This window comes from Streptomyces sp. NPDC048192, assembly GCF_043202415.1.
Taxonomy (GTDB): Bacteria; Actinomycetota; Actinomycetes; order Streptomycetales; family Streptomycetaceae; genus Streptomyces.
Window position 1 is genome coordinate 1 of record NZ_JBIDAL010000008.1, and the last position, 56,812, is coordinate 56,812.

49 protein-coding genes, 1 tRNA gene and 1 rRNA gene (1 of these 51 cut by a window edge) are annotated in these 56,812 nt (G+C 72.1%); 31 read left to right on the top strand and 20 right to left on the bottom strand.

Going from position 1 to position 56,812, the window contains the following annotated elements; translation table 11 throughout:
• From rrf to ACGFZN_RS18060, 3 genes are all read left to right on the top strand, one after another.
• Window positions 1-95 (top strand): 5S ribosomal RNA (gene rrf / locus ACGFZN_RS18050); the annotation flags it as partial.
• Window positions 96-211: 116 nt separating this feature from the next.
• Window positions 212-874, top strand: a complete 663-nt coding sequence (locus tag ACGFZN_RS18055) for a DegT/DnrJ/EryC1/StrS family aminotransferase (protein WP_393859804.1) — start codon at window positions 212-214, stop codon at window positions 872-874.
• Window positions 875-958: 84 nt separating this feature from the next.
• Window positions 959-1,031: transfer RNA gene (locus tag ACGFZN_RS18060), tRNA-Thr, on the top strand.
• A 55-nt stretch (window positions 1,032-1,086) separates the two neighbouring features.
• On the opposite strand, the gene ACGFZN_RS18065 is transcribed toward ACGFZN_RS18060, so the two are convergent.
• Window positions 1,087-3,843: a SpoIIE family protein phosphatase gene (locus tag ACGFZN_RS18065; protein ID WP_393859450.1), complete on the bottom strand. Its 2,757-nt coding sequence runs from the start codon at window positions 3,841-3,843 to the stop codon at window positions 1,087-1,089.
• Between the two features lie 408 nt (window positions 3,844-4,251).
• Here ACGFZN_RS18065 and ACGFZN_RS18070 point away from each other — a divergent pair, with 408 nt between their 5' ends.
• The 9 genes from ACGFZN_RS18070 (at window position 4,252) to ACGFZN_RS18110 (ending at window position 18,710) form a co-directional block, all read left to right on the top strand.
• Entirely contained in the window at window positions 4,252-9,708 is a 5,457-nt protein-coding gene (locus tag ACGFZN_RS18070; RefSeq protein WP_393859451.1) for a HAMP domain-containing protein, read from the top strand.
• 299 nt (window positions 9,709-10,007) lie between these two features.
• A complete protein-coding gene (locus ACGFZN_RS18075) occupies window positions 10,008-10,688 on the top strand; it encodes a response regulator (protein WP_330337452.1) in 681 nt (226 codons plus the stop codon).
• Window positions 10,689-10,811: 123 nt separating this feature from the next.
• On the top strand, window positions 10,812-13,574 hold the full coding sequence (locus ACGFZN_RS18080) for a DNA translocase FtsK (RefSeq protein ID WP_393859452.1): 2,763 nt from the start codon (window positions 10,812-10,814) through the stop codon (window positions 13,572-13,574).
• Window positions 13,575-13,852: 278 nt separating this feature from the next.
• A complete protein-coding gene (locus tag ACGFZN_RS18085; RefSeq protein WP_393859453.1) occupies window positions 13,853-14,698 on the top strand; it encodes a helix-turn-helix domain-containing protein in 846 nt (281 codons plus the stop codon).
• Window positions 14,699-14,784: 86 nt separating this feature from the next.
• Window positions 14,785-16,257, top strand: coding sequence for a 30S ribosomal protein S12 methylthiotransferase RimO (gene rimO, locus ACGFZN_RS18090; RefSeq protein WP_393859454.1), 1,473 nt, complete (start codon window positions 14,785-14,787; stop codon window positions 16,255-16,257).
• Entirely contained in the window at window positions 16,254-17,012 is a 759-nt protein-coding gene (gene pgsA, locus ACGFZN_RS18095; RefSeq protein WP_393859455.1) for a CDP-diacylglycerol--glycerol-3-phosphate 3-phosphatidyltransferase, read from the top strand. The genes rimO and pgsA overlap by 4 nt, the downstream gene beginning before the upstream one ends.
• A complete protein-coding gene (locus ACGFZN_RS18100) occupies window positions 17,009-17,554 on the top strand; it encodes a CinA family protein (protein ID WP_393859456.1) in 546 nt (181 codons plus the stop codon). The genes pgsA and ACGFZN_RS18100 overlap by 4 nt, the downstream gene beginning before the upstream one ends.
• 109 nt (window positions 17,555-17,663) lie before the next feature.
• Complete coding sequence (locus ACGFZN_RS18105) at window positions 17,664-18,038, top strand: helix-turn-helix transcriptional regulator (RefSeq protein ID WP_330337446.1); 375 nt, start codon at window positions 17,664-17,666, stop codon at window positions 18,036-18,038.
• 201 nt (window positions 18,039-18,239) lie between these two features.
• Window positions 18,240-18,710 carry a Dps family protein gene (locus tag ACGFZN_RS18110; protein WP_393859805.1) on the top strand — a complete coding sequence of 157 codons (471 nt, stop codon included), beginning with the start codon at window positions 18,240-18,242 and terminating at the stop codon, window positions 18,708-18,710.
• Between the two features lie 395 nt (window positions 18,711-19,105).
• Here ACGFZN_RS18110 and ACGFZN_RS18115 read toward each other — a convergent pair whose 3' ends face one another.
• Window positions 19,106-19,951, bottom strand: coding sequence for an Fpg/Nei family DNA glycosylase (locus ACGFZN_RS18115; protein WP_393859457.1), 846 nt, complete (start codon window positions 19,949-19,951; stop codon window positions 19,106-19,108).
• A gap of 101 nt (window positions 19,952-20,052) precedes the next feature.
• The gene (locus ACGFZN_RS18120; protein WP_393859458.1) at window positions 20,053-25,032 is read right to left on the bottom strand and encodes an ATP-dependent helicase; all 4,980 of its coding nucleotides are present in this window, start codon (window positions 25,030-25,032) and stop codon (window positions 20,053-20,055) included.
• A gap of 239 nt (window positions 25,033-25,271) precedes the next feature.
• On the opposite strand from ACGFZN_RS18120, the gene ACGFZN_RS18125 reads away from it, so the two are divergent.
• The 3 genes from ACGFZN_RS18125 to ACGFZN_RS18135 are packed head-to-tail and all read left to right on the top strand — an operon-like array spanning window position 25,272 to window position 27,288.
• Entirely contained in the window at window positions 25,272-26,141 is an 870-nt protein-coding gene (locus ACGFZN_RS18125; RefSeq protein ID WP_393859806.1) for an AraC family transcriptional regulator, read from the top strand.
• Between the two features lie 50 nt (window positions 26,142-26,191).
• Window positions 26,192-26,983, top strand: a complete 792-nt coding sequence (locus ACGFZN_RS18130; RefSeq protein WP_393859807.1) for an AzlC family ABC transporter permease — start codon at window positions 26,192-26,194, stop codon at window positions 26,981-26,983.
• On the top strand, window positions 26,980-27,288 hold the full coding sequence (locus tag ACGFZN_RS18135) for an AzlD domain-containing protein (RefSeq protein ID WP_330337441.1): 309 nt from the start codon (window positions 26,980-26,982) through the stop codon (window positions 27,286-27,288). Before ACGFZN_RS18130 ends, ACGFZN_RS18135 begins: the two co-directional genes overlap by 4 nt.
• A gap of 70 nt (window positions 27,289-27,358) precedes the next feature.
• Here ACGFZN_RS18135 and ACGFZN_RS18140 read toward each other — a convergent pair whose 3' ends face one another.
• Window positions 27,359-28,303 (bottom strand): hypothetical protein, encoded by a 945-nt coding sequence (locus ACGFZN_RS18140; RefSeq protein WP_393859459.1) that lies wholly within the window; start codon window positions 28,301-28,303, stop codon window positions 27,359-27,361.
• An 80-nt stretch (window positions 28,304-28,383) separates the two neighbouring features.
• Here ACGFZN_RS18140 and ACGFZN_RS18145 point away from each other — a divergent pair, with 80 nt between their 5' ends.
• Entirely contained in the window at window positions 28,384-28,578 is a 195-nt protein-coding gene (locus ACGFZN_RS18145) for a DUF3046 domain-containing protein (protein ID WP_330337439.1), read from the top strand.
• Window positions 28,579-28,701: 123 nt separating this feature from the next.
• Window positions 28,702-29,946, top strand: a complete 1,245-nt coding sequence (locus ACGFZN_RS18150; protein ID WP_393859460.1) for an AI-2E family transporter — start codon at window positions 28,702-28,704, stop codon at window positions 29,944-29,946.
• Between the two features lie 116 nt (window positions 29,947-30,062).
• Here ACGFZN_RS18150 and ACGFZN_RS18155 read toward each other — a convergent pair whose 3' ends face one another.
• Window positions 30,063-30,809 (bottom strand): hypothetical protein, encoded by a 747-nt coding sequence (locus tag ACGFZN_RS18155; RefSeq protein ID WP_393859461.1) that lies wholly within the window; start codon window positions 30,807-30,809, stop codon window positions 30,063-30,065.
• Window positions 30,810-31,133: 324 nt separating this feature from the next.
• Here ACGFZN_RS18155 and recA point away from each other — a divergent pair, with 324 nt between their 5' ends.
• Both recA and recX read left to right on the top strand, forming a co-directional pair.
• Window positions 31,134-32,261, top strand: coding sequence for a recombinase RecA (gene recA / locus ACGFZN_RS18160; RefSeq protein WP_393859462.1), 1,128 nt, complete (start codon window positions 31,134-31,136; stop codon window positions 32,259-32,261).
• A 3-nt stretch (window positions 32,262-32,264) separates the two neighbouring features.
• Entirely contained in the window at window positions 32,265-33,035 is a 771-nt protein-coding gene (gene recX / locus ACGFZN_RS18165) for a recombination regulator RecX (protein WP_393859463.1), read from the top strand.
• Between the two features lie 101 nt (window positions 33,036-33,136).
• Here recX and ACGFZN_RS18170 read toward each other — a convergent pair whose 3' ends face one another.
• From ACGFZN_RS18170 to ACGFZN_RS18205, 8 genes are all read right to left on the bottom strand, one after another.
• Window positions 33,137-33,547, bottom strand: a complete 411-nt coding sequence (locus ACGFZN_RS18170; protein WP_393859464.1) for a rhodanese-like domain-containing protein — start codon at window positions 33,545-33,547, stop codon at window positions 33,137-33,139.
• Complete coding sequence (locus ACGFZN_RS18175) at window positions 33,544-34,077, bottom strand: cysteine dioxygenase (protein WP_393859465.1); 534 nt, start codon at window positions 34,075-34,077, stop codon at window positions 33,544-33,546. Before ACGFZN_RS18175 ends, ACGFZN_RS18170 begins: the two co-directional genes overlap by 4 nt.
• Before the next feature lie 77 nt (window positions 34,078-34,154).
• Window positions 34,155-34,241: a putative leader peptide gene (locus ACGFZN_RS18180; RefSeq protein WP_313960178.1), complete on the bottom strand. Its 87-nt coding sequence runs from the start codon at window positions 34,239-34,241 to the stop codon at window positions 34,155-34,157.
• A gap of 77 nt (window positions 34,242-34,318) precedes the next feature.
• Window positions 34,319-35,923: an FAD-dependent monooxygenase gene (locus ACGFZN_RS18185; protein ID WP_393859466.1), complete on the bottom strand. Its 1,605-nt coding sequence runs from the start codon at window positions 35,921-35,923 to the stop codon at window positions 34,319-34,321.
• A gap of 177 nt (window positions 35,924-36,100) precedes the next feature.
• Window positions 36,101-36,991 carry an amino acid ABC transporter permease gene (locus ACGFZN_RS18190; protein WP_393859467.1) on the bottom strand — a complete coding sequence of 297 codons (891 nt, stop codon included), beginning with the start codon at window positions 36,989-36,991 and terminating at the stop codon, window positions 36,101-36,103.
• Entirely contained in the window at window positions 36,988-37,653 is a 666-nt protein-coding gene (locus tag ACGFZN_RS18195; protein ID WP_393859468.1) for an amino acid ABC transporter permease, read from the bottom strand. The genes ACGFZN_RS18190 and ACGFZN_RS18195 overlap by 4 nt, the downstream gene beginning before the upstream one ends.
• Before the next feature lie 75 nt (window positions 37,654-37,728).
• A complete protein-coding gene (locus ACGFZN_RS18200) occupies window positions 37,729-38,565 on the bottom strand; it encodes a glutamate ABC transporter substrate-binding protein (protein ID WP_393859469.1) in 837 nt (278 codons plus the stop codon).
• 77 nt (window positions 38,566-38,642) lie between these two features.
• Window positions 38,643-39,422 carry an amino acid ABC transporter ATP-binding protein gene (locus ACGFZN_RS18205; RefSeq protein ID WP_393859470.1) on the bottom strand — a complete coding sequence of 260 codons (780 nt, stop codon included), beginning with the start codon at window positions 39,420-39,422 and terminating at the stop codon, window positions 38,643-38,645.
• Between the two features lie 288 nt (window positions 39,423-39,710).
• On the opposite strand from ACGFZN_RS18205, the gene ACGFZN_RS18210 reads away from it, so the two are divergent.
• Window positions 39,711-40,397 carry a response regulator transcription factor gene (locus tag ACGFZN_RS18210; RefSeq protein ID WP_393859471.1) on the top strand — a complete coding sequence of 229 codons (687 nt, stop codon included), beginning with the start codon at window positions 39,711-39,713 and terminating at the stop codon, window positions 40,395-40,397.
• 9 nt (window positions 40,398-40,406) lie between these two features.
• Window positions 40,407-41,810 (top strand): ATP-binding protein, encoded by a 1,404-nt coding sequence (locus tag ACGFZN_RS18215; protein ID WP_393859472.1) that lies wholly within the window; start codon window positions 40,407-40,409, stop codon window positions 41,808-41,810.
• A 71-nt stretch (window positions 41,811-41,881) separates the two neighbouring features.
• Here the strand turns inward: ACGFZN_RS18215 and ACGFZN_RS18220 are convergent, their stop codons facing one another.
• Window positions 41,882-42,880 (bottom strand): TAXI family TRAP transporter solute-binding subunit, encoded by a 999-nt coding sequence (locus tag ACGFZN_RS18220; RefSeq protein ID WP_393859473.1) that lies wholly within the window; start codon window positions 42,878-42,880, stop codon window positions 41,882-41,884.
• A 132-nt stretch (window positions 42,881-43,012) separates the two neighbouring features.
• Between ACGFZN_RS18220 and ACGFZN_RS18225 the strand changes: the two genes are divergently transcribed.
• On the top strand, window positions 43,013-43,459 hold the full coding sequence (locus ACGFZN_RS18225; protein WP_393859474.1) for a MazG nucleotide pyrophosphohydrolase domain-containing protein: 447 nt from the start codon (window positions 43,013-43,015) through the stop codon (window positions 43,457-43,459).
• 65 nt (window positions 43,460-43,524) lie between these two features.
• Here ACGFZN_RS18225 and ACGFZN_RS18230 read toward each other — a convergent pair whose 3' ends face one another.
• Complete coding sequence (locus tag ACGFZN_RS18230; protein WP_393859475.1) at window positions 43,525-43,968, bottom strand: MarR family winged helix-turn-helix transcriptional regulator; 444 nt, start codon at window positions 43,966-43,968, stop codon at window positions 43,525-43,527.
• Window positions 43,969-44,029: 61 nt separating this feature from the next.
• Window positions 44,030-44,389 carry a DUF6204 family protein gene (locus ACGFZN_RS18235; RefSeq protein ID WP_393859476.1) on the bottom strand — a complete coding sequence of 120 codons (360 nt, stop codon included), beginning with the start codon at window positions 44,387-44,389 and terminating at the stop codon, window positions 44,030-44,032.
• 135 nt (window positions 44,390-44,524) lie between these two features.
• On the opposite strand from ACGFZN_RS18235, the gene ACGFZN_RS18240 reads away from it, so the two are divergent.
• Window positions 44,525-45,274 (top strand): PP2C family protein-serine/threonine phosphatase, encoded by a 750-nt coding sequence (locus tag ACGFZN_RS18240; RefSeq protein ID WP_393859477.1) that lies wholly within the window; start codon window positions 44,525-44,527, stop codon window positions 45,272-45,274.
• A gap of 46 nt (window positions 45,275-45,320) precedes the next feature.
• Here ACGFZN_RS18240 and ACGFZN_RS18245 read toward each other — a convergent pair whose 3' ends face one another.
• Window positions 45,321-45,977, bottom strand: a complete 657-nt coding sequence (locus tag ACGFZN_RS18245) for a protein-L-isoaspartate(D-aspartate) O-methyltransferase (protein ID WP_393859478.1) — start codon at window positions 45,975-45,977, stop codon at window positions 45,321-45,323.
• Between the two features lie 53 nt (window positions 45,978-46,030).
• Here ACGFZN_RS18245 and ACGFZN_RS18250 point away from each other — a divergent pair, with 53 nt between their 5' ends.
• A complete protein-coding gene (locus ACGFZN_RS18250) occupies window positions 46,031-46,303 on the top strand; it encodes a hypothetical protein (RefSeq protein ID WP_393859479.1) in 273 nt (90 codons plus the stop codon).
• A 30-nt stretch (window positions 46,304-46,333) separates the two neighbouring features.
• On the opposite strand, the gene ACGFZN_RS18255 is transcribed toward ACGFZN_RS18250, so the two are convergent.
• Window positions 46,334-46,759 carry an SRPBCC family protein gene (locus ACGFZN_RS18255; protein ID WP_393859480.1) on the bottom strand — a complete coding sequence of 142 codons (426 nt, stop codon included), beginning with the start codon at window positions 46,757-46,759 and terminating at the stop codon, window positions 46,334-46,336.
• A 110-nt stretch (window positions 46,760-46,869) separates the two neighbouring features.
• Here ACGFZN_RS18255 and miaB point away from each other — a divergent pair, with 110 nt between their 5' ends.
• Window positions 46,870-48,399: a tRNA (N6-isopentenyl adenosine(37)-C2)-methylthiotransferase MiaB gene (gene miaB, locus ACGFZN_RS18260; RefSeq protein ID WP_393859481.1), complete on the top strand. Its 1,530-nt coding sequence runs from the start codon at window positions 46,870-46,872 to the stop codon at window positions 48,397-48,399.
• 170 nt (window positions 48,400-48,569) lie between these two features.
• On the top strand, window positions 48,570-49,292 hold the full coding sequence (locus tag ACGFZN_RS18265; protein ID WP_393859482.1) for a class III extradiol dioxygenase subunit B-like domain-containing protein: 723 nt from the start codon (window positions 48,570-48,572) through the stop codon (window positions 49,290-49,292).
• A gap of 106 nt (window positions 49,293-49,398) precedes the next feature.
• On the opposite strand, the gene ACGFZN_RS18270 is transcribed toward ACGFZN_RS18265, so the two are convergent.
• Both ACGFZN_RS18270 and ACGFZN_RS18275 read right to left on the bottom strand, forming a co-directional pair.
• Window positions 49,399-49,683, bottom strand: a complete 285-nt coding sequence (locus ACGFZN_RS18270; protein ID WP_393859483.1) for an antitoxin — start codon at window positions 49,681-49,683, stop codon at window positions 49,399-49,401.
• A 24-nt stretch (window positions 49,684-49,707) separates the two neighbouring features.
• Window positions 49,708-49,995, bottom strand: a complete 288-nt coding sequence (locus ACGFZN_RS18275; protein WP_393859484.1) for a hypothetical protein — start codon at window positions 49,993-49,995, stop codon at window positions 49,708-49,710.
• A gap of 181 nt (window positions 49,996-50,176) precedes the next feature.
• Between ACGFZN_RS18275 and miaA the strand changes: the two genes are divergently transcribed.
• From miaA to ACGFZN_RS18300, 5 genes are all read left to right on the top strand, one after another.
• On the top strand, window positions 50,177-51,115 hold the full coding sequence (gene miaA / locus ACGFZN_RS18280; RefSeq protein WP_393859485.1) for a tRNA (adenosine(37)-N6)-dimethylallyltransferase MiaA: 939 nt from the start codon (window positions 50,177-50,179) through the stop codon (window positions 51,113-51,115).
• Between the two features lie 518 nt (window positions 51,116-51,633).
• Window positions 51,634-52,107 (top strand): hypothetical protein, encoded by a 474-nt coding sequence (locus ACGFZN_RS18285; protein WP_393859808.1) that lies wholly within the window; start codon window positions 51,634-51,636, stop codon window positions 52,105-52,107.
• 142 nt (window positions 52,108-52,249) lie between these two features.
• Window positions 52,250-53,119: a diaminopimelate epimerase gene (gene dapF, locus ACGFZN_RS18290; protein WP_393859486.1), complete on the top strand. Its 870-nt coding sequence runs from the start codon at window positions 52,250-52,252 to the stop codon at window positions 53,117-53,119.
• Window positions 53,120-53,402: 283 nt separating this feature from the next.
• Window positions 53,403-55,640, top strand: coding sequence for a RelA/SpoT family protein (locus ACGFZN_RS18295; RefSeq protein ID WP_393859487.1), 2,238 nt, complete (start codon window positions 53,403-53,405; stop codon window positions 55,638-55,640).
• 154 nt (window positions 55,641-55,794) lie between these two features.
• Window positions 55,795-56,812: the 5' portion of a M1 family metallopeptidase gene (locus tag ACGFZN_RS18300; RefSeq protein WP_393859488.1), read on the top strand. 731 nt of this gene lie beyond the right edge of the window; only the first 1,018 of its 1,749 coding nucleotides appear in the window; the start codon lies at window positions 55,795-55,797; its stop codon lies off the right edge, out of view.

A 56,812-nucleotide genomic window follows, 5' to 3' on the forward strand; every position in this document is an offset into this window, starting at 1 on the left:
AAACGCCCGGTTACATTCCGAACCCGGAAGCTAAGCCTTACAGCGCCGATGGTACTGCAGGGGGGACCCTGTGGGAGAGTAGGACGCCGCCGAACAATTCTTCTAAAGAGGTCGGATCCTGAACTTCGGTTCGGGGTCCGGCCTTTTTACCGTTTGCTTAACGTGTCGTTCATGTTGCGCCCCCAGCATCCAGCACATGGGAACTGCTGCAATGCTCAGGGCCGCCGGCGTCGGAGTCGGTGACGAGGTCGTCGTACCTGCCTTCGGGAACGCCGAGGTCGCCGAGGCCGTGACCCTGGCCGGCGCGCTCCCGGTGTTCGCCGACATAGATCCCGTGACCTACTGCCTCGATCCCGGCGCCGTCGAGGCGGCCGTAACTCCGCGCACCGCCGCGGTCGTTGTGGTGCACCGCTTCGGGCGGCGCGCCGACGTACCGCGGTTGCACGCGCTCGGACAGCAGCACGGCGTGCTCGTGCTGGAACAGGGCGAGTCCGAGGCGCCGTACGACGAGATAGCCCAGCGCAGGGAGCGTGCCGCCTACCTCGACGCCAAGCTCAGGGGCGTGCGCACGCCGGACGGCGGTGACGGGCACACCTACCAGCAGTACGTCGTGCGGGTCCCCGGGAACGGCCGGCCGGACCGCGACGCCTTCGCACTGGCCTTGCGGGCCAAGGGAGTCGAGTGCCGGGTGCCGGTCAAGACGCCCGTGCACCGGCTGCCGGAATTCCGTCGGTGCGTGTCCCTGCCGGAGACCGAACGGGCCGCCGACGAGACTCTGACGCTGCCCGTGGACGCCTCGCTCACCAAGCGGGAGATGCAGCGGATCGTGTCCGCGTGCAACGCGCTCGGCGGACTGCTGCAGCCCGCCTTCTGAACGGGTTCCGAACGAATTTGGGAACTGGGGCCGGCTCGGGGTACAGTTTCTTCGTCGCCGCGAGGGAAACCTCGAAAACGACAAGCCCCTATAGCTCAGTCGGCAGAGCGTCTCCATGGTAAGGAGAAGGTCAACGGTTCGATTCCGTTTGGGGGCTCAGAAATGAAGGCCCCACCCGAAAGGGTGGGGACTTTTTCATGCCCGCTGCGGCCTCACGCCTCCGGGTGCACTTCCGGGACGCGCATCGCCAGGATCGCCATGTCGTCCGACGGGGCGTCCGACGCGAAGCGTTCCACCGCGCGCATGATGCGCGCCGCGACCGCGCCCGCCGTCAGGCCCGTGCAGGTCGTGAGGACGTCGGCGAGACCGTCGTCGCCCAGCATGCGCGTGCCCTCGCGGCGCTCGGTGACGCCGTCCGTGACGCACAGCAGGACGTCACCGGGATCAAGGGTGACGGTCTCCTCGTACAGCTCCAGGTCCTCGATCACGCCCAGCAGCGGCTGCGGCTCGGCGGCCGCCGTCACCGTGCCGTCCTGGCGCAGGCGCAGCGGGAGCGGATGGCCGGCGCACACCACCTTCAGCTCGGCGCTGCCGTCCTCCTGCGGGCGCATCTCGCCGTACAGCAGGGTCAGGAAGCGGCTGCGGTCGCCCTCGTCGAGGATCGCGGAGTTCAGGCGCTCCAGGACCGCCGGGCCGCTCAGGCCCTCACGGGCCAGCAGGCGCAGGGCGTGCCGGGCGAGGCCGGTGACCGCCGCCGCGTTCGGGCCGGTGCCGCAGACGTCGCCGATGGCGAAGCCGTACGCGCCGTCGCCGATCGGGAAGAGGTCGTAGAAGTCGCCGCCGACCTCGTTGCCCTCGCCGGCCGCGCGGTAGATGACCTCCACCTCGACACCGTCGATCTGCGGCAGGCCCGGCGGGAGCAGGCTGCGCTGGAGGGACTGGCTGATGGCCGTGCGCTCCGAGTACAGGCGGGCGTTGTCCAGGGCGAGCGCGGCCCGGCGGGACAGGTCCTCGGCCAGTTCCAGGATCTCTTGGCGGAAGTGCTCGTCGGTGGGCTTGCCGAGGGTCAGCATGCCGATGACGCGGTTGCGGGCGACGAGCGGCAGGACGACCGTCTCCCCGCCGACCGCGGAGGCCGTGGCGAGGGTCGGGCCGATGCCCGAGGAGATCTGCCGCGTGGGCCCGCCGGACAGCCCCAGGCTGCGCATGGAGCTGCGCAGGGCCGCCTGGTGCGCGACCTCGCCGGGCGCCGTCCAGACACGCGCGCCGGGGGTCGGCACCGGATCCGGCGGGGGCACCTTCGCGAGCAACGACTTGATGCCGTCGATGAGTTCCTCGTCCTCGTGCAGGACGTACGACAGATACGGCTCGGAAGCCTGGTCGGCGATCGTGTAGACGGCGCACCAGGTGGCCAGGGTGGGCACGGTCATCTGGGCCATCAGGGCCAGTGTCTGGTCGCGGTCCAGGGTGCCGGCCAGCAGGTCGGAGGCCTCGACCAGGAAGCTCAGGGAGCCGCGGCGCAGCCGCTCCAGCTCGCCCAGGCGGGCCGACTCGACGGCCAGGGCGATGCGGTCGGCGGCGAACTGCAGGCGCAGCGCCTCCTCGTTGGTGTACCGGCCCGGTGCCTCGGCCGCGACGCCGAGGGAGCCGGTCAAGCGGCCCTCGACCTTCAGCGGGACGGTGACGACCGAGCGCATGCCGGTGCCGGCCAGCAGCGGTACGGCCCCGGGGACGGACGTGAGGTCGTCGTGGACGGCCGGCATGCGCGCGGAGCCGTAGCGGCCCGGGCCGGCCTCGACGGGCACGCGTGCGAAGCGCTGGCGGGCGGAGGGCAGGCCGGTGGAGGCGCGCACCTCCAGCTCGGTCTCGTCGTCGGTGGCCAGCAGCAGGAACGCGGAGTCGCCGTCGAGCATGTCGCGGGCGCGCTCCACGGTGCGCTGCAGGAGGCCGTCGAGGTCGTCCGGGGCGGGGGAGCCGATGAAGACCTCGAAGGGGTCGGCGCTCTGGCCGTCGGAGGACTGGGCCTGGTCGCCGGCCGGGACGCGCGCCGGCGACTGCAGGACGGCGCGCTCGTGGTCGCGGACCAGGAGGCAGACGGTGGAGGGCTCGCCGCCGGTGTCGCGGACCCTGAGGTGCGAGGCGTACACATGTACGACCCGGCCGTCGGCGCCGCGGATGCCGTAGCTGCCCTCCCAGCGGGAGAGCTGAAGGGCCTCGGCTACTCCGGTGCCGGTGCCGGGGGTGTGCGGCCAGGCCGCCAGTTCGGTGAGGGGCCTGCCGGTGACCTCGGCGGCCGGATAGCCGAACAGTTCTTCGGCGTCCTCGTTCCAGGACGTGACGGCGCCCTTGCGGTCGACCTGGAGGACGGCGACGCGGACCCGGCCGTCGGCCAGCGGGAGCAGGTCGGCGGGGAGGGAGGGTCCGGCGGTGCGGGTGCCGACCGGGCGTTCGGGGAGGTTGAGCTGGAACCAGACGTTCTTGTGGGTGGGCGTGTAGTCGACGCCCCAGCGGGTGGCGAGGGCCGCGCACAGCTGCAGCCCGCGGCCGCCCTCGCGGTCGGGGCTGCCCATGGAGACGGCGCTGTGCTGGAGGGGGACCTCGCGCTCGGGGTAGCGGTCGGAGACCTCGATGCGCACACCGTCCTCGGTGCGCAGGCACAGCACCTCCGCGTGCGTGCCCGCGTGAACGACCGCGTTGGTCACCAGTTCGCTGGTCAGGACGACGGCGTCGTCGACGATGTCGGCGAAGCCCCAGCCCTGGAGGGTGTCGCGGACGAAGGACCGGGCGGTCGCCACCGACCGCCCGACGGGCTCGAAGGTGGCGGCCGCGCGCGCGGTGATCACAGAACTCCTCGGCCGGTTGTCGACGGACAGGGGGTGGCCGGGCGGCTCCCGCCGCTGCTGCGGCATCAGCTCACCCGTCCCCTGTGGCTCCGGGGACTGTCCCCCGGGGATCACTCCGGTGGTCATGGTCTGCGGCCGCCCCTCCGATGCCCGCTCGTACTGGTGCCACCGCCCAGGCCGGTCGGACCGGTGCGGCTGGACAGCCGCATGCAAGGTTACTTACCTTCGCCGTCCGAGCGGATGCCGGTCGCCGGTGTTTACCCCCCAGGTGTGCGGACGGTGTGCGAAGCTGCCGAACTGTTATGGCCTGGTTCGGCGAGGGTGAAACACTGGGCAGGCTTCTGATGAAGGTCGGGCCGGCCTGCGTGCGTTCCGTGTACGACGGGCAGCAGCCCCTGGTGTGGCCGGATCTCGTCTGGCAGAAATACGCAGCAGTAACCGGTACGCGGAAGTAACCGGTATGCCGAACAGCGGCACGCCGGGCCGAAGCGGCCGAGCACAGCAGTAACGGTCTACCCCTCCGGGAGGGACACAGTGGAGTCTGGCGCGGCGACGCGTGGCACGAAGACGCGCGCGAAAGGCGGACCGTCCCTGGGCAGGCGCGGCGACACCACCACCGTGGACACGGCTGCCCTGAACCGGCTGCTGGCGGCGCTCGTGTCGATGCGCGACGGGAACTTCCGCAAGCGGCTCACCGTCTCCGGCGACGGTGTGATGTCGGAGATCGCGGCCGTCTTCAACGAGGTGGCCGACCGGAACCTGCATCTCACCGGCGAGCTGTCCCGGGTACGGCGGATGGTGGGCCGTGAGGGCAAGCTCACGGAGCGGCTGGAGACGGGGGCCTGCGAGGGCTCCTGGGCGGCGGCGATCGACGCCTCCAACGCCCTGGTCGACGATCTGGTGTGGCCGGTGTCCGAGGTCGGCCGGGTGCTCACGGCGGTCGCCGAGGGCGATCTGTCGCCCCGGATGGAGCTGCGGACGCAGGCCCCGGACGGCGGCACCGGGCATCCGTTGCGAGGCGAGTTCCTGAAGGTCGGCCGTACCGTCAACAACCTGGTCGACCAGCTGTCGACGTTCACGGACGAGGTCACGCGCGTGGCCAGCGAGGTCGGTACCGAGGGCAAGCTGGGCGGTCAGGCCCGGGTGCGCGGTATGTCCGGTTCGTGGAAGGACCTGACCGAGTCCGTCAACACCATGGCGCGGCAGCTCACCGCGCAGGTGCGCGACATCGCGCTGGTGACGACGGCGGTGGCCCGGGGCGATCTGTCGCGCAAGGTCACCGTGCAGGTCGCCGGGGAGATGCTGGAGCTGAAGAACACCGTCAACACGATGGTGGAGCAGCTGTCGTCGTTCTCCGTCGAGGTGACCCGGGTGGCCCGTGAGGTGGGCACCGAGGGCATCCTGGGCGGTCAGGCGCAGGTGCCGGGCGTGGCCGGTGTGTGGAAGGAGCTGACCGACTCCGTCAACACGATGGCCGGCAACCTGACGGCCCAGGTGCGCGGCATCTCGCAGGTCACGACCGCGGTCGCCAACGGCGATCTGTCGCAGAAGGTGACGGTTCCGGCGCGCGGCGAGGTGGCGCAGCTGGCCGAGACGATCAACCAGATGACCGAGACGCTGCGGATCTTCGCGGACGAGGTCACGCGCGTCGCGAACGAGGTCGGCGCGGAGGGCCGGCTGGGCGGTCAGGCGAACGTGCCGGGCGCCGCCGGCACCTGGAAGGACCTGACGGACTCCGTCAACACGGTGTTCCGGAACCTCACCACGCAGGTGCGCGACATCGCCACCGTGACGACGGCCGTGGCGAACGGTGATCTGTCGCAGAAGGTCACGGTCGACGTGGCCGGCGAGATGCTGGAGCTGAAGAACACCGTCAACGGGATGGTGGACCAGCTGTCGGCGTTCGGCGCCGAGGTGACGCGGGTCGCGCGGGAGATCGGCGTCGAGGGCGAGCTGGGCGGTCAGGCGCAGGTGCCGGGCGCGGCCGGCGCCTGGAAGGACCTGACGGACTCCGTCAACACCGCGTTCCGCAATCTCACCGGGCAGGTGCGCAACATCGCCCAGGTGACGACGGCGGTGGCGAACGGTGATCTGTCGCAGAAGGTCACGGTCGACGTCTCCGGCGAGATGCTCCAGCTGAAGAACACCGTCAACACGATGGTGGACCAGCTGTCGAGCTTCGCCGACCAGGTCACGCGGATGGCCCGGGACGTGGGCACGGAGGGCCGGCTCGGCGGTCAGGCCCGCGTGGACGGCGTGTCGGGCACCTGGAAGGAGCTGACGGACTCCGTCAACTTCATGGCGGGGAACCTGACGTCGCAGGTGCGGCAGATCGCCCAGGTGACGACGGCGGTGGCGCGCGGCGACCTGTCGCAGAAGATCGACGTCGACGCTCGCGGCGAGATCCTCGAGCTGAAGAACACGATCAACACGATGGTCGACCAGCTGTCCGCCTTCGCCGACCAGGTGACCCGGGTCGCCCGTGACGTGGGCACCGAGGGCCGCCTCGGCGGACAGGCACAGGTGCCGGGCGTGGCCGGCGTGTGGCGGGATCTGACCGATTCCGTGAACGGCATGGCCGGGAACCTCACGGCCCAGGTGCGCAACATCGCGCAGGTCGCCACCGCCGTGGCCCGCGGTGACCTCTCCCAGAAGATCACCGTGGACGCGCGCGGGGAGATCCTGGAGCTGAAGAACACCCTGAACACGATGGTGGACCAGCTGTCGTCGTTCGCCCAGGAGGTCACGCGTGTGGCCCGTGAGGTGGGTACGGAGGGCATCCTCGGCGGTCAGGCCGAGGTGCAGGGCGTCTCCGGCACCTGGAAGGACCTCACGCAGTCGGTGAACTTCATGGCGAACAACCTGACCATCCAGGTGCGCAACATCGCCGAGGTCACGACCGCGGTCGCCAAGGGCGACCTGTCGAAGAAGATCACTGTCGACGCCAAGGGCGAGATCCTCGAGCTCGTCACGACGGTCAACACGATGGTCGACCAGCTGTCCAGCTTCGCCGAGCAGGTGACCCGGGTGGCCCGCGAGGTGGGCACCGAGGGCATCCTGGGCGGCCAGGCGCACGTGCCGGGCGTCACCGGCATCTGGAAGGACCTGAGCAACAACGTCAACCTGATGGCCAACAACCTGACCATGCAGGTGCGGAACATCTCCCAGGTCGCCTCCGCCGTCGCCAACGGCGACCTGACGCGGCAGGTGACGATCGAGGCGCGCGGCGAGGTCGCGCAGCTCGCCGACACCATCAACATCATGGTCAAGACGCTGAGTTCGTTCGCCGACCAGGTCACCAAGGTGGCCCGCGAGGTGGGCACGGACGGCATCCTGGGCGGCCAGGCGCACGTGCCGGGTGTGGCCGGCACCTGGAAGGACCTCACCGAGTCCGTGAACCAGATGGCGTCCAACCTGACCGGTCAGGTGCGCAACATCGCCATGGTGACCACGGCCATCGCCAAGGGCGATCTGACGAAGAAGATCGACATCGACGCCCGCGGCGAGATCCTCGAGCTGAAGACGACGATCAACACGATGGTCGACCAGCTGTCCAGCTTCGCGGAGGAGGTCACGCGCGTGGCCCGCGAGGTGGGCACCGAGGGACAGCTCGGCGGCCAGGCACGCGTGCGTGACGTCGACGGCACCTGGCGGGACCTGACCGAGTCGGTGAACGAGATGGCCGGGAACCTGACCCGGCAGGTGCGCGCCATCGCGCGCGTGGCGACCGCGGTGACCCGCGGCGACCTGAACCTGAAGATCGACGTCGACGCGTCCGGCGAGATCCAGGAACTGCAGGACTACATCAACAAGATGATCGCCAACCTGCGCGACACCACGATCGCCAACAAGGAGCAGGACTGGCTCAAGGGCAACCTGGCCCGCATCTCCGGTCTCATGCAGGGCCGCCGGGACCTGGAGGACGTGGCCTCGCTGATCATGAGCGAGCTGACGCCGGTGGTGTCCGCGCAGCACGGCGCGTTCTTCCTGGCGATGCCGCTCATGGAGGGCAAGGACGCCGGCGACGGCGAGGACAACTACGAGCTGCGGATGCTCGGCTCGTACGGCTACTCGATGGGCTCCATGCCGACGTCGTTCCGGCCCGGCGAGGGGCTGATCGGCACGGCCGCCCAGGAGAAGCGCACGATCCTGGTGGACAAGGCGCCCAGCGGCTATCTGAAGATCTCCTCCGGCCTCGGCGAGGCCCCGCCGGCACAGGTGATCGTGCTGCCGGTGCTGTTCGAGGGCAATGTGCTCGGCGTGATCGAGCTGGCCTCCTTCACTCCGTTCACGCAGATCCAGAAGGACTTCCTCAACCAGATCGCCGAGATGATCGCGACCAGCGTCAACACGATCTCGGTGAACACCAAGACCGAGCAGCTGCTGAAGCAGTCGCAGGAGCTGACCGAGCAACTCAGGGAGCGGTCGGAGGAGTTGGAGAACCGGCAGAAGGCGCTGCAGGCCTCCAACGCCGAACTGGAGGAGAAGGCCGAGCTGCTGGCCCGGCAGAACCGCGACATCGAGGTGAAGAACACCGAGATCGAGGAGGCCCGGCAGGTCCTGGAGGAGCGCGCCGAGCAGCTCGCGGTGTCGATGCGCTACAAGAGCGAGTTCCTCGCCAACATGTCGCACGAGCTGCGCACGCCGCTCAACTCGCTGCTGATTCTGGCCAAGTTGCTCGCCGACAACGCCGAGGGCAACCTCTCGCCGAAGCAGGTGGAGTTCGCCGAGACCATCCACGGCGCCGGCTCCGACCTGCTGCAGCTGATCAACGACATCCTGGACCTGTCGAAGGTCGAGGCGGGCAAGATGGACGTCTCGCCGACGCGCATCGCGCTGGTCCAGCTCGTGGACTACGTGGAGGCCACCTTCCGGCCGCTGACCGCGGAGAAGGGGCTGGACCTGTCCGTGCGGGTCTCCCCGGAGCTGCCGGCGACCCTGCACACCGACGAGCAGCGGCTGCTGCAGGTGCTGCGCAACCTGCTGTCGAACGCGGTGAAGTTCACCGACTCCGGGTCGGTGGAGCTGGTGATCAGGCCGGCCGGCGCGGACGTGCCGGCGGGCATCCGGGAGCAGCTGCTGGAGGCAGGTTCGCTGACCGATCCGGACGCGCCGCTGATCGCGTTCTCGGTGACCGACACCGGCATCGGCATCGCGGCCAGCAAGATGCGGGTGATCTTCGAGGCGTTCAAGCAGGCGGACGGCACGACCAGCCGCAAGTACGGCGGCACCGGCCTCGGCCTGTCCATCTCGCGGGAGATCGCGCAGCTGCTCGGCGGCGAGATCCACGCGCAGAGCGAGCCGGGCCGCGGCTCGACGTTCACGCTGTACCTGCCGCTGCACCCGAGCGAGCTGCCACCGCAGGGCTACCAGCAGTCCGTGCCGCCGCTCGGGGCCGGCGAGCTGGTCGCCTCGACGGCGGAGCAGTCCTCGGAGCTGTCCGCCGTGGAGATCGAGACGCCGGCCGAGGTGAAGTCGTACCGGGAGACGCAGAACGGCCCCGCGGCCCTCTTCCGGCGCCGGCGCCGGGGCCTGCCGCAGGGCGAGCAGCGGGCCGAGCACTGGTCGGTGCCCGAGCAGGAGAGCACGCCGCAGTCCGCGCACGGGGTGCTGTTCGCCGGCGAGAAGGTGCTGATCGTCGACGACGACATCCGCAACGTGTTCGCGCTGACCAGCGTCCTTGAGCAGCACGGCCTGTCGGTGCTGTACGCCGAGAACGGCCGCGAGGGCATCGAGGTGCTGGAGCAGCACGACGACGTGGCGGTCGTGCTCATGGACATCATGATGCCGGAGATGGACGGGTACGCGACGACCACGGCGATCCGCCGGATGCCGCAGTTCGCCGGGCTGCCGATCATCGCGCTGACCGCGAAGGCGATGAAGGGCGACCGGGAGAAGGCGATCGACTCGGGCGCCTCCGACTACGTCACCAAGCCGGTCGACCCGGACCATCTGCTGGCGGTGATGCAGCAGTGGATGGGGGAGAAGTGACGAGTTCGGGCCACCGGGATGTGAACGCCGGGGGAACCCTTGGCGTGGGTCGGGAGTTGCCCACTTGAGCCGAGGGCGCCGGTACGACTTAAGGTGGCCTGCGAACGCAGGGGAATGCGGGATTCCGGGAACCGACCCGGATCCCGCCGCGTTTCCCCTATGTGCACAGTGACATCGCGGTGACAGGGTGTGGCGACAGGCGGGGTGCGGCTACGATGACCGGCACAAGGACGGGCGGCGAAAGGGAGTCGTCCCCTGGGGCGGCGCCCGGTGTACCGCCGGGGCGAGGAGGGCGGGCCATGGTGCAGAAGGCCAAGATCCTCCTGGTCGATGACCGGCCGGAGAATCTGCTGGCGCTGGAGGCGATCCTCTCTGCGCTCGATCAGACGCTGGTGCGGGCATCGTCCGGGGAGGAAGCGCTCAAGGCACTGCTCACGGACGATTTCGCGGTCATTCTGCTGGACGTCCAGATGCCGGGCATGGACGGTTTCGAGACCGCAGCGCACATCAAGCGGCGCGAGCGGACCCGGGACATCCCGATCATCTTCCTCACGGCGATCAACCACGGCCCGCACCACACCTTCCGGGGCTACGCGGCGGGCGCGGTCGACTACATCTCCAAGCCCTTCGACCCGTGGGTGCTGCGCGCGAAGGTCTCGGTGTTCGTCGAGCTGTACATGAAGAACTGCCAGCTGCGCGAGCAGGCGGCGCTGCTGCGGCTGCAGTTGGAGGGCGGCGGCAAGGGCGCGGTCGGCGGCAAGGAGTCCGCGGGGCTGCTGGCCGAGCTGTCCGCGCGGCTCGCGGCCGTCGAGGAGCAGGCCGAGGCGCTGTCCAAGCAGCTGGACGACGACTCGGCGGACGCGGCGGCGGTGGCCACGGCGGCCCATCTGGAGCGCAAACTCACCGGGCTGCGGCGCGCGCTGGACGCCCTGGAGCCGGGTGCCGGCACCGGCGGCTCGTCGATGCCGGCGCAGAACTGACGTACGTCCGGTCGGTGGTGGCCGTGAGCGTGCGTCAGTTCCGGTGCCGGGCACAGGCGACACGAACGGGTGAAGCTGTGGGCACACGTGTCCGCCGTCGTCTCCCCCGGTAACCTCACACCCATGGCCTCACGTCCCTCCGCAGCCAAGAAGCAGCCCGCCAAGAAGGCGGCCGCTCCCTCGAAGGCTCCGGCGAGGAAGGCCGCAGCGAAAAAGGCCCCGGCCAAGAAGGCGCCCGCCAGGAAGGCCCCGGCGAAGAAGGCCGCTCCGCCGAAGCCGGTGCCCAGCCCCACCGGGGGCGTGTACCGGCTCGTGCGCGCCCTCTGGCTGGGTCTGGCGCACGCCGTCGGCGCCGTCTTCCGCGGCATAGGGCAGGGCGCGAAGAACCTCGACCCCGCCCATCGCAAGGACGGCATCGCGCTGCTGCTGTTCGGCATCGCGCTGATCGTCGCCGCCGGCACCTGGGCGGACCTGAAGGGCCCGGTCGGCGACCTCGTGGAGATCCTGGTCACCGGCGCCTTCGGCCGGCTCGACCTGCTGGTGCCGATCCTGCTCGGGGTGGTCGCCGTACGGCTCATCCGGCACCCGGAGCGGCCGGAGGCCAACGGACGGATCGTGATCGGGCTGTCCGCGCTCGTCATCGGCGTGCTCGGGCAGGTCCACATCGCCTGCGGCTCGCCCGCCCGCAGCGACGGCATGCAGGCGATAAGGGACGCCGGCGGCCTCATCGGCTGGGCGGCGGCCACTCCGCTGACGTACACGATGACCGACGTCCTCGCCGTGCCCCTGCTGGTGCTGCTGACGATCTTCGGGCTGCTCGTGGTGACCGCCACCCCGGTCAACGCCATCCCGCAGCGGCTGCGCACCCTCGGCGTCCACCTGGGCGTGCTGCACGACCCGGAGACGGACGAGTACACCGAGGACGACGAGCGCTACGACGACCAGTGGCGCGAGGCGCTGCCCGCGCGCCCCCGCAAGCGCTCGTCCGCCCCCACGGCGTACGACCCCGACGGCGCCGAGGAGGAGGCCCTCTCGCAGCGCCGCGGCCGCCCCAGGCGCTCCGCGGTGCCCCAGCCGGATCCGCAGCGCCGGATGGACGCCGTGGACGTCGCGGCGGCCGCGGCGGCGGCGCTCGACGGGGCGGTGCTGCACGGCATGCCGCCGTCCCCGCTGGTCGCCGACCTCACCCAGGGCGTCGGCGTCGGCGACCGCGAGGAGACGACCCCGGTACCGGTCCCCGCACCGGAGCCGGCCACCGCGCCCGAACCGGCCGCCGAGCCCTCCCCGGTCCCGGCCGCGCGCCCCAAGCAGGAGAAGCTCCAGGCCGGCGCCGTCCCCGACCTGACCAAGAAGGCCCCCGAGCAGCCACGCGACCTGCCCGCGCGCGCGGAGCAGCTCCAGCTCTCCGGGGACATCACCTACGCGCTGCCGTCGCTGGACCTGCTCACCCGCGGCGGCCCCGGCAAGGCGCGCAGCGCCGCGAACGACGCGGTCGTCGCCTCGCTCACCCAGGTCTTCACCGAGTTCAAGGTCGACGCGCGCGTCACCGGCTTCACCCGCGGCCCGACGGTCACCCGCTACGAGGTGGAACTCGGCCCCGCCGTGAAGGTCGAGCGGATCACCGCGCTGACCAAGAACATCGCGTACGCCGTCGCCAGCCCGGACGTGCGGATCATCAGCCCCATCCCCGGCAAGTCCGCGGTCGGCATCGAGATCCCCAACACCGACCGGGAGATGGTCAACCTCGGCGACGTGCTGCGCCTCGCGGAGTCCGCCGAGGACGACGACCCGATGCTGGTCGCCTTCGGCAAGGACGTCGAGGGCGGGTACGTGATGCACTCGCTGGCGAAGATGCCGCACATGCTGGTCGCCGGCGCCACCGGCTCCGGCAAGTCGTCCTGCATCAACTGCCTGATCACCTCGGTCATGATGCGGGCGACCCCCGAGGACGTCCGGATGATCCTGGTCGACCCCAAGCGGGTCGAGCTGACCGCCTACGAGGGCATCCCGCACCTGATCACGCCGATCATCACCAACCCCAAGCGGGCGGCCGAGGCCCTGCAGTGGGTCGTACGCGAGATGGACCTGCGCTACGACGACCTCGCCGCCTACGGCTTCCGGCACATCGACGACTTCAACCAGGCCGTCCGCGAGGGCAAGGTCAAGCCGCCCGAGGGCAGCGAGCGGGAACTGCAGCCGTACCCGTACCTGCTGGTGATCGTGGACGAGCTGGCCGACCTGATGATGGTGGCCCCGCGCGACGTGGAGGACGCGATCGTGCGCATCACGCAGCTCGCGCGCGCGGCCGGCATCCACCTGGTGCTCGCCACCCAGCGCCCGTCGGTGGACGTGGTCACCGGTCTGATCAAGGCCAACGTGCCCTCCCGGCTGGCCTTCGCCACCTCCTCGCTCGCCGACTCCCGGGTCATCCTCGACCAGCCCGGCGCCGAGAAGCTGATCGGCAAGGGCGACGGCCTGTTCCTGCCGATGGGCGCGAACAAGCCGACCCGTATGCAGGGCGCGTTCGTCACCGAGGCCGAGATCGCCGCCGTCGTCCGGCACTGCAAGGAGCAGATGGCGCCGGTGTTCCGGGACGACGTCACGGTCGGCAGCAAGCAGAAGAAGGAGATCGACGAGGACATCGGCGACGACCTCGACCTGCTGTGCCAGGCGGCCGAGCTGGTCGTCTCCACCCAGTTCGGGTCCACCTCGATGCTGCAGCGCAAGCTGCGCGTCGGCTTCGCCAAGGCCGGGCGGCTCATGGACCTCATGGAGTCCCGCAACATCGTGGGGCCCAGCGAGGGATCCAAGGCTCGTGACGTTCTTGTGAAGCCTGACGACCTGGACGGCGTGCTCGCCATGATTCGCGGGGAGTCTGAGGGGTAGGGCGGACGCCCGCCCGGCGGACGCCGGTACGCCGGGCGGCAGACCGTCGTGATCCACCCGTTAGGGATCGGCGAGCAACCGTTTCCCTTCGTCGTACGTCCAGTTGAGCGAAAGGACAGTTGGGGGTCCCACCATGGGGTACCTGCCTGTCCAATCATAGGAATGTCCGGCCGTTCCTATGGTCTGCAAAGTCCCACCCGCCCGGTTGCCCCACCCTTTCGTACCCCCCCTAGACTGAGCTTCCAGCACAGGTGGCTACACGCTCGAAAGGCGCCCCCGTGTCCATCGGCAACTCCCCTGAAGACGAGCGTCCGTTCCCAGACGAGTCCCAGGAAGCCCGTGTCTCCGTGGGCCGCGCCCTGCAGCAGGCGCGGATCGCGGCCGGGCTCACCGTGGACGACGTCAGCAGCGCCACTCGTGTCCGTATCGCCGTCATCCACGCCATTGAGGCGGACGACTTCGCCCCCTGCGGCGGTGATGTGTACGCCCGTGGGCACATCCGCACGCTGGCCAAGGCAGTCCACCTCGACCCCGCACCGCTGATCGCCCAGTACGACGCGGAGCACGGCGGCCGGCCCGCGCCCACCCCGGCGGCACCCCTGTTCGAGGCCGAGCGGATCCGGCCGGAGCGGCGGGGGCCGAACTGGACCGCCGCCATGGTCGCCGCGATCGTCGTGGTGATCGGCTTCGTCGGCTTCACCGCCGTCAAGGGCAGCGGCTCCGGGAGCGACGCCAAGTCGCAGGTCGCCCAGGGCGGCGGCACGTCCGCCGCGAGCAAGTCGCCCTCGCCGCGTCCGACGAAGACCAAGCCCGTCCCGCCGAGCCCGGCACCCTCCGACAGCGCCATCGCCGCCGCGCCCCAGGACAAGGTGACCGTCCAGGTCAGCGCGCCGAACGGACGCAGCTGGATCTCCGCCAAGGACCACAACGGCCGGATGCTCTTCGACGGGCTGCTGAACAAGGGCGACTCCAAGACCTTCCAGGACAGCTCCAAGATCAACCTGATCCTGGGCGACGCCGGGGCGATCGAGCTGTACGTCAACGGCAAGAAGATCGACGACAAGTTCCAGCCGGGCCAGGTCGAGCGCCTCACCTACACCAAGGGCGACCCGGTGGCGGGCTGAGCGGTCCTCGGGGGCCGAGCGAGTGTGACGGGGTCGGCCAACCCCGTCGACGTGGGCTGTCGGTGAGACGAAGTAGTCTTGAGCCCATGCCTGAACGCCGTACCGTCGCACTCGTCACTCTTGGCTGCGCCCGCAACGAGGTGGACTCGGAGGAGCTCGCAGGCCGTTTGGAGGCGGACGGCTGGCAGCTCGTCGAGGACGCCGCGGACGCCGACGTCGCCGTGGTCAACACCTGCGGCTTCGTCGAAGCCGCGAAGAAGGACTCCGTCGACGCCCTCCTCGAGGCCAACGACCTCAAGAACCACGGCAGAACCCAGGCCGTCGTGGCGGTGGGCTGCATGGCCGAGCGGTACGGCAAGGAGCTCGCCCAGGCGCTGCCCGAGGCCGACGGCGTGCTCGGCTTCGACGACTACGCGGACATCTCCGACCGCCTGCAGACCATCCTGTCCGGCGGCATCCACGCCTCCCACACCCCGCGCGACCGCCGCAAGCTGCTCCCGATCAGCCCGGCCGAGCGCCAGGAGTCGGCCGCCGCGGTGGCCCTTCCGGGGCACGGCCCGGCCGATCTCCCGGAGGGCGTCGCGCCCGCCTCGGGGCCCCGCGCCCCGCTGCGCCGGCGCCTGGACGGCTCCCCGGTCGCCTCGGTGAAGCTGGCCTCCGGCTGCGACCGGCGCTGCTCCTTCTGCGCCATCCCGTCCTTCCGGGGCTCCTTCATCTCCCGCCGCCCCAGCGACGTCCTGAACGAGACGCGCTGGCTGGCCGAGCAGGGCGTGAAGGAGATCATGCTGGTCTCCGAGAACAACACCTCCTACGGCAAGGACCTGGGCGACATCCGCCTGCTGGAGTCCCTGCTGCCGGAGCTGGCCGAGGTCGACGGCATCGAGCGGGTCCGGGTCAGCTATCTGCAGCCGGCCGAGATGCGCCCGGGCCTGATCGACGTACTGACCTCGACCCCCAAGGTCGCGCCGTACTTCGACCTGTCCTTCCAGCACTCCGCGCCCGACGTGCTGCGCGCCATGCGCCGCTTCGGCGACACCGACCGCTTCCTGGAGCTGCTCGACACCATCCGCTCCAAGGCCCCCGAGGCCGGCGTGCGGTCCAACTTCATCGTCGGCTTCCCCGGCGAGTCCGAGGCGGACCTGGCCGAGCTGGAGCGCTTCCTGAACGGCGCCCGCCTGGACGCCATCGGCGTCTTCGGCTACTCCGACGAGGAGGGCACGGAGGCGGCGACGTACGACAACAAGCTGGACGAGGACGTCGTCGCCGAGCGCCTGGCCCACATCTCCCGGCTCGCCGAGGAACTCGTCTCGCAGCGCGCCGAGGACCGCGTCGGGGAGACGGTGCGCGTGCTGGTCGAGTCCGTCGACGAGGAAGAGGGCGTGTACGGCCGTGCCGCGCACCAGGCGCCCGAGACCGACGGACAGGTTCTGCTCACGAGCGGCGAAGGCCTGAGCGTCGGACGTATGGTCGAGGCGAAGGTGGTCGGTACGGAAGGTGTCGACCTGGTGGCCGAGCCGCTGACCGGCTCGCTCGCGTGTAGTGAGGAGGCGGGCAGATGACCGGAGTCCCGGCATCCGCCGCGGGCGGCTCCTCCGGCGGGCAGGGCGCCCGGGGGCCCGCCGCCCCCGCCGACGGCGCACGGCCCGAGGTCTCCGGTTCTGCCCCAGGTCAAGGCAGCGGCGGCAAGCCCGCGCGCAGCGGGAAGATCGCCGCCGCGGCCGTCAACCAGGCGAGCGTCTGGAACGTCGCCAATCTGCTGACCATGCTCCGGCTGCTCCTGGTGCCCGGCTTCGTGGCGCTGATGCTGGCGAACGGCGGCTACGACCCCGCCTGGCGCTCGCTGGCCTGGGCCGCCTTCGCCATCGCCATGATCACCGACCTGTTCGACGGGCATCTGGCGCGCACCTACAACCTGGTCACCGACTTCGGGAAGATCGCCGACCCCATCGCCGACAAGGCGATCATGGGGGCGGCGCTGATCTGTCTTTCGGCCCTGGGCGATCTGCCGTGGTGGGTGACGGCCGTGATCCTCGGCCGGGAACTCGGCATCACCCTGCTGCGTTTTCTGGTCATCCGCTACGGCGTGATCCCGGCCAGCCGAGGGGGCAAGCTCAAGACCCTCACCCAGGGCGTGGCGGTCGGGATGTACGTGCTGGCGCTGACGGGCTGGCTGGCCACCCTGCGGTTCTGGGTGATGGCCGTGGCGGTCGTCCTCACCGTCGTCACCGGTCTCGACTATGTAAGACAGGCCATTGTGCTGCGCAGGCAGGGAATCGCGGAGCGCGCCGCGGCGTTGGAGGAGAAGGAAGCGTGAGTTCGACGGCCATCGAACTGGTGCGACTACTGACCGTGAGGGGCGAGACCCTCGCCGTCGCGGAGTCGCTCACCGGTGGCCTGGTGGCCGCGGAGATCACATCGGTTCCCGGAGCGTCCAAGGTGTTCCGGGGTTCGGTCACCGCCTACGCCACCGAGCTCAAGCATGAGCTGCTGGGCGTCGACGCCACCCTGCTGGCGCAGCGAGGAGCGGTGGATCCGCAGGTGGCGGGCCAGATGGCCACCGGCGTACGGAAGGCTCTGGGCGCCGACTGGGGCATCGCGACCACTGGAGTCGCCGGCCCCGAACCGCAGGACGGCCGGCCCGTCGGGACGGTCTTCGTGGCCGTCGACGGACCGCTCACCCCGCGTCCCGGTTCTGCCGGTGGCGGAAAAGTGGAGGCCCTGCGGTTGAACGGCAGCCGTGCGGAAATTCGTATGGAGAGTGTACGGAGCGTACTCGCACTGCTCCTCGAGCAGCTTGCGGGCGAACAGACTGGGAATGAGCGGGCACAGGATACGGAACGGAACGGGGGGTTTTGATGTTTGCAGCCCTGAGTGAACACGACATCGCTCCCCGCACGGCCGCGGCGCAAGGCGGTACGGTGGGGCGAGAAGGATGCGGCTACGCGGTCCGAGGAGGGAGCCACCGATGATCCTGCTCCGTCGCCTGCTGGGTGACGTGCTGCGTCGGCAGCGCCAACGCCAGGGCCGTACTCTGCGCGAAGTCTCCTCGTCCGCCCGAGTCTCACTCGGCTATCTCTCCGAGGTGGAGCGGGGGCAGAAGGAGGCTTCCTCCGAGCTGCTCGCCGCCATCTGCGACGCGCTGGACGTACGGATGTCGGAACTCATGCGAGAAGTGAGCGACGAGCTGGCGCTCGCCGAGCTGGCCCAGTCCGCCGCGGCCACCGAGCCCGTGGCGACGCCGGTCCGGCCGATGCTGGGATCGGTGTCGGTGACCGGTGTGCCACCGGAACGGGTGACCATCAAGGCGCCCGCGGAGGCTGTGGACGTGGTCGCCGCGTGACGCACGCGCACGCGGCTTAGCGAACCGAGACATCTGCGGCCCCGGCTGCCTGCCCCAGGTCTTCCTGGAGCAGACAGCCGGGGCTTTCGCTTGCCCGGGTGTTCTGTGTGATGTTCGTCGCTTTTGCGTCAGTTTGCCGGGCTTGGGTGGGGCGGTCATGGTGGGAGGGACATGACGGCGCCCCAGCACCGGAGGAAGCGGATGTACGTCGTGAAGAGCCCGTTGGCCGACGCGGACCTGAAGACGGTGGCCGAGGCGCTGCAGGGCGGCCTCGTCGACCTGGTCGACCTCGCCCTGGTCGCCAAGCAGATCCACTGGAACATCGTCGGACCCCGTTTCCGCTCCGTCCACCTGCAGCTCGACGAGGTCGTCGCCTCCGCGCGCACCCATTCCGACACGGTGGCCGAGCGGGCGTCGGCCCTGGGCGTACCGCCCGACGGGCGCGCCGCCACGGTGGCCTCCGGCAGCGGCATCGGCACCACTGCGGCGGGCTGGATCAAGGACGGCGACGCGGTGCGGGCGATGGTGGACGCGCTCGGCGCGGTGATCACCCGGATGCGGGAGCGGGTGGCCGCGACGGGGGAGCCGGACCCGGTGACCCAGGACATCTTCATCGGCATCACCGCGGACCTGGAGAAGCACCACTGGATGTTCCAGGCGGAGAACGCATAGGCCGGCGCCGGCACGGGCCGGCTCTTGCGCACCGGTGAGCCCCGCAGTGCGCCTCCCGCGCCGGGCGGGCGGCGGTCTAGCGTCCGGCAGGAGGTGGTGGCGCGCATGGTGGCACGCACAGTGCGCTGGACGCTTCGGCTGGGGCTCACGGCCGTGTGGTGGTGGGCCGGGCTGCGGCTCGCGCTGGGGCAGGGCCCGGGTGTGCTGGAAGGGGCCGTCGTGGCCGGCGGGTGGGGGCTGAGCGTGCTGCCGGTGCACTGCATGCCGGAGTCCCGCGCCGCAGGGGCGCCGCCCACGGGGAGCCGGCCGGCCGCCTGGCGGGCGGGGGCGCCGGCAGGGCATCGCGGGGCCCTCGTTCGGGCGAAGTTTCCGGCCCGTCGTGAGGTGCGGCTCGGTCAGCCGGTGCGGCGGGGATAGCGGTCCCGCCAGCGCTGCGCCGTACCGGGGGCCGGGGCCGGGCCCGTCTGGCAGGTGGGGCACCAGTAGGTGGGGCGTTCCTGGGAGCCGTCGCCCTGGTCGGCCACGCGGACCGGTGTGTGGCAGCGCAGACAGGGCCGGGGCGCGCGGCCGTAGACGAACAGGTCGTGCCGCTGCAGGCCGGTGGTCTGACGGACCGGGCGGTCGCGGTTCGCCTCCAGCAGTCTCCTGGCCAGCACGGGCAGTCTCCCGGCGCGGTCCGCGGGCAGCGCGCCGACCGGGAGCCACGGGGTGACGCCCAGCAGGAAACAGAGTTCGCTCTTGTAGATGTTGCCGATGCCGGCGAGGTTGCGCTGGTCGAGCAGGGCTTCGCCGAGCGGGCGGGCGGGGTCGGCGAGGACGTTGGCGAGGGCGCGCTCGGGGTCCCAGTCGGAGCCGAGCAGGTCGGGTCCCAGATGGCCGACGACCCGCTCCTCCTCGCCGGTGCGCAGCAACTCCAGGACCTGCAGCCGGTAGCCGACGGCCGTGCGGTCGGCGGTGCCGAGGATCGCCCGGATCTGGTGGGCCGGGCCGCCCCGCCAGCGCTCGCCGGTGCCGTACACCTTCCAGGAGCCCTCCATGCGCAGATGCGTGTGGAGGGTCAGGCCGCCCTCGAACCGGGTGAGCAGGTGTTTGCCGCGCGGGACCGTGCTGAGCACGGTACGGCCCGTGAGGTCGACCGTCGCGTACTTCGGCACCCGGAAGTCGCTGCGGGTCAGCGCCTTGCCCGCGAGGGCCTCGTGCAGCCGCCGCGCGGCCTGCCAGACCGTGTCACCTTCGGGCATGCGTCAAGGGTGCCACGGGCGGGCCACAGCGGCCGGGGCGGGACCGGGCTGCCGCTCTCGGGCGCGAGGGGCGCCCGGTGGAGGGCGGCGAGGCGGTGTCGTCATGGTCTCAGGCGCAGGCCGCGCGGTGTGGCCACGAAGCCCGCGGCTTCCAGAAGGGCGCCCATGGGCGAGGTCAGCGCCTGGGCGCCGTTGATCCGCTCGACCGTGACCGTGCCGAGGGAGCCCGCGCGGGCCGCCGCGGCCAGGGCCTCCGCGGCCGTACGCAGCCGGGGGTCGTCCGCGGTCTCGGTGTCCGACGTGCCGGGCCAGGCCAGCAGGGTCTTGCCGCCGCGCTCCATGTACAGCGTCAGCTCGCCGTCCACCAGGACGACCAGCGAGCCCGCCTTGCGGCCCGGCTTGTGACCGGCGCCGGTCGGCGGCTCGGGCCAGGACAGGGCCGCGCCGTAGGCGTTGGCGGGGTCGGCCGCGGCGAGGACGACGGCACGCGGATCGGGCGCGGCCGTGCCCGGACGACCGCCGTATCCGCGTGGCGCCGGTGAGCCGTAGGCCCCGGAGCCGCCTCCTCGGGGTCCGCCGTAACCGGGGGAGGCGAAGGGGTCGGCGAGGTCGCGGGGCGAGACGTACTCGCCGCCGGCGGGCGGGGGGTCCGCCGGCGGCCAGGTGAAGTCGCCGTCGAGGCCGGGGTGGGCGAAGCCGCCGTCCGACCCGTCGAAGGGCCCGGGGAGGGGGTGGCCGTGGGGTGTGCTCCCGGCGCCCGGGACATCACCCCCGAACGCGGGCGCGGCGAAGCCGTTCGAGGGACCCGGGAAGCCGTTTCCGGCGGGGGTGCTCTCCCCGCGGTCACGGGCGTTGGACACCGCGCGGAGCCGGTCCACCGCGCCGTCCATCGCGAACTGGGCCGCGCCCAGGCCCTCGACCACATAGCCGCGCCGCGCCTGGCCGCTCTCCTCGAAGGCGGACAGCACGCGGTACACCGCCGAGAAGCCGCCCTCGATCCCCTCCGCGGCGACCGCCCCACGGGTCACCACGCCGTGCCGGTCCAGCAGGGTGCGGGCCAGCGCGTGGGCGCGCACGGTGGCGTCCGGCTCGGCCACGGGCAGCAGCGACCAGCGGCCGGCGACGGTGGGCGGGCCGCTGCGCGAGGCGGTGCGGGCGGCGGCCGTCAGGGAGCCGTAGCGTCCGCGCGGAACGGCACGCTTGGCGCGGTGGGCGGTCGACCCCGCCGTACGGCCCGAGCCCAGCAGCGACCGCATCGGGGCGAGGGTGTCGTTGGTGAGCCGGCCCGACCAGGCCAGGTCCCAGAGCGCGTCGGCCAGTTGGGGATCGGTGGCCTCGGGGTGCGTGGTGGCCCGGACCTGGTCGGCGATCTGGCGGAAGAACAGGCCGTAACCGCCCGCCAGTGCGTCCAGCACGGACTGGTGCAGCGCGGTCAGCTCCAGGGGGTGGGGCGGCGGGAGCAGCAGGGGGGCCGCGTCCGCCAGATACAGGGAGACCCAGCCGTCCTTGCCGGGCAGGGCGCCCGCTCCCGCCCACACCACCTCGCCGGCGGCGGTCAGTTCGTCGAGCATGGCGGGCGTGTAGTTCACCACGCGGGACGGCAGTACCAGCTTCTCCAGCGCGGACGCCGGCACCGAGGCGCCCTGCAACTGCTCGACGGCGCGCACCAGTCCGTCGATCCCGCGCAGACCGTGGCCCTTGCCGATGTGCTGCCACTGCGGCAGGAACTGGGCGAGCGCGGCCGGTGGCACAGGCTCCAGCTCATGACGCAGGGCCGCCAGCGAACGGCGGCGCAGCCGGCGCAGCACGGCCGCGTCGCACCACTCCTGGCCGATGCCCGCCGGGTGGAACTCGCCCTGGACCACCCGGCCGTTCGCGGCCAGCCGCTGCAGCGCGCCCTCGGTGACCGCCACGCCGAGGCCGAAGCGGGCCGCCGCCGTGGCCGACGTGAAGGGGCCGTGGGTGCGGGCGTACCGGGCGAGGAGATCGCCCAGCGGGTCCTTGACCGGTTCGGTGAAGGCCTCGGGCACGCCGACCGGCAGGGCCGTGCCGAGCGCGTCGCGCAGGCGGCCCGCGTCCTCGACCGCCGCCCAGTGGTCCGCACCGGCGATCCGGACCTTGATGGCCCGGCGCGCGCCGGCCAGCTCGCGCGCCCACTGCGGATCCGCGCCCCGCGCGACCAGCTCCGCGTCGGTCAGCGGGCCGAGCAGCCGGAGCACGTCGGCCACGCCCTCCACGTCCTTGACCCGGCGGTCCTCGGTGAGCCACTGCAGCTCGCGCTCAAGCTCGGTCAGCACGTCGGCGTCGAGCAGCTCCCGCAGCTCCGCCTGGCCCAGCAGCTCGGCGAGCAGGCGGGAGTCCAGGGACAGCGCGGCGGCGCGGCGCTCGGCGAGCGGGGAGTCGCCCTCGTACAGGAACTGGGCGACGTACCCGAACAGCAGGGAGCGGGCGAACGGGGACGGCTCCGGGGTGGTGACCTCGACCAGCCGCACCTTGCGGGACTCGATGTCACCCATCAGCTCCACGAGCCCGGGGACGTCGAACACGTCCTGGAGACACTCGCGCACCGCTTCCAGGACGATCGGGAACGAGCCGAACTCGCTCGCCACCTGGAGCAGTTGGGCGGCGCGCTGGCGCTGCTGCCACAGCGGGGTGCGCTTGCCGGGGTTGCGGCGCGGCAGCAGCAGCGCCCGGGCGGCGCACTCGCGGAACCGGGAGGCGAACAGGGCCGAGCCGCCGACCTGGTCGGTGACGATCTGGTCGACCTCGCCCTTGTCGAAGGCGACGTCCGCCGCGCCGACGGGCGCCTGCTCGCTGTCGTACTCGGTGCCGGCCTTCGTCGGCTCCTGGTCGAGCAGGTCCAGGCCCATCAGGTCGGCGTCGGGCAGGCGCAGCACGATGCCGTCGTCGGCGTGCATGACCTGTGCGTCCATGCCGTACCGCTCGGACAGGCGGGCGCCTAGCGCCAGGGCCCACGGGGCGTGTACCTGGGCGCCGAAGGGGGAGTGGACGACGACTCGCCAGTCGCCCAGCTCGTCGCGGAAGCGCTCCACGACGATGGTGCGGTCGTCCGGGACATGGCCGCAGGCCTCCCGCTGCTCGTCCAGGTACGACAGCACGTTGTCCGCCGCCCAGGCGTCCAGGCCCGCCGCCAGCAGTCGCAGCCGGGCGTCGTCCTTGGGCAGCGAGCCCACCTCGCGCAGGAACGCGCCCACCGCGCGGCCCAGTTCCAGCGGACGGCCCAGCTGGTCGCCCTTCCAGAAGGGCAGCCGGCCCGGCACGCCGGGTGCGGGGGAGACCAGGACGCGGTCGCGGGTGATGTCCTCGATGCGCCAGGAACTGGTGCCCAGCGTGAAGACGTCGCCCACCCGGGACTCGTAGACCATCTCCTCGTCCAGCTCGCCGACCCGGCCGCCGCCCTTCTTGGGGTCGGAACCGGCGAGGAAGACCCCGAACAGGCCCCGGTCGGGGATCGTGCCTCCGGAGGTGACGGAGAGGCGCTGGGCGCCCGGGCGGCCGGTGATCGTGCCGGCCACGCGGTCCCACACCACGCGTGGGCGCAGCTCCGCGAACGCGTCCGACGGATAGCGGCCCGCGAGCATGTCGAGGACCGCGGTGAACGCCGACTCGGGCAGCGACGCGAAGGGGGCCGCGCGGCGGACCACGGCGAGCAGGTCGTCGAACTGCCAGGTGTCCAGCGCCGTCATGGCGACCAGCTGCTGCGCGAGCACGTCCAGCGGGTTCGCGGGCACCCTCAGGGACTCGATCGAGCCCGAGCGCATCCGCTCGGTGACCACCGCCGCCTGGACCAGGTCACCGCGGTACTTGGGGAAGACGACACCGGTGGAGACGGCCCCCACCTGGTGTCCCGCGCGGCCCACGCGCTGCAGCCCGGAGGCGACCGACGGCGGGGACTCGACCTGCACGACCAGGTCGACGGCGCCCATGTCGATGCCCAGCTCCAGACTGGAGGTGGCGACCACCGCCGGCAGCCGGCCCGCCTTCAGGTCTTCCTCGACCAGGGCACGCTGCTCCTTGGAGACCGAGCCGTGGTGCGCGCGGGCGATCACCGGGGGCGCGCCCTGGGCGGCGCCCGAGCCGCCCATCAGCTGGGCCGGGGAGTGGTGTTCGTCCAGGGTCTCGCCGGTCGCCCGCTCGTAGGCGATCTCGTTGAGCCGGTTGCACAGCCGCTCGGCGAGGCGCCGGGAGTTGGCGAACACGATCGTGGACCGGTGCGCCTGCACCAGGTCGGCGATCCGCTCCTCGACATGGGGCCAGATCGACGGCTTCTCGCCGCCCTCGCCGGCGTCGGCCGCCGGGGAGCCGCCCAGCTCGCCCATGTCCTCGACCGGCACCACCACGGACAGGTCGAACTCCTTGCCGGACTCCGGCTGGACGATCTCCACCTTGCGGCGCGGCGAGAGATACCGGGCCACCTCGTCCACCGGGCGGACGGTCGCCGACAGGCCGATCCGGCGGGCCGGCCGCGGCAGGAGTTCGTCGAGCCGCTCCAGGGACAGCGCGAGATGTGCGCCGCGCTTGGTGCCCGCGACCGCGTGCACCTCGTCCAGGATCACCGTCTCCACGCCCGTGAGCGCGTCACGCGTGGCCGAGGTCAGCATCAGGAACAGCGACTCGGGGGTGGTGATCAGGATGTCCGGCGGGCGGGTGGACAGGGCGCGCCGCTCGGCCGCCGGGGTGTCACCGGAGCGGATGCCGACCCTGACCTCGGGCTCCGGCAGGCCCAGGCGCACGGACTCCTGGCGGATGCCGGTCAGCGGGCTGCGCAGATTGCGCTCGACGTCGACCGCGAGGGCCTTCAGCGGGGACACGTACAGCACCCGGCAGCGCTTCCTGGGGTCGGCCGGGGGCGGGGTCGAGGCCAGTTGGTCCAGGGCGGCGAGGAAGGCGGCCAGCGTCTTGCCCGAACCGGTCGGGGCCACCACCAGCACGTCCGAGCCCGCGCCGATGGCCTGCCACGCGCCGGCCTGGGCCGCGGTGGGCGCGGAGAAGGCCCCCGTGAACCAGCCGCGGGTCGCGGGGGAGAAGCCGTCGAGGGCTCGATGTGCGGAGCTGACCATGCGTCCATCCTGCACCCGCCCACTGACAATCACGCTGACCTGGGCAGACGCCGTCCGGCGGGGCTGGGCGGGGGCGCCAGGCGGACGCCCGGGCGGAGAATGGGCGCATGGCGGGTGCAGCAGGCCGGGACGAGGAGCGGAACCGCGGGGCCGGGGCCGAGGCCGAGGTCCGGCCGGTGGGGCGCGGGCGGAACCGGTCGTACGACGATCAGCCGGGCGCGGAGCGCGTCGGTGACGGCGTGGCGGGGCGTCGGCCGGTGGAGCGGGCGCGGCACTGGCGGTACGACGACCTGCCGGGCGTGGACCTGTTGCGGGCCCGCTATGTCCGCAAGACCTTCGTGCGGCACACCCACGAGCACTTCGTGATCGCGGCCATCGCCGATGGCGTCGAGATCTTCCAGCACCGCGGCTCCGACGTGTACGTCCCCGCCGGAGCCCTCGCCCTCGTCAACCCGGACACCGCGCACACCGGCCGCGCCGGTGTCCCCGAGGGCTGGCGGTACGGTGCCGTCTACCCCTCGCCCGAGGTGGTCGCCGCGATCGCGGCCGAGACCACCGGCATCCGGGGCACACCGGGTTTCGTCAGCCCCGTCCTCGACGATCCCTACGCCGTCCGTCTGGTCCACCAGGTCCTCCGCGCCGCCGACGAGGGCAACGCGCTGGCCGCCGACACCTTGCTGCGGGTCGCCGTGACGAGGCTGCTGCGGCTGAACGGCGGACCGCTGCCGCAGCGGCCGGTGCGCACGGCGGGAGCCCGTGTCGCGGCACGCGCGCGTGCCGTGCTCGAGGAACGCATGGCCGGGCCTCCGACCCTGGAACGCCTGGCCGCCGACCTCGGCACCAGCCCCTTCGCCCTGCTGCGCGCGTTCCGCGACAGCTACGGCATGCCGCCGCACGCCTGGCTGACCGACGCCCGGGTGCGCCGCGCGCGCCTGCTGCTGGATGCGGGGGCACCCCCGGCCGAGGCGGCCGTGGCCGTCGGCTTCACCGACCAGCCCCATCTGAACCGGCACTTCACCCGGATCGTCGGCGTGCCTCCTGGGGCCTACCAGAGGGAGCGCACCTCATCCGGCGAGGGCGGGCGCAAGAACGTACAAGACCCGGGCTGAGACACGCCCGTACCGTGCCGCGTGTGGCACAGCAGACATTGCTCGCGGACATGACGACGGACGACGCGCACAAGCCCGACCGGGCCGTCGTACGGGACGCGCTGGGGGTCGGCGTCGCCGTGGGGCTGTCCGGATTCGCCTTCGGGGTGACCTCGGCCGGCAGCGGACTCGGTCTTCTCCAGACCTGCGCGCTCAGCCTCCTGGTCTTCACCGGCGCCTCCCAGTTCGCCCTGGTCGGGGCGCTGGCTGCCGGCGGCAATCCGTTCACGGCGGCCGCCGGCGCCTTCTTCCTCGGCGTGCGCAACGCCTTCTACGGGCTGCGGTTGTCGCACCTGCTCGCTCTCCCGCGCGCGGTACGGCCGTTCGCCGCCCAGTGGGTGATCGACGAGACGACGGCGGTCACCCTGGCCCAGCCGACCCGCCGGGCCCGGCGCATCGGCTTCACCGTCACCGGGCTCACCCTGTACGCCCTGTGGAACCTCACCACGCTCCTCGGCGCGCTCGGCGCCAAGGCCATCGGCGACACGCGCGCGTGGGGCCTGGACGCGGCCGGGCCCGCCGTGTTCCTGGCACTGCTCGCGCCCATGCTGCGGACCACCACCGAACGCGCCGTCGCGGGCCTTGCGGTCCTGCTGGGCCTCGGCCTGCTGCCCGTCCTGCCGGCCGGTGTCCCCGTCCTGGTGGCTGCCCTGGCCGCGCCGGCCGCCCTCCTCGCCGAGGGACGCCGTGAGGCGCGCGCCGGACGAGGCGCGTCACGAGCGCCGGACCGCCCGGATAGGCCGGATAGGCCGGATGGACTGGATGGACCGGACGGACCCGCAGAGGGGGAGGAGGAACGGTGAACACCTGGATCGCGATCGGCCTGACCGCGCTCGGCTGCTACGCCGTCAAGCTCGCCGGGCTGCTGGTGCCCGCGGGCGTCATGGAGCGGCCCTTCGTGCGGCGGCTCGCCGCCCTGCTGCCCGTCGCCCTCCTCGCCGCGCTCACGGCGCAGCAGACGTTCGCCGACGGGCACGCGCTCGTGCTGGACGCACGGGTCGCCGGGCTGGGCGCGGCCGCCGTGGCGCTGGTGCTGCGTGCGCCGTTCCTGCTGGTCGTCGCGGCGGCCGTGGTGGTGACGGCGGGCGCGCGTGCCCTCGGAGGGTGAGGGCGCCCCGGCTCACGCGGTCGGCCGCGCGGCCGGCGGGTGCGGTCGGCTCACGGGTGAGGGCGTCGGCTCAGCCCACGTACCGGCCGTGCGCCCGCAGGGTGCGCAGCGCCTCGATCGTCACCAGGGAGCGTGCCTCCAGCGCGGGGGCCGGCGCCCACCGGCGCCAGCGGACCGGCCAGCCGCCGTCGTCCTGCTGCTCGGCGGCGAGGTGGTCCAGGGAGCGCGCCATCTCGTCGTCCGTGAACCACGCTCGCGCGAGCGACTGCGGAGTCCGGGCGAAGTCGTGCGGGAAGTGGTGCTCGCCCGGGGCGTAACCGGACGCCACCGGAAACGCGTCGAGCCTCTCCGGGTCGAGGGCGGCGAGCCGCTGCTCGCGCACCAGACGGCCGAGCCGGTCCGCTGCGGCCTCCGCCCGCGAGCGGTCGGGAGCGGAGTCCAGGAAGGCCACGGCGGCCTCCACCTCGTAGGGGTGGGACTTCTCCAGGGACTCCACGGCCTGCCAGCAGAAGTCGGTGGCCCGGAACAGCCAGGCGTGCCACACCTCGTTGCGGTGCAGCAGCCCGACCACCGGCCCGGTGGCGAGCAGGTCGCTGGGCGGGTCGTCCACGACCGGGACGAACGGCGCCGCCGGATAGCCGCGCTGGCTGGGATGGATCGCCGGCAGGGCGCCGTCGGCCGTGGAGATCGCGGTCAGGTAGCGGCACACGCGCTCGACCCGTTGCCCGGCGCAGCGTCCGATGGCGTCCAGCACCCCCAGCGCGTGCGCGGTGTGCAGGGGCTGGCTCACGGGGCCGCGCAGATCGGGCTCCAGCGCGTGGCCGTATCCGCCGTCCTCGTTGCGGTAGGCGTCCAGCGCCGCTTCCACCGGGTCCGGGCTGCCGTGCAGGAAGTGGTGCGCGAAGAGGCGCTGCTCCAGCACGCGCGCGTTGAGCCACACGAACTGCTCGGCGCGGAAGAGCGGGGAGCGCGCCGGGGGCGTGGAGGGGAGTGGGGAAGCTCCTGTTTCGGACATGCGTCAGACCGTAGGGCGGAAAGCGGTCTCGGCAAGCGCTCCCGGCCGGGGCCCACCCTCAGGGGCGGGATACTGGAGTCATGCGGTTGACGGTCTTCTGGCAGCGGATGGCGGAGCACTTCGGTCCCGGGTACGCCGACACCTTCGCACGTGATCACGTCATGTCGGAGCTGGGCGGGCGCACGGTGCACCAGGCACTGGAGGCCGGCTGGGACGCGAAGGACGTGTGGCGCGTGGTCTGCGCGGTCATGGACGTGCCGGGCGAGCGGCGCTGAGGCACGCACCGCGCAGCCGGAAAAGTCCCTTTCTTTCGTTAAGCGGTCAACCGTGTGGCACTGAACGGCCGTGAAGACCGCAGGTGGGCGCGGGTTGTCGGTGGCGTGGGCGAGACTTGGCCCGTGGCATCCATCGACGAGGACAACGAGCCGTCCGTCCGGGACACGGCATCGACCGGCACGACCCCGCCCGAGCGGCCCCCGGCCCCCGGCCCCGTCGCTGTGGCCGCCCGCATGCCGCGCTGGCTGCCGCGCGCCATGGTGCTCGCGCTCGCGCTGATCGCCGCGTTCCAGCTCGGCAGCTGGGCCTTCCACCAGCTGACCGGACTGTTGATCAACGTGTTGATCGCGTTCTTCCTGGCCCTCGCGGTCGAACCCGCGGTGAGCCGGATGGCCGCCCGCGGCATGCGCAGGGGACTCGCCACCTTCCTCGTCTTCCTCGGACTGGCGATCATCGCGGCCGGATTCGTCACCCTGCTCGGCTCCATGCTGGCCGGCCAGATCATCAAGATGGTCGAGGGTTTCCCGGCCTACCTCGACTCGCTCATCAACTGGATCAACGAGACCTTCCACACGCAACTGCGGCGCGTGGACGTCCAGGAGGGGCTGCTCCACTCCGACTGGCTGCGCAGGTACGCGCAGACCAGCGCCGCCGGTGTCCTCGACGTCTCCGCGCAGGTGCTCGGCGGGCTCTTCCAGCTGCTGACGGTGGGGCTGTTCTCGTTCTACTTCGCCGCCGACGGCCCCCGGCTGCGCCGGGCCCTGTGCTCCGTCCTGCCGCCCGCGCGCCAGGCCGAGGTGCTGCGCGCCTGGGAGATCGCCGTCGACAAGACGGGCGGCTATCTGTACTCGCGCGGCCTGATGGCGCTCATCTCCGGCATCGCCCACTACATCCTGCTCCAGGCCCTGGGCGTGCCGTACGCGCCCGTGCTCGGCGTCTGGGTGGGCCTGGTCTCGCAGTTCATCCCGACCATCGGCACCTACCTCGCGGGCGCGCTGCCGATGCTGATCGCGTTCACCGTCGACCCCTGGTATGCGGTGTGGGTGCTGGTGTTCGTCGTGGTCTACCAGCAGTTCGAGAACTACATGCTCCAGCCCAAGCTGACCGCAAGAACCGTCGACATCCATCCCGCGGTCGCCTTCGGCTCGGTCATCGCGGGCACCGCGCTGCTGGGCGCCGTCGGCGCGCTGATCGCCATTCCGGCGGTGGCCACGCTCCAGGCGTTCCTCGGCGCGTATGTGAAGCGGTACGCCGTCACGGACGACCCGCGCGTGCACGGCCACCGCGGCCGGGGCGCCGGCGGTTCCGGGGTGCCGGCCCGGATACGCCGGCCGCGAGCCGGGCGGCCCGAGCCGGAGGAGTCGTAGCAGGAGGGGCGCTCGTCAGCCGGTGCCCGTCGCCGTAGGCGGGGGCGTCCGGGGGCGGACGGCTCAGCCGGTGACGACGGGCGTCCGCCGGCGCGGGCCCACCGCTCCCGCCCCTGTCACCGGTAGGCCGGCACCGCCCACAGCCCCGCCACGGCGACCGCCGCCGCGTAGCAGCCGACTCCCGTGGCCACGATCCGCAGACGTGTCCGTTCGCTCCAGGGCGAGCGGGAGAGCAGCCGGGCCGGCGCGGGCAGGACGAGCACCGCGTGCAGGCTGACGCCGTGCAGGGGCTTGAGCGGGGCCGTCGAGTGGTAGGCGGCCTCCTGGTGGCCGGTCCTGGTCAGCACCACCCCGCGCGCGATCATCGCCGCTCCCGAGGCCAGCGCCACCAGCAGGATCGCGAACCCGGAGCGGACGGCGAGCACCATGCCGGCCGGGCCCGCCGGCCGGTGCCGGAAGGACGCGACGGCGAAGACCGTGAGCAGGACGACCAGCACACCGCCGCCCACCGCGAGCGTCATGGACACCATCGTGTCGAAGGGGGTCTCCATGTCCAGGTGCGAGGGCACCCGGCGCCATGCCTGGAGGGTGATCCCGGCGACCTCCACCACGCAGTCGGCCGTGAAGACGAGCAGCAGCACCGAACGCAGCCGTGCGCCGGCACGCAGGTACGACGTGACCCAGGCGACCGCGATCAGCGTCACTCGGAAGGAGAGCCCGAACGTGACGGGCTTGCGCCAGGAGACGGGACCGTCCCACGGGCCGCCGTCGGCCGCGAACACCACCAGGTGCACGAGACCTGACAGGACGAGCAGCAGTCCCGTCGCACGGCAGAGGCGGTCGGCGGTATGCGGATCGGCCATGGGGCCGAGGCTTCCCGGGCCGGCCCGTGCGGTCGTCGTCCGGCCGAAGGCACCCGCCGTACGCCGCCGGGAGTAGCCGCGGGAGCAGGGGTGCCGGGCGGTGAAGAACCGGTTCCGCGCGCCGCGTGGTGCGCTTGACACCAAAATCGAACATCTATTCTTATGGAGGCTCAGGCGAGGGTCTCGAGGAGGATTTCGTCCCGTTCTGCGGGGATGAGTCCCATAGTTATCCACAGGCCAGGCCTGCGTCGGGGCGCATTGTCAGTGGCAGGCGTTAGCGTCTTTGACGTGAAGCGATCGACTCAAGCAAACCGGGTGGAACCCATGGCAGGAACCGACCGCGAGAAGGCGCTCGACGCCGCGCTCGCGCAGATTGAACGGCAATTCGGCAAGGGCGCGGTCATGCGCATGGGCGAGCGGTCGAAGGAGCCCATCGAGGTCATCCCGACCGGGTCGACCGCACTCGACGTCGCCCTCGGCGTCGGTGGCCTGCCGCGCGGCCGTGTCGTCGAGGTGTACGGCCCGGAGTCCTCCGGTAAGACCACGCTGACCCTGCACGCCGTGGCCAACGCCCAGAAGGCCGGCGGCACCGTCGCCTTCGTGGACGCCGAGCACGCCCTAGACCCCGAGTACGCCCAGAAGCTGGGCGTCGACATCGACCAGCTGATCCTCTCCCAGCCCGACAACGGCGAGCAGGCCCTGGAGATCGTGGACATGCTGGTCCGCTCCGGCGCCCTCGACCTGATCGTCATCGACTCCGTCGCCGCGCTCGTCCCGCGCGCGGAGATCGAGGGCGAGATGGGCGACAGCCACGTCGGTCTCCAGGCCCGTCTGATGAGCCAGGCCCTGCGGAAGATCACCGGTGCCCTCAACCAGTCCAAGACCACCGCGATCTTCATCAACCAGCTGCGCGAGAAGGTCGGCGTGATGTTCGGCTCGCCGGAGACCACCACCGGTGGCCGCGCGCTGAAGTTCTACGCCTCGGTGCGCCTGGACATCCGCCGCATCGAGACCCTGAAGGACGGCACGGAGGCGGTCGGCAACCGCACCCGCGTCAAGGTCGTCAAGAACAAGGTCGCCCCGCCCTTCAAGCAGGCCGAGTTCGACATCCTCTACGGCCAGGGCATCAGCCGCGAGGGCGGCCTGATCGACATGGGCGTGGAGCACGGCTTCGTCCGCAAGGCCGGCGCCTGGTACACGTACGAGGGCGACCAGCTCGGCCAGGGCAAGGAGAACGCGCGCAACTTCCTCAAGGACAACCCCGACCTGGCCAACGAGATCGAGAAGAAGATCAAGGAGAAGCTGGGCGTCGGCGTCCGGCCGGAGGAGCCCGCCGCCGAGCCGGGCACGGACGCGGCGGTCACCACCGCGCCCGCCGACGACGCCAAGACGGCGCCCGCCCCGGCGGCCGCCAAGGCCACCAAGCCCAAGGCCGCCGCGGCCAAGAGCTGACCCGTGACACGACGAACCGACTGGACCGAGTACGAGTACGCCACCCCCGGTGCCCCACGGGGGAGGGGCACCGGGGGCCGCTCGGACTTTGCGCCGGGCGGTGACGACGGACACCGGGACGACGGGTACGGGGACGACTCGCCCGGCCGCGGGTCCGGCGGCGCGGGTCCGCGGGGCGGCCGGGCCCGCGGCCGGAGACGGCGCGGTTTCGGGGACGCGCCCGGTGAGGACGAAGGCGCCCCTTCCTCGTCGAGGGCCGAGCGGGGGGAGTCTTCAGGGGACCCGGCTGAGCGGGCACGGGCGATCTGCCTGCGCCTGCTCACCGGGACCCCGCGTACCCGCAAGCAACTCGCGGACGCCCTGCGCAAGCGGGAGATCCCCGAGGACGTGGCCGAGGAGGTGCTGTCGCGGTTCGAGGAGGTCGGGCTGATCGACGACGGCGCGTTCGCGGACGCCTGGGTGGAGTCACGGCACCACGGCCGGGGGCTCGCACGCCGGGCGCTCGTCCAGGAACTGCGCACCAAGGGGGTCGACTCGGCGCTGATCGACGAGGCCGTCTCCCAGCTCGACTCCGACCAGGAGGAGGCGACGGCCCGCGAACTCGTGGCCCGCAAACTGCGCGCCACCCGTGGCCTTGACCGCGACAAACGGCTCCGCCGCCTAGCGGGGATGCTCGCCCGCAAGGGCTACCCCGAGGGCATGGCGCTGCGCGTCGTCCGCCGGGCACTGGAGGAAGAGGGCGAGGACACCGAGTTCCTCGAACGGGACTTCTGACCCTCCGGGCGGCGCGGGTTCAGGACCCCGCCGGGCCGGCGAGGACCCCTTGGCGGTGGGGGTACAGCCCCCGTGCCGTGCACGGGGGCTCCGGATCTCGGTCAGGGCGTGGCCGGCTCCACCGGCAGGCCTTCCGCCCGCCATGCCTGGAAGCCGCCCACCAAGTCGGTCGCCCGGTGCAGGCCCAGTTGGTGCAGGGAGACGGCGGCGAGGCTGGAGGCGTACCCCTCGTTGCAGACCACCACCACGCGCAGGTCGTGGCCGGTGGCCTCGGGGAGGCGGTGGCTGCCCCGGGGGTCGAGGCGCCACTCCAGTTCGTTGCGCTCGACGACGAGCGCGCCGGGGATCAGCCCGTCCCGCTCGCGCAGGGCCGCGTACCGGATGTCGACGAGCAGCGCCTCACCGGTGCGCGCCGCCTCGTACGCCTCCCGCGCCTCGATGCGCCGGTAGCCCGCGCGTACCTGCTCCAGCAGCTCGTCGATGCCGACCGGTGCTTGTCCGATGCCGCTCACTGCCAGTCCTCCGGCCGTTCGACCTGCTCGAGGTGGAGCACCTGCCCGGTGCGACTGTAGCGCCGGATGCGCGGCAGGGGCGGATAGTAGGCGTGCACGGAGATCGCGTGTTCGTCGCGGGACTCGTTGAGGACCTCGTGGACATGGTGGCGGCCGAAGGCGCGGCCCTGGCCCGCGGCCAGCCGGCGTTCGCGGTCCACACCGTCGGTGAGTTCGAGGGTCTTCCAGCCGTCGGTCGGCAGCCGGGCGGCGAGCGAGTTCTCCTTGAGCGTGCCGGAGGCCGTGAAGAACGCGCCGACCGAGTCGGCGTGGTCGTGCCAGCCGGTGCCGGTGCCGGGCGGCCAGCCGATCAGCCACGCCTCGCTGCCGCCCGGCCCCTCCAGCCGCACCCAGGTGCGGCCCTCCGGGTCGAGCGGAAGGGAGGCGATCAGCTCCGCGTCGGCGGCCGTTCGCCGTACGAAGTCGAGGAGGTCCGCCTGAGTGGGCGCCGAGCCGACGGCAGGGGACAGGGAAGCAGGGGAGACAGACACGTACACCGTCCTGAAGCCTGATGAGGGTTCGCGGAACGGGCGCCACGAGGCGCCCGGAAAGGAAAGGGGAGGCGAATTCAGCAGGACGGGCGACACACGCAGCCCGCGTAGCGGACGAGGTCCATGTGGACCCTCCGCCACAGGCGCACGCAGGTGTCGGTCATGGTCGGGAGTACAGCATGCCGGTGTACTCCGGTCAACTCACCGTCACCATGTGGACCGAGGGTGACGGCCCCCGGGATCAGCGGGCGCCGGAAGCGACCCGTGCCTCTTCCTTGGCCGCGCCGCCCACCGCCGCCTCCGCCGCCGCGTACAGATCGGCCGGCCGGACCCCGCTCAGGGCGGTGACCAGATGGCCGTCGGGGCGTACCAGCAGCACGCTGTGCGCCGGCGCGTCCGGGTAGCTCTCGGCGACCAGCAGTTCGGCCGGGCACGGCAGGGCGGTCACGGCCGCCGCGAGGCGGGGCATGACTCCGGCCGAGACCCAGTGCTTGCGGTCCCACACGCCCGTGCCCGGCGCGATCAGGACCACGAGCAGTGCGCCGCGGCCGAGCCGGTCGCGCAACTGGACGAAGGAACCATCCTCCGCGGTCACCCGTACGTCGGTGACCGGTTCGCCGGGCAGGGTGCCGACCGGGATCTCGCCCTCCAGATGCCCGGGCGCGAGCGGAGAGGAGGCGTACGCCCCCGGCGCACCCAGCGGCCCGCGCCCCAGGTGGCCGTCCGTCAGCAGCGCGTCGTGGCCCCGCGCCGCACCCGGCACGATCTGGCGCAGCCCGCCTCCGCCGCGCAGCACCGGCAGCGCCTGGTCGGCGGCGCGCAGCCGGGCGGCGATCACCGCACGCCGCTCGGTCTGGTAGCTGTCCAGCAGCGCCTCGCGCGGGCCGTGATGCCAGGCCGAGGCCAGCTTCCAGGCGAGGTTGTCGGCGTCCCGCAGGCCCTCGTCCAGCCCCTGGGTGCCGAGCGCGCCCAGCAGGTGGGCCGCGTCCCCGGCGAGGAAGACCCGGCCGACGCGCCACCGGCGCGCCAGCCGGTGGTGCACCGTGTGCACACCGGTGTCGAGCAGGTCGTACGCCGGTGTGGAGCCGTCGGTCCAGCCCGCGAGGGTCTCGCGGATCCGGGCCACCAGGATCTCGGGCGTGACCAGGTCCTTGCCCGGCGGCAGCAGCCAGTCCAGGCGCCACACCCCGTCCGGGAGGGGGCGGGCGGTCACCTCCACGGCCGAGGGCCCGGACTGCCGCCACGGCGGCATCCGATGGAGCAACGCGCGACCCTCCCACGGAAGTTCCGTGCGCAGCGCGGCGACCGCGTGCCGCTCCACCGCCGTACGGCCCGGGAAGCGGATGTCCACGAGCTTGCGCACCGTGGAGCGCGGACCGTCGCAGCCGACCAGGTAACTGCCGCGCCACCAGGTTCCGTTCGGGCCGCGGGTGTGCGCGGTGACGCCGGAACGCTCCTGCTCGATCCCGTCCAGACGGCTGTCCACGGCCAGCCGGACGAGGGGCTCGTCGGCGACGGCCGCGCGCAGGGCGCCGGTGACGGTGTGCTGGGCGATGTGCAGCGGGGCCGCGGGATCGTCCGCGTCGAAGGCGATCTCGGTCATGACCTGCTTGCGCCGGACCGAGCGCCATCCGGCCCAGCGCACACCGTGCTCGTCGAGCGCCACCCCGGTCAGCCGCTCCAGCAGGGCGGCGGTGTCCTCGCGCAGTACGACGGTGCGGGCCGGGCGGGGTTCGTCCTTGCCGGGGCCCTCGTCCAGGACGACGCACGGCACGTCCTGGCGGGCCAGCGCCAGAGCGAGCGCCAGCCCGACCGGCCCCGCTCCGACGACGATCACCGGGTCCATGACGCGGTGCCCCCTGCCCGTGACGACGCCCTGACGGGGACAAGTGAACAGGAAGGTGGAGCGGGGTGCACGATCACAAAACGTATGCAACCCATTGGCAGAGTTTGCGTCAAGCGACCGGAGGCAGTGGCGATCATGCCACTGCCTCCGGGTCATGCTTTCGGGCCTGAGCGGGCGTCAGGCGGCGGTACCCGCTCCCGCATGGCCCGCGATGTCCACGGTGTCCTCGGCACCGAGCACCGCCCCCGTCGACTTCTTGCGCCGTCGCAGCCGGCCCTCGAGCCAGCTGGCGAACGAGGTCAGCGAGAAGTTGACGGCCACGAAGATCACGGCCACCGCCGTGAACGAGGCGATGGTGTTGGCACCGTAGTAGCCGCTCATCGTGTTCGCCGACGCGAGCAGTTCGGGGAAGGTGAGGACGGCGCCGCCGAGCGCGGTGTCCTTCACGACGACCACCAGCTGGCTGACGATCGCCGGGAGCATCGCGGTGACCGCCTGCGGCAGCAGGATGAGCCGCATCACCTGGCCCTTGCGCAGACCGATCGCCATCGCCGCCTCGGACTGGCCCTTCGGCAGGGCGAGGATGCCCGCGCGGACGATCTCGGCGAGCACCGACGCGTTGTACAGCACCAGGCCGGTGACGACCGCGTACAGCGGACGGTCGTCCGAACTGACGTTGGTGTACTGGCTGTACAGCTCGTTGCCGAAGATCATCAGGACGAGCACCGGAATCGCCCGGAAGAACTCGACCACGACCGTCGCCGGTACCCGCACCCACACGTGGTCCGACAGCCGCGCGATGCCGAAGACGGCGCCCAGCGGGAGCGCGATGACCATCGCCAGGGCCGCCGCCTTCAAGGTGTTCTGCAGGCCCGGCCAGATGTACGTCGTGTAGGCCTCCGAGCCGAAGAACGGCTTCCACAGGGCCCAGGCCAGCTGGCCCTTGTCGTCGAGGGACGTGTACAGCCACCACACGAGGGCGGCGAGGGTGACCAGGAAGACCGCCGTGTACAGGACGTTGCGCCGCTTGGCGCGCGGGCCCTGGGCGTCGTACAGGACCGAGGTCATCGCTTCACCGCCACCTTCTTGCCCACCCAGCCGAGGATCAGGCCGGTCGGCAGGGTCAGGCAGACGAACCCGAAGGCGATGACCGCGGAGATCGCGAGCAACTGGGCCTCGTTCTCCACCATCTTCTTCATCAGGTACGCCGCTTCCGCCACGCCGATCGCGGCCGCGACGGTCGTGTTCTTCGTCAACGCGATCAGCACGTTGGTCAGCGGGCCGACCGCCGCGCGGAAGGCCTGCGGGAGGACGACCAGGAACAGCACCTGGGTGAAGCTCAGGCCGATGGCCCGGGCCGCCTCGGCCTGGCCGACGGGCACCGTGTTGATGCCGGAGCGGATCGCCTCGCAGACGAAGGCCGACGTGTAGACGATCAGTCCCAGCACGGCCAGCCGGAAGTTGATCGTCTCGAACTTGTCCGCGCCCAGGGTGATGCCCAGCGTCTGGTTCAGCCCGAGCGAGGTGAACAGGATGATCACCGTGAGCGGGATGTTGCGCACGGTGTTCACGTAGGCGGTGCCGAAACCGCGCATGAGGGGCACCGGGCCCACCCGCATGGCGGCCAGCAGGGTGCCCCAGACCAGGGAGCCCACGGCCGACAGCAGCGTGAGCTGCACCGTCGTCCAGAAGGCGCCCAGCACGTCGTACTTGTCAAGAAAGTCGAACACGATCTCCCGCGCTTCCGCGTGTAGGGATGCCCGGGTGCGCCGCCCTCACGGACGGCGCACCCGCCGGGCGTTTCCTCAGCTCTTGATCTCGCCGATCTTCGGGGCGGGCTCGTTCTTGTAGCCGGCCGGGGCGAGGTTCTTGTCCACGGCCTTCTGCCAGGAACCGTCGGCGACCATGTCCTGGAGCGCCTTGTTGATCTTGGCCTTGAGGTCGCTGCCCTTCTTGACGCCGATGCCGTAGTTCTCGTTGGTCATCTTGAAGCCGCCGAGCTTGAACTTGCCCTTGAACTGGGCCTGGGCGGCGTAACCGGCGAGGATGGCGTCGTCCGTCGTCAGGGCGTCGATCGCCTTGTTCTGCAGGCCGGTCAGGCAGGCCGAGTACGTCGGGTACTCCTGGAGCTGGGCCTTGGGGGCCAGCTTGTCGTGCACGTTCTGCGCCGAGGTCGAGCCGGTGACCGAACACAGCTTCTTGTTGTTCAGGTCGGACGGGGACTTGATCGAGGTGTCGTCCGCGCGGACCAGCACGTCCTGGTGGGCCAGCAGGTAGGGGCCGGCGAAGTCGACCTTCTGCTGGCGCTCGGGGGTGATCGAGTAGGAGGCGGCGATGAAGTCGACGTCACCGCGCTGCAGCATGGTCTCGCGGTCGGCGCTCTTCGACTCCTTCCACTCGATCTGGTCGGCCGAGTAACCGAGCTTCTTGGCGACATAGGTGGCCACGTCGACGTCGAAGCCCGCGTAGCCCTGCGGGGTCTTCTGGCCGATGCCCGGCTGGTCGAACTTGATACCGATGGCGATCTTGTGGCCGCCGCCGGAGGAGCCGTTGTCGTCCTTCTTGCCGCCGCCGCACGCGGTGGCCCCCACGGCGAGGGCGAGCACGGCGGCCGAGGCGGCGGTGACCTTGCGGAGCTTCATGCTGAACATCCTTAGGAGTGGTGAGGAACGAGGTCCGTGGGAAAAGGCGGCCCCGCGCGCGGGGCGGCCGCGCACCGTCAGTGGTGCAGGATCTTGGACAGGAAGTCCTTGGCCCGGTCGCTGCGCGGGTTGCTGAAGAACTGGTCGGGCGCGGCCTCTTCGACGATCCGGCCGTCGGCCATGAAGACCACGCGGTTGGCGGCCGACCGCGCGAAGCCCATCTCGTGGGTGACGACGACCATCGTCATGCCCTCACGGGCGAGCTGCTGCATGACCTCGAGGACCTCGTTGATCATCTCGGGGTCGAGGGCGGAGGTCGGCTCGTCGAAGAGCATGACCTTCGGGTCCATCGCCAGGGCCCGCGCGATGGCCACGCGCTGCTGCTGGCCGCCGGACAGCTGGGCGGGGTACTTGTCGGCCTGCGTGGCCACACCGACCCGGTCGAGCAGGGACCGGGCCTTCTCCTCGGCCTGCTTCCTGTCCGCCTTGCGGACCTTGAGCTGGCCGAGCATCACGTTCTCGAGCACGGTCTTGTGCGCGAAGAGGTTGAAGGACTGGAAGACCATCCCGACGTCCGCCCGCAGCCGGGCCAGCTCCTTGCCCTCCTGCGGCAGGGGCTTGCCGTCGATGGTGATGGTGCCCGAGTCGATCGTCTCCAGGCGGTTGATGGTGCGGCACAGTGTCGACTTCCCGGACCCGGAGGGCCCGATGACCACGACGACCTCGCCGCGGGCGATCGTCAGGTCGATGTCCTGGAGCACGTGCAACGCGCCGAAGTGCTTGTTGACGCTCTTCAGGACGACCAGTTCGTCGGACGTGACCACGCTTTCCTCCTTGGTCACCGATACATTGGTCATCGCTTTCGGGCTCCGTCCTCCTCGGTTTCGGAGGACAGTAATGAGCGGCTGTGACCTGCGTCATCACATCTGAGGGAGATCTGAGCATCACGATCCGATAGCAATCGGACACGTGTCGTAGCAGTTGTCCCCCCTGTGCGTATCGGCCGGATAACGGAAGCCGAAGGCAACCGGAACGCTCTTGACTCCGTCCTTGTCCATCGGCGTCACTGCCATGGGCACGCGCGCGTGCGCCACCCGAAGCACGCGAACCCGGGCCGTACGACCGCTGAACCGAAGGGGGACGGGATGAGACTGCTGCTCGTCGAGGACGACAACCATGTCGCAGCGGCGCTGTCCGCCGTCCTCGCCCGGCACGGTTTCGAGGTCACCCACGCGCGCAGCGGCGAGGAGGCGCTGCAGGCGCTCGTCCCCGAGAGCGACGGCTTCGGCGTGGTCCTGCTCGATCTGGGGCTGCCCGACCAGGACGGTTACGAGGTCTGCGGCAAGATCCGCAAACGCACCAGCACGCCGGTGATCATGGTCACCGCGCGCTCCGACGTCCGCTCCCGCATCCACGGGCTCAACCTGGGAGCCGACGACTACGTGGTCAAGCCGTACGACACCGGGGAACTGCTCGCCCGCATCCATGCCGTCAGCAGGCGTACGGCGCACGAGGACCCGGCGTCCGGCGGCGACGGCTCCCTGCACCTCGGCCCCGTCCGCATCGAACTGCCCACGCGCCAGGTCACCGTGGACGGCGCGGTCGTCCAGCTGACCCGCAAGGAGTTCGACCTGCTCGCCCTGCTCGCGCAGCGCCCCGGCGTGGTCTTCCGGCGCGAGCAGATCATCAGCGAGGTCTGGCGCACCAGTTGGGAGGGCACCGGCCGCACCCTGGAGGTGCACGTCGCCTCCCTGCGCGCCAAACTGCGCATGCCCGCGCTGATCGAGACCGTACGCGGCGTCGGCTACCGCCTCGTCGCCCCGGCCGCCTAGCGGGGCCGGGTGCGCGCACGTCTGCTGCCGCTGCTCATCGTTCTGATGGCTGCGGTCCTGCTCGCCCTCGGGGTCCCGCTCGCCGTCAGCCTGGCCGCCGCCCAGCAGCAGAAGGTCGTCGTCGACCGCATCGACGACACGGCACGCTTCGCGGCGCTCGCCCAGTTCGTGACCGCCGGGCCCAGCGGATCGCGCCGCACCGGCACCGACGACCGGCTGGAGGCGCTGCGCAGCGAACTCGCCAGCTACTACGAGGTCTACGGCATCCACGCGGGCGTCTTCTACCGCAACGGCTCCGCCATGGCCAACGCCCCCGACGACTGGTTCGTACCGCGGACGGGGGAGGTGCGGGACGCCTTCGAGGAGGCGCTGCTCAGCCGGCGCAGCCATGACCCCCGGCAGGTGTGGCCCTGGCAGCACAGCCGGCTGGTCGTGGCCTCGCCGGTGATCCGGGACGGGGACGTCGTGGCGGTCGTGGTCACCGAGTCGCCCACCGGGCAGATGCGTTCCCGCACCCTGCGCGGCTGGATGATCATCGGAGCCGGTGAGATCGCGGCGATGCTGCTGGCCGTGGGCGCGGCGCTGCGGCTGACCGGGTGGGTGTTGCGTCCCGTACGGGTCCTGGACGCCACCACCCACGACATCGCCACCGGACGGCTGAAGTCCCGGGTCGCGGTCGCCGGCGGACCACCGGAACTCAGGCGGCTGGCCCGCTCGTTCAACGAGATGGCGGACAACGTCGAGGAAGTGCTGGAGCAGCAGCGCGCCTTCGTCGCGGACGCCTCGCACCAGCTGCGCAACCCGCTCTCGGCGCTGCTGCTGCGCATCGAACTGCTGGCACTCGAACTCCCGGAGGACAACGAGGAGATCGCCTCAGTCCGCACCGAGGGCAAGCGCCTCGCGCAGGTCCTCGACGACCTGCTCGACCTGGCGCTGGCCGAGCACGCCGAGGCGGACCTGAAGGTGACCGACATCGGCGCGCTCGCCGGGGAGCGGGTCGCCGCCTGGGCGCCGGCCGCCGAGGCCAAGGGCGTCCAACTGACCGGCGACTGCCCGCCCACCACCGCCTGGGCGGACCCGATCACCCTGTCCAGCGCCCTGGACGCGGTGATCGACAACGCCGTGAAGTTCACCCCCGAAGACGGCACGGTGGAGGTCGCCGTCACCGCCGACGGCGACACCTCCACGGTCGTCGTCACCGACACCGGTCCCGGCCTCACCGACGAGGAACTCGCCCGCGTGGGCGACCGCTTCTGGCGCAGCGGCCGCCACCAGAACGTCAAGGGCTCGGGCCTCGGCCTGTCCATCGTGCGCACACTTCTCACGGCGTGCGGCGGCTCGATCGAGTACGCCCACCACGAGCCGCGAGGGCTCCGGGTGACGGTGAGGGTCCCGAGACACGGGGAGAGCTGAGCGGGGGGGGACTGGGCGTGTCCCGCGTGCCGCTCCGTGGCGCGGGACCGGCGGCGCGGCGTGCGGCGTCGCTAAGGCTTCACCTCGCGGTAGTAGCGGCGGGCGCCCTCCTGGAGGGGCAGGGGGTCGGTGTAGATGGCGGTGCGCAGGTCGACCAGCTGGGCGGAGTGGACGTGGGCGCCGATGCCGTCGCGGCTCTTGATCACCGTGCGGGTCACCCACTCGGTGAGCCGGGGGTCCACGTCCGTACGGGTCATCAGCAGGTTGGACACCGCGAGCGTCGGCACCTCGTTGCCCTGTTGCACGGCCGGGTAGGCGGACTCGGGGATGTTGGTGGCCCGGTAGTAACGCGACTCCTGGCCCTGGCCGTGCAGCCGCGTGACGACGTCGCCCTCGATGGGCACGAACTTGAAGGCGCCCTTCCGGGCCAGCCCGACGAGCCCCTTGGTCGGCAGGCCGCCCGACCAGAAGAAGGCGTCGATCCCGCCCCGCTCCAACCGGTCCGGCCCGGTGTCGATGCCGTCCGGGAACGGCGTGATGTCCTTGCGCGGGTCGATGCCGGAGGCCCTGAGCACCCGGTCGGCGATCAGCCGCACCCCGGAGTCGGGCAGCCCTATCGCCACCCGCTTGTGCCGCAGATCCGCGATGTTCCTGATGCCCGAGTCGCTGCGCACGATGAGGTGCACGTAGTCGTCGTAGAGCCGGGCCACTCCGCGCAGCCGCCCGGCGCCGCTGCCGTGCGCCAGCTCGTACTCCTCCACCGCGTCGGCCGCCGCGATGGTGAAGTCGGCCCTGCCGGTCGCCACCCGCTGCACGTTCTCCTGCGAGCCGGCGCTGTTCAGCAGCTTCACCTTCAGATCGGGCATGTCCTTGGCGAACTCGGCGCGCAGCCGCTCGCCGTACTCCTGGTAGACCCCCCGGGGCGTGCCCGTGCTGAAGACGATCGTCCCGCTCGGCGGCTTCTCGCCCAGCGGCAGCAGCCACCACAGCAGCAGGCCGAGCACCACGGCGCCGGCGGCCGCGGCCGGCAGCGCCCGGCGCCTGCCGAGACGGGGGAAGACCTTGGACATGCGGCGATCCTGCCAGGCCGGGCGCGACCCTGACCAGGGCCGAGGTCACGCGGGGCCGGTGCCCGGACCGCTCGGGGCGGCCCCGTGAGAAGGACGGCGGGCACTGTCAGTGGCCGCCGTTACAGTCGTCGCATGAGCACTTCGCCCGCCGACCTCGTCCGAGAGTTCCACCACGCCTTCGGCCTGGACGCCCGCAGTACGCCGACGGAGGTGGACCTCGAACTGGCCGCGCACCGCGGGGAGCTGCTCGCCGAGGAGGCCGCGGAGGTCGCCGAGGTCGCGGCCCACGGCCCGCTGGACAGACTCGCGCACGAACTCGCGGACGTGGTCTACGTGGCGTACGGCACCGCGCTGGTGCACGGCATCGACCTCGATGAGGTGATCGCCGAGATCCACCGCGCCAACATGAGCAAGCTCGGCCCGGACGGACAGGTCGCCCGCCGGGCCGACGGCAAGGTGCTCAAGGGCGAGCACTACCGCGCGCCGGATGTGTCGGCCGTACTGCGCCGCCAGGGCTGGCTACCGGCGGCGCAGGACGGCTCTTCCCGGACGAGCGCCCAGCAGCGGACGAGCGCCTAGGCGGACGGATGCGCCGCGTCGCATGCCGAGGGCCGGCGCGTCCGAGCGTCGGCGCGTGCCGAGGGTCAGTCGCCGGTCAGGCCGGTGCCGCCGAGCCGGGTGAGCAGGGTCGACAGCTGGGTGAGGGTCTCGCCGTTCCACACCGGGGCGGTGAAGATCTCGGAGGCGGTCTCCTCGGCCGTGGCGGTCATCTCCCGCAGCCGCCGGCGGCCCGTCGCGGTCAGCGACGCGTAGGCCACGCGCGCGTCCCGGGCGTCCGGCTCGCGGGTCACCAGTCCGATCCGCTCCAGCGGCGCCAGCCCACGCGTGACCCCGGAGGCCGTCATGCCCAGTGCCTCGGCGAGGTCGACGCGGCGCATCCGTCCGCCGGGCGCCTGCGACAGGCGCAGCAGCAGGGTGAAGTCGGCGAGGCTGACGCCGTGCAGGCCGCTCAGCCGGGAGTCGAAGCGCCGTACGAGCGCCGCCTGGGCCCGTACCAGCCGCAGGACCGCGTCCAGGGTGTCGCTCATCGCCGCAGCTCACCGCCCATGCGGGCCCGCACTTGCTTGCCATGTCCTTGAGTAGTCAAGTTTATGCCCCGTTCGAACGGGCCGCGCGCCGCTGCCGCTTGCCCATCGGCGCCTGGGAGAGGTCCTCGGCGGTGCAGCGGAGGTGCTTGAAGCCGTAGCCGCGCTCGGTCAGCCAGGCCTTCGCGGCCGCCTCGGCCTGCTCGGTGGCCTCCAGGATGTCCTCCTCTTCCTCGCCGGTGTCGGAGAAGCGGAAGACGAACGCCGGCCGGGCGGCGATGTCGTAGGTGAGGGTGCCCTCGGGCGTGAACGCGGCACGCAGCGTGTCGTGCTCGGCGGCGTCGGCCAGCAGCGCGGCCCGCTGGGCGTCGGTGAGCCCGTCGAAGGTGCCGCGGACGGTGATCCGGAATGTGCGAGTGGTCATCCCGCGACCCTAGATGCGGCGGGCCCGCCGCATCCACCGGGTTTCCGGACGCGGACGATGCCTACCCTGGACCCGTACACCGGCGGCGACCGGCGCCCCACGGCGGCTGCCGGCTCTCACAGGACGGTGCGTTGCATGCGGTATGTGGCGGTGAGTGCGCTGAGCCATCCCGGGCTGCTCCGCGAACGCAACGAGGACAGTCTGGTGGCCGGGCCGTGGACGCTGTGCGCCACGGTGACGGAGAGTCCGCAGACCTTCGTCTTCCCGCTCGGCACGCCCCTGGTCGTCGCCGTCGCCGACGGCCTCGGCGGGCATCCCGGCGGCGACGTGGCCAGCGCCCTGGTCGCCCGCCGGATCGCGGCCGTCGGCCCCGCCCTGAGCAGCGAGGACACCCTGCGCGACACCTTGAGCGCCTGCAACCGCGCCGTGTACGAGGCCGCCGGAGGCGACGAGCCGGGCGAGCTCGCGGCCATGGGCACGACGGTCGCCGGCCTCGTCGTCCAGCCGGACTCGCTGCTGGTGTTCAACGTGGGCGACAGCCGGGTCTTCGCGGCGTCCGGCGACGGGCTGCGCCAGGTGAGCGTCGACGACAGCCCGCCGCTCGAACCCGGGCAGCGCACCACGTCGATCGTCACCCAGTGCCTGGGCGGCAGCCCCTCCTACCGCCCCGTCCGCCCCCATGTGGCCACCGAGTCGCTCGCGCCGGGCGCCCGCTATCTCGTCTGCACCGACGGCCTGACCGATCCGGTGCCGACGGACGTCCTCGACGAGGTGATGCGCGAGCGCGACGACGGCCGGGCGGCCTTCGAGCTGTGGAAGGCCGCCATCGAGGCGGGCGGCCCGGACAACATCACGCTCGCGGTCGTACGCGTATCGGACGAGTGAGCCGCGGCCGGGAAGGCCGAGCCGCAGGCCCCCGTAGTCCTGCGCGTCACTCCGCCTCCTCCGGAGGGAAGCCGTACCGCCCCCGCAGCCGGACGAAGCAGGCCCCGGTCACCACCCGCAGCCGCGCCAGCCCGGACGGGGTGCGCGCGAAGCACACGACCTGCTCGTGCCCGCCCGGCCCGACCGGCTGCACCAGGCGGCCACCCGGCCGCACCTGCGCGGCCAGCGGCGCGGGCACCTCGGGGAACGCCGCCGAGACGAGGACGGCGTCGTAGGGCCCGCGGTCCGGCATGCCGCCGCTGCCGTCGCCGACCCGCAGGTCCACGTTCCGCACACCGTGACGCGCAAGGTTCTCGCCCGCCCGGCGGGCCAGGTCCGGGCGTATCTCGACGCTGACCACGTCGGCGGCCAGCCGCGCGAGCAGCGCGGTCTGGAAACCGAGGCCCGTACCGACCTCCAGGACGTGCTCCGCCCCGCTCAGCGAGAGGGCCTCGATCATCAGGGCGGACAGCGAGGGCTGCGTGGTGACCTGACCCTCGCCGATCGGGACGGGCACGTCCTGGTAGGCGGCGGCCCGCTCGCCGGCCGGGACGAACGCAGCCCGGGGCGTCGCCCGTACGGCTTCGAGCAGCCGCTCGTCCGCGATCCCGGCGGCCAGCAGGGCCCGCACGAGATCGTCCGGTGCTCCGGGTACGGCGTGCACGGACCGGCTCACCACCTCGCGCCCCCGACGGTGCGGGCGCCTACCGTGGAGGCATGAGCGAGATCGTCGTCTACGAACTCGACAACCCGGCGGCCACGCGCTCCGCAGCGCAGCGCACCGGCGTGGAACGGCGCGTCCGCAGGGTGCACGCGGCTCCGGCCGCTCCCGGGTCGCGCACGACCGCGGGGCCGCGGACCCTGTGCGGCAAGGACACCTTCGCCATGGAGACGGCCGGTGCGCCCTCCGAAGGCCCGGGAGCGCCCTGGTACCCGGAGGAACACGCCTCGCTGGTCTGCCCGGACTGCGCCGCCGTGATGGAGGCCTGACCGGCCGCTCCGGCTACTGTGTCCGGCGGCTCACCCGCGCTCCACGTACTCCTTGAAGTGCTCCAGATCGCTGCGGACGAGCCGCTGGATCGCGTTGGTCTGGGCGAACCCCCTGGGGCCGCCGAAGGCGCTCCGGACGGTCTCGGGGTCGTACTCCACCCGGGCCTGGATCCGGGTGTGGTCCCGGTCGATCGGCTGGACCGAGAAGGAGCCCGTCAGCTCAGGGGCGCTCCTGGTGAGCCACTCCATCACGTGTTCCCCGCGGTCGGTCACCTCGGCCTCGACCTCACGGGAACGGCCGCCCGCCTCGACCTCCAGATGTGCTCGGCCCCCGGCCTCCGTACGGGCGCCCCGCACTCCTTGCACGAAGCGCGGGTAGTTCTCCAGCCGGTGCAGGGAATCCCAGGCCGCGTCGATCGGGACGTCCACGTCGACATGCAGTTCGAGGGTGCTCATGGCGTACCTCCATGTGCAGCTCATGACGCATGGCCTTCTGCTACCAGTGTGCGCCCGGCGAGGCCGGGGAGGCGGGACGGGGCCCTTCCGGCAGCGCCTACCCTTGACGCATGACCAGCAGCAGCGACCGGAGCCCCGCAGTGGACGTGCCCGCACCCAAGAGCTACGAGATCCGCACCTACGGGTGCCAGATGAACGTCCACGATTCGGAGCGATTGGCCGGCCTGCTGGAAGACGCCGGATACGTACGCGCCCCCGAGGGGTCGGACGGGGACGCCGACGTGGTCGTGTTCAACACCTGCGCCGTGCGGGAGAACGCCGACAACCGGCTGTACGGCAACCTCGGCCGGCTCGCCCCGAAGAAGGCCTCGCGGCCCGGCATGCAGATCGCGGTCGGCGGCTGCCTGGCGCAGAAGGACCGCGACACCATCGTGAAGAAGGCGCCCTGGGTGGACGTCGTCTTCGGCACGCACAACATCGGCAAGCTGCCCGTCCTGCTGGAGCGCGCCCGGGTGCAGGAGGAGGCGCAGGTCGAGATCGCCGAGTCGCTGGAGGCGTTCCCGTCGACGCTGCCGACGCGGCGCGAGAGCGCGTACGCGGCCTGGGTGTCGATCTCCGTCGGCTGCAACAACACCTGCACCTTCTGTATCGTCCCGGCCCTGCGCGGCAAGGAGAAGGACCGCCGGCCCGGCGACATCCTCGCCGAGGTCGAGGCGCTGGTCGCCGAGGGCGTCTCCGAGATCACGCTGCTCGGCCAGAACGTCAACGCCTACGGCTCCGACATCGGCGACCGCGAGGCCTTCAGCAAGCTGCTGCGCGCCTGCGGCACCATCGAGGGCCTGGAGCGGGTCCGCTTCACCTCCCCGCACCCGCGCGACTTCACCGACGACGTGATCGCCGCCATGGCCGAGACCCCGAACGTGATGCCGCAGCTGCACATGCCGCTGCAGTCCGGTTCCGACACCGTGCTGAAGGCGATGCGCCGCTCCTACCGCCAGGAGCGCTACCTCGGGATCATCGAGAAGGTCCGGGCCGCCATCCCGCACGCCGCGATCACCACCGACATCATCGTGGGCTTCCCCGGCGAGACCGAGGAGGACTTCGAGCAGACCCTGCACGTGGTCCGCGAGGCCCGGTTCGCGCAGGCGTTCACCTTCCAGTACTCCAAGCGGCCGGGGACCCCGGCCGCCACCATGGAGAACCAGATCCCCAAGGAGGTCGTCCAGGCGCGCTACGAGCGGCTGGTCGCCCTCCAGGAGGAGATCTCCTGGGAGGAGAACAAGAAGCAGGTCGGCCGCACGCTGGAGCTGATGGTCGCCGAGGGCGAGGGCCGCAAGGACGGCGCCACGCACCGCCTCTCCGGCCGCGCCCCCGACAACCGCCTGGTCCACTTCACCAAGCCGGAGCAGCAGGTGCGCCCCGGTGACGTGGTCACGGTCGAGGTGACGTACGCCGCCCCGCACCACCTCCTCGCCGAGGGGCCCGTCCTCTCCGTGCGCCGCACGCGCGCGGGCGACGCCTGGGAGAAGCGCAACGCCGCCGAGGCCGCCAAGCCGGCCGGCGTCATGCTGGGCCTGCCGAGGGTCGGCGCGCCGGAGCCGCTGCCGGTCGCGACGGGCAGCGGCTGCGGCTGCGACTGACCGTCTTGGGCCAGCGGCTGCGGCTGACCGTCTTCGCCCTCCCCGGCGGCAGACTGCGCCAGGGCGCGCCGGCGAAGGTGCCGAGGACGTTTTCACGTCCTCGGCCCGACCGGCGTGCCCCTCGAGGACCGGCTCGGCCGGCGGCCGTCGCACGGCGTACCCTGCCGATCATGCTTGTCGCCGCCGCAGTCTGTCCCTGCCCTCCGCTGCTCGTGCCCGAGGTGGCCGCGGGCGCCGCTCCCGAGATGGACGCCGCGCGCTCGGCGTGCACCGACGCGCTCGGCGTGCTCGCGGCCGCCCGCCCGGACCTCCTGGTGGTCGTCGGGCCCGCCGGGGACAGCGGAGGCGGAACATTCCCGCAGGGCACCCCGGGGTCCTTCCGCGGGTTCGGGGTCGACGTGCGGGTACGGCTCGGCTCCGCCGGCGACACCGGCTCCGAGTCCTCCAGGCGCGAGCTGCCGCCGTCGCTGGCCGTCGGCGCGTGGCTGCTGGAGCGGACCGGCTGGGCCGATGCCCCGATCGAGGGGCTCGCGGTCGAGGAGTCGCTGGCGCCCGAGCGGAGCGCCGAAGCCGGCCGGCAGACCGGCGCCCGGGCGGAGCGGGTGGCGCTGCTGGTCATGGGAGACGCCAGCGCGTGCCGCACGGTCAAGGCTCCGGGCTACCTGGACGAGCGGGCGGCGCCCTTCGACGCGGAGGTCGCGCGGGCGCTGGGCACGGCGGACGTCCCGGCCCTCCAGGCGCTCGACCCCGCTCTGGCGCACGAACTGAAGGCCTCCGGCCGGGCCCCCTGGCAGATCCTGGCCGGCGCCGCGCAGGACACGGCCCTCACCGGCTCCCTGCTGTACGAGGACGCGCCGTACGGCGTGGGGTATGTGGTGGCCACCTGGTCCTAGGAGGACTGGTCGTGGGGGAACGGGACGGCGGACGGTCGCGGAGCCGGCGTGCTCCGCGGCCGTCCGCCGTACCGCATGCCCTTGGTGCGCATGCCGTTCGCGAGACTCAGGAAGCAGGTGGCGGGCCCTCCGGCGGGGTGGGGGTCGTCGGCCGGCCGGGGCCGGTCGCCGGGCCGGGACCTTCCTTGTGCGCGAGGCGGTCGAACGCCTCCTTGGCCTTCCCGGTACCCGTCTGGATCCTGTCGCTGTACTTGCCCTTGGTCCGCTCGTCCACGACCTTCGCGGCCTTGTCGATGCCGTGCTGGACCTTGTCCCCGTGCTGGCGCGCGAGGTCCGACACCTTGTCCCTGGCCGGGCCGAGCTTGGCCTTCATGTTGTCCATCAGACCCATGGTCCACCTTCCCTCGCCGGGCGGTTACCTCCGGGCGCCCTCGCCCGACTCGTTGTCGGCGGCCTCCTCGGCGGACTGCTGCTTGGGGATGCCGGAGCCGTCGGACGCGTCGTCCGCCGCGGCGCCGCAGCGCCCCGTCGCGTCCTCGCCGGCGTCCCCGGCCGAACCCTTCGCCTCCGCCGTGCCGGCCGCCTCGGCCTGAGCCGGCTCCGCTCCCTCGGCCTCGTCCGGCTCCGCGCCGGTCTGCGCCTCGGCGGCCGACGCCTCCGGAGCCGTCTTCGACCTGCCGAGGAGTCGTGCAAAAACGCCCATATCCACTCCATACGGTACTCGTGCGGGCGAATTCCCGCGTCACCCGGTGCGTACGGTTGCGCCGCCCGGGCCACCGCCTCCGGTGATCCGGATGGCGGTATCCGCACGGGCAACGACCAGGGATCCGACCTGTCACGTAACTCGTTCGAGGCACCGCCCACAGGTTTGCAAGACTGGTGCGGTGAGCAGTGCACCCTCCACCCCCCGCGTCATCGCCGTCGTCGGACCCACCGCGGCCGGAAAGTCCGATCTCGGCGTCTTCCTCGCCCAGCAGCTCGGCGGGGAGGTCGTCAACGCGGACTCCATGCAGCTGTACCGAGGGATGGACATCGGCACCGCCAAGCTGACGCCCGAGGAGCGCGGCGGCGTCCCGCACCACCTGCTCGACATCTGGGACGTCACCGTCACCGCCTCCGTCGCCGAGTACCAGAAGCTGGCCCGCGCCCGGATCGACGCACTGCTCGCCGAGGGCCGCTGGCCCATCCTGGTCGGCGGCTCCGGCCTGTACGTCCGCGGGGCCGTCGACAACCTGGAGTTCCCCGGCACCGACCCCGTGGTCCGGGCCCGCCTGGAGGAGGAGCTCGCGCTGCGCGGTTCCGGCGCGCTGCACGCCCGGCTGGCCGCCGCCGACCCGGAGGCCGCCCGCGCGATCCTGCCGAGCAACGGCCGCCGTATCGTCCGGGCGCTGGAAGTGATCGAGATCACCGGCCGGCCGTTCACCGCGAACCTGCCGGGCCACGACTCCGTGTACGACACCGTGCAGATCGGGGTGGACGTGGCCCGCCCGGAACTGGACGAGCGCATCGCGCGCCGCGTCGACCGGATGTGGGAGGCCGGTCTCGTGGACGAGGTGCGCGCACTGGAGGCGCAGGGGTTGCGCGAGGGGCGCACGGCGTCGCGTGCGCTCGGTTACCAGCAGGTGCTGGCGGCGCTCGCCGGGGAGTGCACGGAAGCGGAAGCGCGAGCCGAGACGGTGCGTGCGACCAAGCGCTTCGCCCGCCGCCAGGATTCGTGGTTCAGGCGCGATCCCCGGGTGCACTGGCTGAGCGGGGCCGTCGCGGACCGCGGGGAACTTCCGCACCAGGCCCTGGCGTTGGTCGAACGACCGGTTACAGCCTGATCACGTCATGGCATCGGGATGCGCCGCCGGTCATCGCTGCCTTCGGCGCCGTGCCATCATCGAGCTTCGATCGACCAAGTGGAGCCAAGTTGGGAGGGCGCGTGGCGATGGAGGCCGGCCCTCGCGACACCGCACACAGTGCAGAGCATGTCACCACCGCCGGTGACGAACCGGACCCGCGCGGCGGCCGTCCCGCCGACGACTGCCTGGCCGAGGACCGTCTCGCCGAAGACGGCCGGAACCTCGCGGAAGAGCGGCGGAACGGAGACCGGCTGGGCGGCAACCGGCTGTCCGGAGGCCTCCTGGACACGGAGCGGAGCGGCCTGGCCGACGGCCGTTCCGCCGAGGACCGTCGCGTGGAGGACGGTCGCGCGGGAGGCCGTCGCGCGGAGGCCCGCGTGATCGAGCAGCGGCCGGCCGGGGACCGGCTGAGCGAGGGCTCCCTGAGTGCTCTCCCGCTGAGCGAGGACCCCTTGACCGCCGTTCGGCTGAGCGACGATCCCCTGAGCGCTCCCCGGCTGGGCGAGGAGCCCCTGGGCGGAGCCGGCGAGGATCCCCTCGGGGGAGCCCGGCTGGCCGACGACGGCCCCGACGAGGCGCCGGACGGAGTGACGGACGACGGGCCCGAGCCGGAGGAGATGTACTCCGACGGTCCGAAGGTCGAGGTCGAACTGCGTCCGCAGCGCAGGCTCCGCCTGTGGCAGCTCGCCCCCATCGTGGGACTGTCCGCCGTCGGCTCCCTGATGTTCGCCTTCCCGCTCGCCTTCGACTTCGGCGACAGCGGCGCCGTCATCGCCATGCTCGGCCTGCTGATCTGCTCCTGCGCCGCCGGCTGGGGCATGATGGCCGCCCGCCGCGTGGGCTACACCTGGCCCGGACTGCCCGCCCGGGGCTCCGGCCGCCGCCCCGACTGGCGGGTCGTCCTCGGATACGTGCTCCTGGTGGCCGTGGTGGTCGTCCTCGCGGTGTGGCGCGTCGCACGGCTCCGCTAGAAGAAGCCCGGAAGCGGCGCAGGACCCGAAGGGGCGCGGGGAACAGCGCGATAAGCCCCCACCGGGCCGCGGCCTCCCGGCACCCCGACCACCCCGTCTCCCACCGGCGAAGCCCGGCGCAGCGACCCCGTACGATCGAGGAATGAGCACACCGATCCCCTTCCTCAAGGGTCACGGCACCGAGAACGACTTCGTGATCGTCCCGGACCCGGAGAACGCCCTCGACCTGAGCCCGGCCGCCGTCGCCGCCCTGTGCGACCGTCGCGCCGGCATCGGCGGGGACGGGGTGCTGCACGTGGTGCGCTCCGCCGCCCACCCGGAGGCCCGGGCGATGGCGGCCGAGGCCGAGTGGTTCATGGACTACCGCAACGGCGACGGCTCGGTCGCCGAGATGTGCGGCAACGGCGTTCGTGTGTTCGCGCGCTACCTCCAGCACGCCGGCCATGTGGGCGAAGGCGACCTCGCGATCGCCACGCGCGCGGGCGTGAAGACCGTCCACATCGCCAAGGACGGCGACATCACCGTCGGCATGGGCCGCGCCCGGCTGCCGGAGGGTGAGGTCACGGTGAACGTCGGCGAGCGCAGCTGGCCCGCGCGGAACGTGAACATGGGCAACCCGCACGCGGTCGCCTTCGTGGACGACCTGGCGCAGGCCGGCACCCTCTACAGCCCGCCGCCGGTCAGCCCGGCGTCCGCATACCCGGACGGGGTCAACGTCGAGTTCGTCGTCGACCGCGGCCCCCGCCACGTCGCCATGCGCGTGCACGAGCGCGGCTCCGGCGAGACCCGTTCGTGCGGCACGGGCGCGTGCGCGGTCGCCGTGGCCGCGGCCCGCCGCGACGGCGCCGACCCGGTGGTCACCGGCACCCCCGTCACGTACACCGTCGATCTGCCCGGCGGCCGTCTGACCATCACCGAACGGCCCGACGGCGACATCGAGATGACCGGACCCGCCGTGATCGTCGCCGAGGGCGAGATCGACGGAGATTGGCTGGAAAGCGCCCTCCGCTGATCCGGAACGACCGGCCGGAAAGACGTCCTCACCTCCCGGATCAGCGGTTTCCGTCGACCGGGGGTCGAGTGAACCACCGGCGGTTCCGGAGTCGTTGGCGCAAATCCTAAACATCGATCTCTTCGCTCGAATGGGTGATCCGTTTCACGCTCGGCGAGAGGCGGTCGGTCGCACGTGGTGGGCTCGATAGCATCAAGCACCGGCACGGACGGGGGAACGTCGCCATCCCTGAGCCGCGTACGCCCTGGGGCCCCGTCCGCCGGTCCACGAGCCGGAGGTGCCCATGAGTGCGGAGGCCACGAACCCCGCGAGTCCTGGCCCGGTAGCGCCCATGGCGTCCGCGGCGGCCACCGCCCCCGCGGTGCCCAGAGCGGACCGCAGGAAATCCCGGGCCCGGATCGACCTGCGCAGGCTCGGCCGGGCCGCCTTGCTCGGCCCCGCCGTCCGCGACAAGCTGCCCGACGCGATCAGCCACGTCGTGGAGGCGCACCGCGCCCACCACCCCGACGCCGACCTCGACCCGCTGCGCCGCGCCTACGTCCTCGCGGAGTCCTCGCACCGCGGCCAGATGCGCAAGAGCGGCGAGCCGTACATCACCCACCCGCTCGCGGTGACCCTGATCCTCGCCGAACTCGGCGCCGAGACCACGACCTTGACCGCTTCCCTGCTCCATGACACCGTCGAGGACACCGATGTGACGCTGGATCAGGTGCGGGATCAGTTCGGCGAGGAGGTCCGTTACCTCGTCGACGGGGTCACGAAACTGGAGAAGGTCGACTACGGCGCCGCCGCCGAGCCGGAGACCTTCCGCAAGATGCTCGTCGCCACCGGCAACGACGTGCGCGTGATGTCGATCAAACTCGCCGACCGCCTGCACAACATGCGCACCCTCGGAGTGATGCGCCCCGAGAAACAGGCACGGATCGCCAAGGTCACCCGCGACGTCCTCATCCCGCTCGCCGAACGCCTCGGCGTGCAGGCCCTGAAGACCGAGATGGAGGACCTGGTCTTCGCCATCCTCCACCCCGAGGAGTACGAGCACACCCGCGAACTGATCGCCGAGAACGCCGCCCGCCGCGACGACCCGCTCGCGGAGGTCGCCGACGAGATGCGCGGGGTGCTGCGCGAGGCGGGCCTCCAGGCCGAAGTCCTCATCCGCCCCCGCCACTTCGTCTCCGTCCACCGCGTCGCCCGCAAACGCGGGCAGCTGCGCGGCACCGACTTCGGCCGCCTGCTCGTGCTGGTGAACGAGGACGCCGACTGCTACGGCGTCCTCGGCGAACTGCACACCTGTATGACGCCGGTCGTCTCGGAGTTCAAGGACTTCATCGCCGTACCGAAGTTCAACCTGTACCAGTCGCTGCACACCGCCGTCGCCCGCCCCGACGGACAGGTCGTCGAAGTCCTCATCCGCACCCACCAGATGCACAAGGTCGCCGAGGCCGGAGTCATCGCCCTCGGCAACCCCTACGCCGCGGCCTCCGACGCCCCCGCCTCCGGCGCTGCCGCATCCGAGGCCCCGGCCGACGGCGAGCGCGCCGACCCCACCCGCCCCGGCTGGCTCTCCCGCCTCCTGGACTGGCAGCAGGCCGCACCCGACCCCGACACCTTCTGGTCCACCCTGCGCGAGGACCTCGCCCAGGACCGCGAGATCACCGTCTTCCGCCCCGACGGCGGCACCCTCGGCCTGCCCGAGGGCGCCACCTGCGTGGACGCCGCCTACGCCCAGTACGGCGAGGACGCGCACGCCTGCATCGGCGCCCGCGTCAACGGCCGCCTGGCCACCCTCAGCACCGTCCTGAAGGACGGCGACACCGTCCAGCTCCTCATGGGACAGGACCCCGCCTCCGAGCCCTCCCGCGAATGGCTGGAGCACGCCCACACCCCGGCCGCCCGCATCGCCATCCAGCGCTGGCTGGCCACACACCCCGGCGGCGGCGGGACGGACGACGCGGCCGACCCGCGCCTGGAACCGGCCGAGGGCGTCGCCGCGCCGCGCCTCGCGACGGGTACACGCCCCGTGACCGGCGCCGCTCCGGCGTCGGGCGCCGAGGCCGGCCGCCCCCGGCGTCCCGACGTCCTCGTGGACCGGCCGGGCGCGTCCGTACGGCTCGCGGGGTGCTGTACGCCCGTGCCGCCGGACGAGATCACCGGCTTCGCGGTGCGTGGGGGAGTGGTGACCGTGCACCGGGTGGCGTGCGCCGCGGTGACGCACATGAAGAGCAAGGGGCGCGCGGAGATCGGCGTGCGCTGGGGGGACACCACCGAGTGCCGGGTCACCCTGGTCGCTGAATCGTTCGGCCGCCCCCATCTGCTCGCCGACCTCACCGAGGCGATCTCCTCGGCGGGCGCCGACATCGTCTCGGCGACCGTGGAACCGCCCAGCCAGCAGCGGGTCCGGCACACCTACACCCTCCAGCTCCCCGACGCGGCCCACCTCCCGTCCGTGATGCGCGCCATGCGCGACGTCCCGGGCGTGTACGACGTGGCCCGCGCCCAGCACCAGACGCCGGGGGATTGACGACCGCCGCCAGGGGGCGCCGCCAGGGGTGGTGCTCGGCCGGTGCCGGAAGGCCGCCGGGCTTGGATCAGAAGGCGCTCGGAACGGAACCCGTTCGGGTGGGCCGGGCGCGAGTCGCCGTCGCGGTGCGGAAGCGCACTGGTAGCGGTGGTCCATGCCGCTCAACCCTCACGTCGACCCGCAGGCCCGCACCCACCACCGCACCTCCCCGACCAGCCCCGCCGAGCCCCGCACCGCCCAGACCGGCCCCACCGAGCCCCGTACCGCCCAAACGAGCCTCGGCCCGTCCCGTACCGCCCAAACGAGCCTCGGCCCGTCCCGTACCGCCCAGTCCGGCCCCGCCCAGTCCAGGATCACCCGGCTCCGCGCCCGGCCCCGGATCTCCCGGCATCAGAAGGCGGCCCTGCTCGCCTCCGCCGTCTCCGTCTGCCTCCTCGCCGCCGCGGCCCCGGCCGAGCCGCTCGGCATCGGCGACCGGCTCTACCCGTACCTGGGCAACCCCGGCTACGACGTGGCGTCGTACGACGTGTCCCTGACCTATCCCGGCAGCAACGACAAACCCCTCCAGGCCGTCACCACCATCGACGCCCGGACCACCGCCGACCTGGACCGGATCAACCTGGACTTCGCCCACGGCACCGTGCGGTCGGTCGACGTCGACGGGCGTCCGGCGGCCTTCACCAGCGCCGGCGAGGACCTGGTCGTCACCCCGGAGAGCCCCCTCGCGGAGGGCAGCTGGACCCGGATCACCGTGCGGCACACCAGCGATCCCGTCGCCGCCAAGAACCAGGACGGCGGCTGGGTGCGCACCACCGACGGCCTCGCCATGGCCAACCAGACCGACGCCGCCCACCTGGTCTTCCCGTGCAACGACCACCCGTCCGACAAGGCGATGTTCACCTTCCACGTCACCGCCCCGAACGGCTACACCGTCGTCGCCAACGGGCTGCCCGCCGGAACGGACCGGGCCGGCCGTACGACCACCTGGACCTATCGCACCCGGCACCCCATGGCCACCGAACTCGCCCAGGTGTCCATCGGCCGCTCCGCCGTGCTGCGCCGCGAAGGGCCGGAAGGGCTGCCGGTGCGCGACGTCGTGCCCAACTCCGACGCCAAGGCCCTCGAGCCGTGGCTCGCCAGGACGCCCGGGCAGATCGCCTGGATGGAGAGCA

What these genes read in the sequence shown, in the direction of transcription:
- ACGFZN_RS18055 (WP_393859804.1), top strand. Translation starts at nt 212, where the DNA reads ATGCTCAGGGCCGCCGGCGTCGGAGTCGGTGACGAGGTCGTCGTACCT.
- ACGFZN_RS18065 (WP_393859450.1), bottom strand. Translation starts at nt 3,843, where the DNA reads ATGACCACCGGAGTGATCCCCGGGGGACAGTCCCCGGAGCCACAGGGG.
- ACGFZN_RS18075 (WP_330337452.1), top strand. Translation starts at nt 10,008, where the DNA reads ATGGTGCAGAAGGCCAAGATCCTCCTGGTCGATGACCGGCCGGAGAAT.
- ACGFZN_RS18080 (WP_393859452.1), top strand. Translation starts at nt 10,812, where the DNA reads ATGGCCTCACGTCCCTCCGCAGCCAAGAAGCAGCCCGCCAAGAAGGCG.
- rimO (WP_393859454.1), top strand. Translation starts at nt 14,785, where the DNA reads ATGCCTGAACGCCGTACCGTCGCACTCGTCACTCTTGGCTGCGCCCGC.
- pgsA (WP_393859455.1), top strand. Translation starts at nt 16,254, where the DNA reads ATGACCGGAGTCCCGGCATCCGCCGCGGGCGGCTCCTCCGGCGGGCAG.
- ACGFZN_RS18105 (WP_330337446.1), top strand. Translation starts at nt 17,664, where the DNA reads ATGATCCTGCTCCGTCGCCTGCTGGGTGACGTGCTGCGTCGGCAGCGC.
- ACGFZN_RS18110 (WP_393859805.1), top strand. Translation starts at nt 18,240, where the DNA reads ATGTACGTCGTGAAGAGCCCGTTGGCCGACGCGGACCTGAAGACGGTG.
- ACGFZN_RS18115 (WP_393859457.1), bottom strand. Translation starts at nt 19,951, where the DNA reads ATGCCCGAAGGTGACACGGTCTGGCAGGCCGCGCGGCGGCTGCACGAG.
- ACGFZN_RS18120 (WP_393859458.1), bottom strand. Translation starts at nt 25,032, where the DNA reads ATGGTCAGCTCCGCACATCGAGCCCTCGACGGCTTCTCCCCCGCGACC.
- ACGFZN_RS18130 (WP_393859807.1), top strand. Translation starts at nt 26,192, where the DNA reads ATGACGACGGACGACGCGCACAAGCCCGACCGGGCCGTCGTACGGGAC.
- ACGFZN_RS18140 (WP_393859459.1), bottom strand. Translation starts at nt 28,303, where the DNA reads ATGTCCGAAACAGGAGCTTCCCCACTCCCCTCCACGCCCCCGGCGCGC.
- ACGFZN_RS18145 (WP_330337439.1), top strand. Translation starts at nt 28,384, where the DNA reads ATGCGGTTGACGGTCTTCTGGCAGCGGATGGCGGAGCACTTCGGTCCC.
- ACGFZN_RS18155 (WP_393859461.1), bottom strand. Translation starts at nt 30,809, where the DNA reads ATGGCCGATCCGCATACCGCCGACCGCCTCTGCCGTGCGACGGGACTG.
- recA (WP_393859462.1), top strand. Translation starts at nt 31,134, where the DNA reads ATGGCAGGAACCGACCGCGAGAAGGCGCTCGACGCCGCGCTCGCGCAG.
- ACGFZN_RS18180 (WP_313960178.1), bottom strand. Translation starts at nt 34,241, where the DNA reads ATGACCGACACCTGCGTGCGCCTGTGGCGGAGGGTCCACATGGACCTC.
- ACGFZN_RS18185 (WP_393859466.1), bottom strand. Translation starts at nt 35,923, where the DNA reads ATGGACCCGGTGATCGTCGTCGGAGCGGGGCCGGTCGGGCTGGCGCTC.
- ACGFZN_RS18190 (WP_393859467.1), bottom strand. Translation starts at nt 36,991, where the DNA reads ATGACCTCGGTCCTGTACGACGCCCAGGGCCCGCGCGCCAAGCGGCGC.
- ACGFZN_RS18200 (WP_393859469.1), bottom strand. Translation starts at nt 38,565, where the DNA reads ATGAAGCTCCGCAAGGTCACCGCCGCCTCGGCCGCCGTGCTCGCCCTC.
- ACGFZN_RS18205 (WP_393859470.1), bottom strand. Translation starts at nt 39,422, where the DNA reads ATGACCAATGTATCGGTGACCAAGGAGGAAAGCGTGGTCACGTCCGAC.
- ACGFZN_RS18210 (WP_393859471.1), top strand. Translation starts at nt 39,711, where the DNA reads ATGAGACTGCTGCTCGTCGAGGACGACAACCATGTCGCAGCGGCGCTG.
- ACGFZN_RS18220 (WP_393859473.1), bottom strand. Translation starts at nt 42,880, where the DNA reads ATGTCCAAGGTCTTCCCCCGTCTCGGCAGGCGCCGGGCGCTGCCGGCC.
- ACGFZN_RS18225 (WP_393859474.1), top strand. Translation starts at nt 43,013, where the DNA reads ATGAGCACTTCGCCCGCCGACCTCGTCCGAGAGTTCCACCACGCCTTC.
- ACGFZN_RS18230 (WP_393859475.1), bottom strand. Translation starts at nt 43,968, where the DNA reads ATGAGCGACACCCTGGACGCGGTCCTGCGGCTGGTACGGGCCCAGGCG.
- ACGFZN_RS18235 (WP_393859476.1), bottom strand. Translation starts at nt 44,389, where the DNA reads ATGACCACTCGCACATTCCGGATCACCGTCCGCGGCACCTTCGACGGG.
- ACGFZN_RS18240 (WP_393859477.1), top strand. Translation starts at nt 44,525, where the DNA reads ATGCGGTATGTGGCGGTGAGTGCGCTGAGCCATCCCGGGCTGCTCCGC.
- ACGFZN_RS18250 (WP_393859479.1), top strand. Translation starts at nt 46,031, where the DNA reads ATGAGCGAGATCGTCGTCTACGAACTCGACAACCCGGCGGCCACGCGC.
- ACGFZN_RS18255 (WP_393859480.1), bottom strand. Translation starts at nt 46,759, where the DNA reads ATGAGCACCCTCGAACTGCATGTCGACGTGGACGTCCCGATCGACGCG.
- miaB (WP_393859481.1), top strand. Translation starts at nt 46,870, where the DNA reads ATGACCAGCAGCAGCGACCGGAGCCCCGCAGTGGACGTGCCCGCACCC.
- ACGFZN_RS18265 (WP_393859482.1), top strand. Translation starts at nt 48,570, where the DNA reads ATGCTTGTCGCCGCCGCAGTCTGTCCCTGCCCTCCGCTGCTCGTGCCC.
- ACGFZN_RS18270 (WP_393859483.1), bottom strand. Translation starts at nt 49,683, where the DNA reads ATGGGTCTGATGGACAACATGAAGGCCAAGCTCGGCCCGGCCAGGGAC.
- ACGFZN_RS18275 (WP_393859484.1), bottom strand. Translation starts at nt 49,995, where the DNA reads ATGGGCGTTTTTGCACGACTCCTCGGCAGGTCGAAGACGGCTCCGGAG.
- dapF (WP_393859486.1), top strand. Translation starts at nt 52,250, where the DNA reads ATGAGCACACCGATCCCCTTCCTCAAGGGTCACGGCACCGAGAACGAC.
- ACGFZN_RS18295 (WP_393859487.1), top strand. Translation starts at nt 53,403, where the DNA reads ATGAGTGCGGAGGCCACGAACCCCGCGAGTCCTGGCCCGGTAGCGCCC.